We start from the raw sequence: 54,631 nt of genomic DNA on the forward strand, positions 1-54,631 counted from the left end.
GCACGGAGCCCGTTTCTTCCTGCTTGGTTGCAGGCTGCTCCTGCCCGCTCACAGCACCGCCCCCAGGGCCAGGCCCGCGGCTGCAGCGGCGACGGCCCCCACGAGGGAGCCGACGCCGTTGAGCAGTGCCAGCCCGGTCCTGCCGGACTGGACCAGCCGTACCGTCTCGAAGCTGGCCGTGCTGAAGGTCGTGTAGCCGCCGAGGAAACCGGTGCCGGCGACCGCCTGCAGTTCGGCCGGGGCGGCGTGGACGATGACGGCGCCGGCCACCAAGCCCAGCAGGAAGGATCCGGTGAGATTGATCAGGATGGTGCCCGCTGGCAGCGCGCTTCGCAGCCGGCCGCGGACAAGGCCGTCCACGATGAACCGTGTGCCGGCACCGAAGCCGCCTGCGAGGCCTATCAGGATGACGGTCAGGGCGCTCACCGGCGCCTCCCTTCGGGCGGAACGTTATGCGGGGCAGCCGCGCGGCGCCGCTTTGTGGTGCGCGTGTGATGGCCGGCCGCGACCCGGATCCCCGCGATGCTGGCGAGGGCTCCGCCGAGCAAGGTGGCCGCCAGGTACACGAGCGCATCGGTGCCGCGTCCGGCGCTGAACAGGTGGCTCGCCTCCACCGCCATGGTGCTGTAGGTGGTGAAAGCGCCCATGAAGCCCGTGCCGGCGAGGAGGCGGACCACCCGCAGCCGCCCGGCGTCGGGCCCGCGACGGGCCAGGCCTTCGAGCAGGACGCCGAGGGCGAACGCCCCGGCGAGGTTGATGCACAGAGTGGGCAGCGGCCAGCCCGCCGGGGAAGGCAGGGCGGAACTGAGCCAGTAGCGGGCAAGCGCCCCGAGGATGCCCCCGGCGACCACGATGAGCACGAAGCCGGGATGCAGGTGCACCGGCCGGTGAGGGCGCACCTCGCCGAGGGTCTCCGCGTCAGGATCAAGGTCCGGACCGGCGGCGGTCTTAGCGGGCTGCTCCATCAGCGGCCTTCCTGGGGCTGGTGCCTGGTATGCGGGGCGAGAGGTACAACCAGTACGGGACGGAGCTGACGGTGCGTCAGATGCACGGCGACCGAGCCGGTGAGCAGTTCCTCCAGCCGGGCACCGAGGCCGCGTTCGCGGGTCCCGACGACGATGACGGAGGCATCAACGGTCTCGGCAAGCCTGCCGAGGGCGCGGGCAGGGTCTCCAGCGAGGGTAACGAAGGACCAGGCCACGCCGGACCCGGCGAGCGCCGCCGCGAGCTGACCCTTGATGGCTGCACCGATGCCTTCGACGTCGTCGTCGATCCCGTCCGGGTCGATCGGTCGCGCCTGGCCCGCGCCATCCGGTTCTTCCCTGAGGTAGGTGGTGACGTCGACGTAGGCGCAGACCAGGTCGACGCCGAGGCTGTGGGCCAGGTCCGCGGCGCGGTGCGCTACGGCCAGCGGCTGGCCGGGGACGACCCCCATCAGGACGGGTCCGGATATCCTGCGCGGCGTGTAAGCGGGACCCGGGGCCGGGTCCGGTTCGCCGGCGCGGTGCAGGGCGGAGCCTGGTTCACTCATGGACGGTCCTCTCGGTGAAACTGCTGTCCTCGGGCCTGCCGGGGCGTGAGGAGGCGGGACACACGCAGCCGCATCCGGACATGGACAACCTACCTTTCGTGCTGCAAAGGCAGGAACCATCAGCCGTGCGGCGGTTCGGACGGCGGCACACCCGGTGCACGCGCTGTCCCGGCGGGATCCATCACCGTCATCAGAGACTACAGGCAGCTCCCGCGTCGCCGCCAGACGGCGGCCTGCGCTGCCGCAGGGCCGTCACCCGGCCAGGAACCGCCGGTAGCGCTCCGCCTCACGCTCGAAGGCCGCCCTGCGGCCGGGACTAAGCTCTTCGAACGGGACAGGCACCACGGCGAGCCCGGCTGCCGAAGCCTTCGTCCTCCACGTGCCGACGATGCTCCCGCCCGCGACAATGACGGGCTTGAACACGCCGTTGCCGCCGGGGACGATCTTTTCCGCATGTGCCGGGGGCAGGGCGGCAGTCCGGTCGGCGTAACCGAGCAGGAACTCGTCGAACGCCGGCAGCGCCAGCAGTGACCTCGCGCCGGGCGCAGCGCCGAGCAGGGCCTCCGCCTCGGCGGCGATCCAGTAGGTACGGCCGCCCGTTTCGAAGGAGACCAAACCCTTGGCGGCCGCACGGATACCGCGGCGCACCTCTGTCAGCGGCAGCTTGGTCCACCAGGCAAGGTCCCTCTCGGTCGCCGGTCCATGGCTGCGGAAGTAGCGCAGCGCGAATTCCGCCAGCGCCTCGTCGCGCTCCAGTGCGCGGCTGGCGCGGATCCACTCGTCGAACAGGACCAGGAGCTGCCCGTCCCGCTCCAGCGGCCCCTGGACCAGCAGCCCTTGCAGGCACAGCGCCGCGAGCAGGTGGATGCCGCGCTGGCCGCCGGTGCTTAGCCCCGCTGCTTCGAAGGCGTCGAAGAGTGTCCTCCTGCTGGCGGCGCGGTCGCCCGCCAGCAGCGCAACGGCCGACTCGGCGGCGGCCGAGAGGTCCCCGGGGCCAATCCCGAGCTGGCGGAACCGGGTGCCCATGCTGCGAAGAGTGCGGGGGCCGCCGAGGTCCAGCATCCAGCGCAGGTCCTCCGGGGCAACGAGGTGCAGTGTGCCGCGCATCGGCCAGGAGCGGACGATCTCGCCGGCGTTCAGTGCCTGCTCGACGGCGGAGCGTCCCGCCCCGGGCGTGCGCCGGCCCACTGCCCACAGGACGGCGGCGAGGTCCTGCGCCTGCATCGCGGTCATCCGGCGGACGACGTCGGCCGGGGCTGCCCCGGCGTCGACCCGGCCGGCGAGGAGCCCGTGCGCGGCCAGCCGCATCCGCGCGAGCTGCCGCGGCGCCACGTCGATCGTCATGCCTGCATGGTGCCATGCCGCCGCCGGGCCGGTCGACGGAAGCGGTCAGGATCAGTCAGCGGTCAGGCACGGACCGCGCTCAGTCGAACAGGATGACCTGCCGGACGGCCTTGCCATCGGCGAGCTGGTCCATGGCCGCGTTGATGTCCTCCAGCCGGATGTGCGAGGAGATCAGTTCCTCCACCGGCAGCTTTCCCTCACGCCAGAGCTGGGCGTAGCGGGGAATGTCGCGTGCGGGCACCGCTGACCCGAGGTAGCTGCCCACGATGGTGCGCGCCTCCGCGGTGATGGTCAGCGGGAAAATCTGCGCGCGGGCTTCGGGGGACGGAAGGCCGGCTGTCACCGTTGTGCCGCCTGGCTCGGTGGCTGTGAAGGCGGTCTCGAAGGCGCGCGCGTTCCCGGCGCACTCGATGACGTACTTCGCCTTGATGCCCTGCTCTGTCACCTCCTGCGGGGTGTAGGTCTCGTGGGCGCCCAGGCGCGCGGCCTGCTCCAGCTTGTCCGGCAGCGTGTCGACCGCAACCACGCGGGAGACGTTCTGGGACACCGCCGTGATCAGGGCCGCCATGCCGACCCCGCCAAGACCGACGATCATGACACTGTCTTCGGGCTTCGGCCGGGCGGCGTTGAGCACGGCGCCGCCGCCGGTCAGCACGGCGCAGCCGAGGACGGCGGCGACGTCGGCCGGGACGTCGTCCCCGACCGGCACGGCCGAGGCCCGGTCCACGACCGCGTACGTGGCGAAGCCCGACACCCCGAGGTGGTGGTGGACCTGCTCGCCGTTGCGGGTGAGATGCCGGGTGCCGTGCAGGAGTTCGCCGGCGTTGTTGGCCCGGGAACCCGCCGTGCAGGGCAGCCGGCCGTCCTCCGCGCAGTTCGCGCACTCCTCGCAGCGCGGCAGGAAGCTCATGACCACGCGCTGTCCCGGTTCCAGGTCAGTGACCGCTGACCCTGTCCGGATGACCCGTCCTGCCGCTTCGTGGCCCAGCAGCATCGGAACCGGCCGCACCCGGTTGCCGTCGACCACGCTCAGGTCCGAGTGGCAGACGCCGGCCGCTTCCAGCTTGACGAGGAGCTCTGTCGGTCCGGGCTCGCCGAGGTCCAGCTCGGTGACGGTGATCGGGGCGGACTCCGCGTAGGGCCGCGGCCGGCCGATCTCTTCCAGTACTGCGCCAACGATCTTCATCGATCCCCTCGCTCGCTTCGCTTGATGGGTGTGGGTGGTGTGCTGCTACAGCGAGCAGCCGATAAGCACCGGCTCTGCCTCGAGCCTGATGCCGAACTTTTCCTGCACTCCGTCCCGCACCGCGCGGGCGACAGCGAGCACGTCCTCGGCGCTCGCGGCGCCCCGGTTGGTGATCGCCAGCGTGTGCTTGGTCGACAGCGCCGCGCGGCCGCCGGAGACGGATCCGGCGTCCAGGCCAAACCCTTTGGCGAAGCCGGCACGGTCAATGAGCCAGGCGGCGGACAGTTTGACGGTCCCCTCGACGCCGGAGGGGAAGCGCGGGGCGTCCTCGGGAAGCGTGCCCGCTACGGCCGCCGGAACGATCGGATTGGTGAAGAAAGAGCCCGTGCTGAACGTATCGCGATCCTGCGGGTCCAGCACCATGCCCTTGGAACCCCGCAGCGCCAGCACTGTGCGGCGCACGTCGTTGGCGTAGGCCCGCTGGCCGACGTCGACCCCGAGCGTGCGGGCGAGCTCGGCGTAACGCACCGGGGCGCTCATCCGGCCCAAGGCGAGCTGGAACTCCACGGTCAGCACGACGTACCGTGGGGAGCCCTCGACGGTGCTTTCCTTCAGCACGGAGTTGCGGTAACTGAACTTCAGCTCCGAGTTGGTGAACGTCTTCACCGCGCGCTTCTGCCGGTCCCAGACCCGGATGAGGGCGATGGTCTGCGAAACATCGGAACCGTAGGCACCCACGTTTTGCACCGGGGTCGCACCGGTGGATCCCGGGATGCCGGAGAGCGCCTCGAGCCCCGACCACGCGTGCAGCACCGTCGCCTCGACAAGCCGGTCCCAGTTCTGGCCTGCCTGGACCACCAGGCTGACGCCGCCGCAGGTGTCCTCGGAGTTGACCTTGTAGCCGCTGGAAGCAATCCGCAGGACCGTGCCGGGGAACCCGTCGTCGCCGACAACGAGGTTGGAGCCGCCGCCAATGATCAGCAGCGGCTCGCCGGCATCGTCCGCGCTGCGGACGGCGTCGATGATCTCCGCCTCGGTGGCCGCCTCCACGATCCGGGCCGCCGGGCCGCCGACTCCCAGCGTGGTGAGGGAGGCAAGCGTCCCGGCCCCGGTCAGCGGGGTGCCGGGCATTGGGTTCTGCGCGTCCGTCATTTCTGCCACGCCTCCACCGTATCGCGGCGGGCGCTGCCGGCGGTCGCCAGGCTGACCCCGACGAGGGCCAGCACCGCCAGCAGGGCGTACCGGATTCCCACCCGGTCCCCCAGCAGGCCCAGCAGGGGCGGACCGCAGAGAAAGGCCGCGTAACCGATGGTGGACACCACTGACACGCGGGCGGCGGCGGAGCGCGGGTCGTCCGCGGCGGCGGACATCCCCACCGGGAAGCCGAGCGACACGCCGAGGCCCCAGAGCGCGAGCGCGGCCATGGCAAGCCACTGCCAAGGCGAGAAGACGAAGACGGCCAGGCCCGTGATGGCGAGCGAAGCGCAGAGCCGCAGCACCACCACGCGGCCATGGCGGTCCAGCAGCACCGTTCCGGAGAGCCGACCCAGCGTCATGGCGACGACGAAGATGCCGTAGGCCAGGGCCCCCACGGCGTTCGAGGTCCGGTAGCCGTCGGCCATCGCCAGCGCCACCCAGTCCCCTGCCGCTCCTTCGCCAAGAGCCATGCCCAGCACCATCAGGCCCAGCAGCAGGGTGCGCCGCTCCCGCCAGGCCGCGAAAACCAGGGACCGGTTGCCGCGGGGTGATGGCCCGGCTTCGGGTTCCGGCACGGCCTGCGGCTCCGCAGCAAGCGTGATGGTCTCCAGCGGCCCGGTGTTCAGGCTCGCGGCCGCTCCGGGAATGCTGTCCGCGCGGAAGTTCCGCGCCCCGGTCCAGACGGTGGCCACGACAACGGTGCCAACCACCCCCAGATGCCAGGCGACGGGAACGTTCCAGAAGGCCGCAAGGGAGCCGAGGCCGGCCCCGAGGACCGTTCCGGCGCTGAAGGCCGCGTGCAGGCGGGGCATGATGTGCCGCCGCAGGGCCCGCTCGACGGCGGCGCCCTCCACGTTCGAGGCGACGTTCCAGGACCCGGTGCCCAGCCCGAGGAGCGTCAGGGCGGCGCCGGCCGCGGGGGCACTGGCCAGCACTGTGGAACCGAGCCCCACGAGGAGCAGGCTCACGCCCACCAGGGCGCTTCCGGTCTGGATCGTGCGCCGTGAACCGAGCCGAAGGATCACGAACCCGGAGGCTGACACCGACAGGAAGGAACCGACGGACATGCACAGCAGCAGCAGGCCCACGGTGGCGGGCGTCAGTTGCAGGGCATCCCGGATGGCCGGAAGCCTGGAAACCCAGGAAGCGAATGCGAGGCCGCTCGCCGCGTAAGCGCGGGCCACACCGTTGCGCCAGGCCAGCGTCGCCGGACTGGCCGAAGGGCCTTGGGCGCGCCGCCCGGCCCTCACCTCACACGGACCAGGGCCTGGGCCTTGACGAGCACTTTCTGTCCGCCGGCAGTCACGGCCAGGTCCACCCGGACAGTGGCGTCGTCCTCGTTCACGGCGCCGATCGTTCCGGTGACCTCAATGACCGCGCCCACAGCGCCGTCGACGTCCTCCACCGTGACCGGCTTGGTGAAGCGGGTCTGGTAGTCGACGACCGCGCCCGGGTCCCCCGCCCAGTCGGTGACGAGCTGCACTGCAGCGCCCATGGTGAACATACCGTGCGCGATGACGCCGGGCAGCTCCACCATCCGGGCGAATCGTTCGTTCCAGTGAATCGGGTTGAAGTCACCGGAGGCTCCGGCGTACCTGACGAGGTCCTGCCGGGTCACCTCGATGCTGCGGGAACCGATCTGCTGGCCGACGGACAACTCTGACAGCACCATGCTCATTGGTTCTCTCCTCGGACCAGGATCGACGAGGTGGTGGTGGCCACGCGCTCGCCCTCGGGGGTGCTGATTTCGGCGCGCGTCGTGAGCATCGCGCCCCCGCCCATGGACCGCACCTGATCCACGTGGAGCTCGGCGACCAGGCGGTCCCCGGCGACAATCGGCCGGTGGTGGGTGAAACGCTGCTCGGCATGCACCACGCGGGAGAAGTCGACGCCGGCTTCCGGGTCCTCGATGAGCTGCGCATCGGCGCGTTGGGCAACAATGATGGCGAACGTCGGAGGTGCCACCAGATCCTCGTACCCGAGGGTGCGCGCAGCCTCGACGTCGAAGTGCGCGGCGTGCGTGGCTTTGACAGCGCGGGCGAACTCGCGGATCTTCTCGCGTCCGACGTCGTACACCTCGCCGGAGGGATAGCTGCGGCCCTGGAGATTTGGGTTGATGGACATGCCTCCACCTTATCGCGGGGGCAGCGGCTGGCTTCGGTGGACGCTGTTGCGCGCAGCGCAACCTGGTTGCGCAGCGTGCACGTCTTCGCTGATAGTGGTGGTGCCCGCCGTCGACGCCGACAGAAGGATCGCAGTGCAGCACACCGACGTGATTTGCGTGGGGGAAACCATGGCCCTGGTGACCCCTGTCGAACCCGTGCCTCTCGCCACCGCGGACCTGTTCCGGATCGAGTGCGGCGGGGCCGAATCCAATGTGGCGATCCAACTGCGCCAGCTGGGCCTGGAAACCATGTGGTTCAGCAGGCTCGGCGCCGACCCCCTCGGTGAGCGCGTACTGGCCGCCGTTGGCAGCCACGGCGTGGACACCTCCCTGGTGATCACGGACCCGTCCGCCCCGACCGGCCTGTACCTCAAGGATCCCGGGCTCGGCGGCACCCGGGTCCACTACTACCGCAAGGGTTCGGCAGCCTCACGGATGTCGCCGGCGGACCTGGGCATCCTCCCGCTCTCCACGGCGCGCCTGGTGCATGTCTCCGGGATCACCCCGGGGCTGTCCCCTTCCTGCCGGTCGATGCTCGACCGGCTGTTCGAGCTCACCGCTGCCACGGAGGCGCTGCTCTCCTTCGACGTGAACTACCGGCCCGGCGTGTGGTCCGTCGAGGATGCCGCACCCGTGCTGCTGGACTTCGCCCGCCGGGCCGACGTCGTCCTGGTCGGACGCGATGAGGCCGAAGTGCTGTGGGGCACCTCCACGGCCGAGGCCGTTCGCGACCTCCTGCCGGGGACACGACGGCTGGTCGTGAAGGACGCCGACGTCGGCGCCACCGAGTTCATCCCGGGGCAGGAGACCATCTTTGTGCCCGCCCGGCGCGTCGAGGTCGTCGAAGCCGTCGGAGCCGGGGACGCGTTCGCCGCCGGCTATCTCGCCGCGCTGCTCGCGGGTGACCCTGCTGCGGAACGGCTCGCGCGCGGACACGAGCAGGCGGCCAGCGCGCTCTCCAGCACTGCGGACTTCGTGCCCGCCGGCACCCGCTTGCTGCCTGGCGGCGGGGCGGCCGTTATGGAGGCCGGCGCCTGATGTCGCACAGCGTTGCCCGGGCGGTCGCGGTCCTGGAGCTGCTCTCGACCGGCCCCGGGACGCAGTCGGCGGTCGCTGCTGCCTTGGGCGTGCACCGCTCGACGGCGCTGCGGCTGCTTGAGTCCCTCTCCGAGGGCGGCCTGGTCCGCCGCGGCGACGACCAGCGCTACTACCTCGGCTCCCGCCTCAACGGCCTCGCCGCCGCGGCAGCGGACCAGTTCGAACTCGGAGCCGCCGCCCACCGGCATCTGGCGGCTCTGCAGCGTGCCACCGGCGCCACGGTCCACCTGGGCGCCCTCGAGAACCGGGTGATCCGGTATGTCGACAAGGTCGAGCCCGCCCGCTCGGTCCGGCTCTATTCACAGATCGGCGCCCCGGTCATCCTGCACACCGCGGGAATCAGCAAGGCCATCCTCGCCTTCCAGCACCCGGAGGTGGCCGCGGAGCTGCTCGCCGGGCACGTCTACGAACGGTTCACCGCGACCACCCTGACCAGCCGGGCGGAACTGGACGCGGAGCTCGCCCGGGTCCGCGGGCGCGGCTTTGCCGTGGACGACTCCGAGCACGAAAGCTTCATCGGCTGCATCGCCGTGCCGGTCCGCGGCCATGACGGGTCCGTCAGCTGCGCGGTCTCGTTGACCGAACTTACCGCCAGGGCGACAGTTGCCGCCCTGGAATCCCACCTCGGCCGGCTTACCGAAGCTGCCGACGCCATCGCGAAGGAGCTTGGATGGAAACCCTGATGACTACCGGTGATTCGAACAGCTGGTTTGATCAAGCCTTCCGAAGGGCGCCGCTCATGGCGATCCTGCGCGGCTTCGGAACGGCCCGCAGCCTCGAGCTGGCTGCCACGGCCTGGGACCTCGGCCTGGACTGCGTGGAGGTGCCTATCCAGACACCGGCCGACGTCGAAGCGCTCGCCGCCGTCGTCGAAGCCGGAGCGGCGCGCGGCAAGCAGGTCGGGGCCGGCACCGTGGTCATGCCGGAGCATGTGGCGCAGGCGCACGCCGCCGGCGCGGCCTTCACCGTCAGCCCCGGCTTCGACCCGGAGGTCGTGCAGGCCTCCCTGGCCGCGGGGATGCCCTCGCTGCCGGGGGTTGCCACGCCGAGCGAGATCCAGCTGGCTGCCAAGCTGGGGCTGCTGTGGCTGAAGGCCTTTCCCGCCTCCGAGCTCGGCACCGGCTGGTTCAAAGCCGTCTGCGGGCCTTTTCCGCAGCTGAAGTTCGTCGCCACGGGAGGGCTCGACGCCGGCAACGCGGCGGACTACCTCGATGCCGGCGTCCGTGTCGTCGCCGTCGGCTCCGCCCTGCAGGACCCGAACCAGCTCGGGGCCCTCGCCGGGCTGCTCACGAGCCGCAACCGTGACGCGGTTTCCCGTTTATGACGCGCTTTGTCGCGCGTCATAAACGGGAAACCGCGTCATAACCTGGAGATCACCACTCGGCGAAAGCGCCGTCGTCGTGCCGCCAGACGGGGCCGCGCCAGGCATGGCCCTTCTTGCTGGCCTCGCGCACTGCCCTCTCGTCAACCGTGATCCCCAGACCCGGCCCAGTGAGCCGCTGCACCCGGCCGTCGGTGAACGTGAAGACCTCGCGGTCCACCACGTAGTCCAGCACCTCCGCTCCCCGGTTGTAGTGGATGCCGATGCTTTGTTCCTGGATGAGGTGGTTCGGCGTGGCGAAACCGATCTGCAGGCTGGCCGCGAGCGCGATCGGGCCGAGCGGGCAGTGCGGTGCGATCTGGACGTCGAAAATCTCGGCGAGCGAGGCGATCCGGCGCAGCTCGGAAATCCCTCCGGCGTGCGAGGTGTCCGGCTGCGCGACGGCGATCCCGGATTGCAGCACTGGAAGGAACTCCTGGCGCGAGTACAGCCGCTCCCCCGTCGCGATCGGGATGGACGTCGCCGACGTGATGCCGCTCAGCAGGTGGGAGCCCTCGGGCAGCGTCGGTTCCTCGAGGAAGAACGGCCGCAGCGGTTCCAGCAGCGGAAGCACGCGGCGCACGTTGGCCACGGTGAAACGGCCGTGGAAGTCCACCGCGACGTCCCGCGTGTCCCCCAGCACGCCGCGGGCGGCCGCGACCCGGGCCACCACCGCATCGATGTCGGCGATGGTGCCCAGCGGGCCCATGCGGCCGCTGGCGTTCATCTTCACTGCCGTGAAGCCCGCCTCCACCTGTTCGGCGATGGCGTCCGCAACCTGGTCCGGCTCGTCGCCTCCCACCCAGCAGTACATCCGGATGGAGTCCCTGACCGGGCCGCCAAGGAGCACGTGGACGGGGACCCCGAGGTGCTTGCCCTGGATGTCCCAGAGCGCCTGGTCCAGGCCCGAGACCGCGCTGGCCAGCACCGCTCCGCCCCGGTAGAAGGACCCCTTGGTCATCACCTGCCAGTGGTCCTCGATGCGCTGCGGGTCCTGGCCGATCAGCAGTTCGGAGAGCTGGACGACGGCGGCACGGACGGTCTCTGAACGTCCCTCGAGCGACGCCTCGCCCCAGCCGACGATGCCGGTGTCCGTCTCGACGCGCACGAAGAGCCAGCGCGGGGGTACGAGGAACGTCTCGATCCGGGAGATTCGCACGGTTTTCCTTTCAGCCCCGCATGCGCTTTCGGACGGTGCGGGCGCGAATGACCAGTCCTGTCACGTGAAGAACGAGTCCGATGCCGATGAACGGCAGGCCCGCGACCATGAGCGCTCGGTTCTGTGTGTTCGCCCCGATGATCGTCATCAGGATCCCGGCAGCGGTGAAGGTCATCGAGACGATGACGATCGTCCGGTACACGGGCGTGGCGGTCTCCCAGAAGTCGCGAAGCATTCCCCCATGGTAGCGGCGGAGGAACCCAGCTGCTTCGACGGCCGCGCGGACGTTCAGCCGTCCAGCCCGAGCCGGCGCCGCCGGGCCCGCGCCGACAGCTCGCTTGGACCCTGTTTCTGCAGCACCACACCAATCGCCGCGAGGACTGCTTTGGCCGCGCCCACCGCCGGCAGCCGGAGAGGCCCCACATGGGCCGGTTCGAGGCCGAGCAGCCGTCGGTAGCGCGGATCGATGGTGGCGACGGCGCCTTCGAAAAGGACCCGGTAGCCCGGCAGCAGCGCCGGGTGCAGCGGCGGCCGGCGGATGAACCGCACCACTTCCTCCACCCGCGGGCCCCCGCAGAGGACGCCCTCGTCGAGCAGACTGTCCATGGCGGCACGCAGCTGCGCCTCTGAGCGAGGGGGCTCCGGAACCTGCATCAGCTCCGCCGCGGCGGACCACTCGCGAACGTAGGCATCGGCACCGCCGGGAATGCCGCCGCCCCACACCTGATGCGCCGTGAGGAAGGATTCCGCGAAGGCCATATGCACCCAGGCAAGCAGCTCCGGGTCGTTCGCCGAATAGGGCAGGACGGCCCCGTCCGCCCGCTGATACGTGCCCTGGACACGTTCATGCAGCCGGCGCACGTAATCGGAGCCGCCCTTCGCGGCCGCCGTGTCCCCGTAGGTGACCGTGAAGATCCAGCGGATGGTCCCCGCCAGGCGCCCCAGCGGATCCTCCCGGAACCGGGAGAACTCGTAGACCCCGGCCAGCGCCCCGGGGTGCAGGGCCTGGATCAGCAGCGCCCTGATGCCGGCCACGATCGGGCTCATCCCGCCGTGGACCGCCCAAGTGGCAGAGGACGGGCCGAAGAAGCCGCCGTCGTCGCCTTTCGCCAGGTCCAGCTCCCATTGCGGCACGCCCTCGGACTGGCCGCTGAAGGTCAGGCGCAGCAGCCTGCGCCAGCCCGACAGCACGTCAATCATCCGGAAATCCCCCTGCAGCATGTGCTCTTGCAGTGTTCCACGTGCACGGCCCCTGATCCGTTCCCGGCGGGAACGGACCAGGGGCCGGAAAAGTAGCGGGCCGGGAAAGGATCAGACCGGCTGGACGCCGAAGGCGACCGCGAGCTTCATGATCTTCTGCGCCCGGCCAAGGCGGGGAAGGTCCGAGCCGTCCCGGATCACCCCGCCGCGGGCCTCGAAGTCAGCCATGAAGTCGGTGGCCCAGGCGACGTCGCTCGGGGTCGGGCTGATGACCTCGTTGATGATGGCCGTCTGGTCCACCGCCAGGCACAGCTTGCCCGTCATGCCCATCAGCACTGTCACCGCGGTCTGCTCGCGCAGGATCGGGTGGTTGGTGCCCACCGTCGGTCCGTCGATCGGTCCGGGCAGGCCGCCGACGCGGCTGGCGACGACGAGCTTGGCGCGGGGGTAGGCCATTGCTTCGCGGTCGGCCGACATGCCGGTGTCGCGGCGGAAGTCGCCGCTGCCGAAGGCCAGCCGGAAGGCGCCCTTGGCCTTGGCGATGTTGTTCGCCTCCTCGATGCCCACAGCGGACTCCACCAGGGCGATGACCGGGGTGCGGCCACCGAGCCGGTTGTAGGAGTCGGAGACCTGCTCGGCGGATTCGGTCTTCGCGAGCATGACGCCCAGCAGGCCCGGGTTGCCGGCCAGTTCAGCCAGGTCATCCGCCCAGAACTCGGTGGTCGCATCGTTGATGCGCACCCACGCCTGGCCCCCGGCGCGGAGCCAGTCCGCGACATCCTTGCGCGCGGCGGGCTTTTTGGACGGATCCACCGCGTCCTCGATGTCGAGGATGATCGCGTCGGCACGGGAGCTGGCGGAGGTCTCGAACAGCTCCGGCTTGGTGGCGGGAACGAGGAGCCAGGACCGGGCGATATCGGCGCTGATGCGGCGCTCGGTTCGTGCTGGTTCGACGGACGGAAGAGAAGTCATGGTTCTACCGTAGCGCCGCGGGCGCTACGGCAACGAACCGGCGGGCATGTGAAGCGCGCGACCAATACGACCAATATCGGCCCTCCCTCCCGGGCACCCGGCAGCGGCGGCGGGTAGGCTGTTGGAAAGCCGCGGCGCGGCTTCGATCCGTCCAGAAGCGTCGGCGGCGAGGTGAGGTTAGCGAACCCCTACCGAAGGAGATGCCTGCAATGACAGATACCGCTCGAGCCAAAGAGGATGCGCCGGCGCCGGACGCTTCGCGCAAGCCGGACAGTCCGACCGATATCAAGAAACCGTCCTGGTCCTACATCGCCAAGAAATCGCTGCGCGAGTTCGGCAATGACCAGTGCACGGACCTGGCAGCGTCGCTGACCTATTACTCCGTGCTCTCCCTGTTCCCCGCCCTGCTGGCGCTGCTGTCGATTCTCGGTGTGGTCGGCCAGGCGCAGCAGACGACCGAGGCCGTCCTGAAGATCGTCGGCCGGTTCGCGCCGGCCACAGCCCTGGACACGATCAGGGGGCCGATCATGGACCTGACGCACTCGTCTGCGGCCGGGTTCACGTTGGTCATCGGCATCCTGGGCGCGCTCTGGTCCGCCTCCGGGTACGTCGGCGCCTTCGGTCGCGCGATGAACCGTATTTACGAGGTCGATGAGGGCCGGCCGGCATGGAAGCTGCGTCCTGTGCAGCTGCTGGTCACCGTCGCGGCCGTGCTCCTGGCCGCCGCGGCGGCCCTGATGCTTGTCGTTTCCGGCCCCATCGCCGACGCCATCGGGGGCGCCGTCGGTCTTGGACCGCAGGTTGTCGCCATCTGGAACATCGGCAAGTGGCCGGTCCTCGCCGCGGTCGCCGTCGTCACCATCGCCATCCTGTACTACGCGACTCCCAATGTGCGACAGCCGAAGTTCCGGTGGATGAGCCTCGGTGCCCTCATCGCGCTGATTACGCTCGTGGTCGCGTCCGTCGCCTTCGGGTTCTACGTCGGTAACTTCGGCAACTACAACAAGTTCTACGGCACGATTGGCGGCGTCGTGGTGCTGTTGCTCTGGCTGTGGATTGCGAACCTGGCACTGCTGTACGGTGCGGAGTTCGACGCGGAAACTGAACGCGGTCGCCAGCTCCAGGCCGGCATCGCGGCCGAGGAAACCCTCCAGCTGCCGCCGCGGGGTACGAAAGTGAGCGACAAGAAGGCGGCTCAGCGCGCCAAGGACGTGCGCGAGGGCAAACTTCTGCGGGAGAGCTTCGAGATCCGCCGCGACCCCTACGCCAACGTCCGCAGCCGCCGTTCAAGGACCGGCTCCGAGGAGCAGGAGAACCGGTAAGGCTTCGCGCCCAGTAAGGATTCCGGCTCAGCAAGCCTTCCCGCTCAGGGGCCCAGCGTCACAGAGGACCGCGGATCCGGCCTACCCGGCGGCGTGCCCGTGCTTCCGGGGCTCGCCGGGTCACGCAGGACCATTTGCGCTTTCTGGGTGAAGCCCGCGCCCAGCATCCGCGCGAAGGCGCCGGGTTCCTGCGGGATGCCTGAGCAGCTGTCGGATACCCGCGTGGCCCTGGTCCCGGACGGCGCCGTGCGGCACGCCGTGTCCCGGTTGAGCGACCACAGCGATATCCTCCCGATGCCGTGGTCCCGGGCGAACCGGTTCAGGCCCTTGGCAGCCTGCAGGTCGAAGACGTCCCCGGCTGTGTCGTTCTCCCCCACCATCGGAGTCAGGCCGATGCGCCGCCAGAGTCCGGCGTCGTCAAGGTTCTGGTTGGCCCCCCGGTAGAGCTCGGCGAGCTGCGACTTCGTGCTCTCCGCCGCTTGGACGGCCGAGTCCAGCATGCTCTTTCCGCTCAGGCGCGTGTCCAGGTTCATCGTCATGATGTTCACTCCGGCCAGTTCCACACCGGCCTGCAGCATGTGCCGGACGGCGGCCTTGCCTTCGTCGGCGAGCCCGCTGGTGGAAACCGGCAGCGTCAACCAGACCTGCAAGGGCTTGCCGGCCTCCTTGCTCGCTGCCTGCACCCGGGCGAGCGCCTCCGCACGGCGGCTGCCGGCCGCATCGGTCAGGGCGTCCCCCTCGACATCCATGTCGACCGTGTCCAGCCCGTAGCGCGCAACGACACTCTGGTAGGCGCGGAACAGCTGCTCCGGATCGGTGCACGCGACGGCGAGCTCCTTCTCGAGCTGGCCGCCGAAGGAGACAGCGACGTCATCCCCGTTCTGGCGCGCCCGCCTGACCGCCCCGTCGAGATCGAGGGAGGCCTTCGCCTGCTCCAGCGAGTACTGGCTGCCCCATGACGGCTGGCAGGGGCGCTTCGGATCGGCCACCACGAACGCGAGGACCGTCGTCGCGGGCCCGTCTGCCTGCGAGTGCTCAAACGGATACCGGGGCTGGAGGGTTACATCAACGTATCCGCCGAACCAGAGGTTCGCCTGTGGCGGCTCGGTGGTGGTGCCCGCCATCGGGTTCCAGCCGGCCCGCCCTGTCACGGCCATCACCCCCAGCAGCGCCGCGATGGCCACCAGCAGCACGGCGGGCCACCGGTTGGCCCGGCCCTGTCCCATCACGTCGTACATGCCGTCAGCCGACGGTTGGCACCGCGGCCGCCGGGATGCTGTCCGGCTCGGCGTCCGGGCGCGCTGGCGCTCCGGCGCCCGCCGGCATCAGCACGCTGTTGGTGCGCTCCGGCCGGTACCAGCCGACGGCCCTGCCGCGGAGCGCCTGGACGATGGAGCCGTACACGACGTAGAAGCGCAGGGGCTCGTAAATCAGGCGGTAGAGCGGGACGATCAGCAGGTGCAGGAAGCTCTCGCGGACCATGATCACGGCCACGAGCGAGATCAGCAGGTGGGTCGCTGCCACAAATGCCGCAAAAATGGCGATGGCCTGCCACTCTCCGTGCGCCAGGCTGATACCGGCCACGATGAACGTCATCGGCATGAAGATCAACGGAACCACCACGGAGATCAAGGCGTACGGGAGGGTCACCAGGCCCAGGACGCCGTAGCGCGAGCGGAACAGCATCCCCCGGTGCTTGTACAGCGCCTGAATGTTCCCGTAGGTCCACCGCAGCCGCTGCTTCGCGAAGGCCTTGACGGTCATCGGCGCCTCGGTCCAGGCGACCGCGGCGTTTTCCTGCACGATGGCATAGCCCAGCCGCTGGATCGAGAGCGTCAGGTCGGCGTCCTCCGCCATGGAGTCGTGCGAGTAGCCGCCCACCTGCAGCAGGGCGTCCCGGCGCCAGGCGGCGCAGGCCCCGGGTGCGATCGAAATGGCACCGACCAGACCCTCGGCCATCCGCGTCACGCAGATGCCGGAAATGTACTCCAGGCTCTGCCAGGCGGTGAGCAGGTTGCGCCGGTTGCCCACCTTCACCTGGCCGGCGACCGCTCCCACGACCTTGCCGCTGGGCTTCTCGACGAAGTGGCGGGCCAGCACGCGGATGGTCTGCGGTTCGAAGAGGGTGTCCCCGTCGAGCGTGACGATGATCGCCCCGCGGGAGTTGGCAATGCCGTTGTTGCTGGCCATGGACTTGCCGCCGTTGGGCTGGTCCAGCACGCGCAGCTGCGGCCAGGACCGGGCGTACTCCCGCAGCACGGCCAGCGTGTTGTCGGTGGAGCCGTCATTGACGGCCACGACCTCGAAGGCCGGGTAGTCGCTGGCGCGGAGGGCGTCGAGTGTCTTGGCCACGACCAGTTCCTCGTTGTAGAGGGGCAGAACGACGCTGACGAACGGCAGCTCGGCGTCGCTGAGCGCTGGCCACTGGTGCCTCCTTTGCCGGGACCAGGAGACGAGGGCGAGCACGATGTAGAGGAAGGACATGGTGGTCAGCGAGATGATGCCGAACCAGAACAACCACGTCACCACGACATCCGGCACCACCAGGGTAGCCGTCATCGCCGAGAGCGTCGCCGTGTCCGCCAGCACAGGCTTCGCGGCCTTCTGCGGGACGTACTGGGGTGTGAGCAGGGGCTGCACGGTCGAGAAGGTGTAGCCCTGGGCCTTTGCCTCGGCAATGAACTTCTTCAGCATCGCGATGGAGCCCGCCCGGTCCCCGCCGCCGTCGTGCATCAGCACCACGTGGCCCTTGCCGTCGAGCTTCGGCACCGGGATGGTCTGGCCTGGCGCGTAGCTCCAGTCAAGGGTGTCCAGGTCCGCGTCAAGGTGCAGATAGCCCAGCTGCTGCGCTTGGAGCAGCGCGAGGGCGTTGTTCTGCGGCCAGCCGGTGGGAATGCGGAACAGGCTGGTTGCGTAGTTGTCCATCGCCCTCAGCACGCGGTCGGTGCCGATGAGCTCCTGGCGGTTGTGCAGGTCGTCGTTGGCCCAGAAGTTCGTGTGGGTCATGGTGTGGTTGCCGACCATGTGCCCTTCGCGCACTATGCGCTTGAAGATGTCGGGGTTCTTGACCACCATTTCGCCGACGACGAAGAACGTAGCCGGAACCTTCTCCGCCGCAAGCAGGTCCAGCAGCGCCGGAGTGTTGCGGGGGTCCGGTCCGTCGTCGAAGGTGAGCATCAGCGTCTTGTCCTTGGGCACGCCGTAGGACTCGACGACGTACGGACGGTTGCCGATTGTCTTGACCTCGTCCGGCGTGGCCTCGCGGAAGATGGTGTCACTGAACGGATCCTTCAGGAACACCCTTCCATCGCGGCGATCGACCAGGTCGATACGGTCGATGTCTCCGTTTTCGGGGCCGATCTTGGGCAGGTTGCGGCGGTCCGCCGAGGCAATCAGCTGACGCGGGTAGCCGACCGCCTGGTTCTGTGCTGCGTTGTGCAGCGGAGCCGTCGCCGCCGGAAGGACCCAGACGGCGCCCAGCACGAACGCCAGGACCGCCGCGAACACCGCGATCACGATCCGGCGCCACCTCTTGCCTGTCGGATCGAAGAAAACGGGCGCGGATTCGCCAGGAAGAGCAGAGGTTAGGTGCTTCAAGAAGGCCCCCAGAGCTAGCAGTAAGTACTGCCAGCAGTGGACGCCAGGAGGCGTTATTGCTGCGTTATCGCTGCGTTATCGCCCGGGCGGGAGGCACCTTCGACGACGGCGGCGGCGCACTCGTTCAGCTTGGTGTTCGAGGTCTGGCTCATCCGGCTGAGCAAGTCGAAGGCTTCGTCCGCCGAGATGCCGTGACGGCCCATCAGGACGCCCTTGGCCTGTTCGATCACCGCCCGGCGGGCCGCGGACCGGGCCACGGCTTCCTGGGCCACCTCGGTGGCCTGCGCCCGGACCGACGGCGTCAATTCGACGACATAGCCCTCGACCCGGCGGCCGGCCTCACCCGGGGCGGCCCGCCCCACGGTGAGCACGTAACGGACCGAGCCCTCGGCGTCGACCATCCGGTGGAAGAAGCTGAACGGCTCCGTTGAGCCGCGGGCCGCCCGGATGGCGTCGCTGCTGGACGCACGATCCTCGGGGTGCTTATGCGCCTGGAGGACGCCGAGTGTGGGAACGACCTCGCCCGGCTGGAAACCATGGATCCGAAACACTTCGTCGGACCAGACCAGCCTGTCCTGCTCCGGGTGGAATTCGAAAGATCCCACCGCACAGGCGTGGTAGTGGCGGTCGCCATCTGGCAGGTTTCGGGCAGGACTCATGCCGCCTCCTTGAACTCGAAGGCCGCTGGCCCACCTCAGGACCGCCGGAAGGCCCAGACTAGCACTTGCACTACTGGCGACCGGGACGGGCGCGGGTGATAGCGTTCTGCCCACAGGAGGCTGGGGCCTGCACTAAACGCCCGCCAACGGCGCTGCCGCGGCGGGCTCCGATCTGCGAGCCGAGAGGGGAGCCTGCTGTGAATGGCCCCTTGAATCTGAAGACCTCCGCCGCGGCGGCCGTTGACCTCGTGACACCTGCGCCCCCGCGCCCCCGCCCGACCGTTGCCGGAGCCGCGCAGCTGGTGCGGGCTGCCGGCCGCGACCGTTACCTTGACCTGCTGCGGGCGATCGCCCTCGTCAGGGTGGTGGCGTACCACACCTTCGCCAGTGCCGGCTGGCTGAGCATTGCGTTCCCGTCGATGGGCGTGATGTTCGCGTTGGCGGGGTCGCTGATGGCGCGCTCACTGGAGCGGCCCACCCTGGGGGTGCTCAAGAGCCGGAGCCGTCGTCTGCTGCTGCCGCTCTGGGTATACAGCGGCACGGTCCTTTTCCTGCTGGCGTGGGAGGGATGGACGCCGAGCATGGATCCTGGCGCCACCCCGTTGAACACGCTGCTGTGGTTCCTGCCGATCGGAGACGTACCGTTCCCGAGTCCGATGGGCTCGGATGCCGGCCTGGTGGACTCCACTTGGGCGCAGCAGGCCCAGGAAATCCTCTGGTACATCCGGGCGTACTTCTGGTTCATGCTGCTCTCGCCACTGCTGCTCAAGGCCTTCCGCCGGGCACCGTTGCCCACAATGCTGGCGCCGCTGGCCCTGCTCGGCGTCATAACCACCGGCATCCTCCCGCTGCCGGACTGGTCAGTTGACACGGTGACGGACTTTGCCACCTTCGGTGCCTGCTGGATGCTCGGTTTCGCCCATTACCTTGGACAGCTGCGCCGGCTTCCGCTTGTTGCCGTCGCCGCGGCCGGGGCCATTGCGATGGTCCTCGGGTTCGTGTGGGCCGCGAACAACCTTCCCCCCGAGGGCTGGGACTTCAACAACATCCCCTTGGCACAGGCACTTTGGTCCCTCGGGTTCGCCGCGATCCTGATGCGCATCTCGCCGTCCTGGTCCGCCTTCCCTCAGCCGCTGCGGTTCCTCAACAAGCCCGTCACCTTGATCAACAACCGGGCGATGACGATCTACCTCTGGCACAACCTGCTGCTGGTGATCACCGTCGTGCTCATCAACAGGCTCTACAACGACGAATTCATCGCGGCGCACTTTGCCGGGGTCCTGGACAGCGAGTGGTTCCAGTTCATTACCGTCTGGGTGATGCTGGCGCTGCTGTTCCCCACGATCGGCTGGGTGGAGGACGTGGCAGCGAAACGTCCGGCGCAGCTCTGGCCGACCGGTTCCGGCAAGCCCCCGGCCAAGCGACCCGCAGCAGAGCCGGCACCCGCCGCTGTGCCGGCCGCCGCCGCTGTGGCCGCCGCCGCTGCCCCGAAGCCTCGGACCGTCGCGCCGGCAGCCCCTAGGCGCCAGGCGCTGGCAGGAAACGCCTACCACTGTGTACTCAACGACGGGGTGCCCGGTTCAGGGCTCTGGACCGACTCGCACGAGGGCCGCGAAAGCGTGCACGTCCTCAAAGGGCGCCTGCGCCTGGTCCTGGGCTCGCAGGACCGGATACTGGAGGCGGGCGAATCTGCGGAGTTCGATGCACGCGAGCTGCACTGGTTCGGGCAGGCGGACAAGGACCCGGTGGAGTTCATCGGCCTGTTCGACGGCGAGGGCGCCGCCACGCATGCCACGCCCGCCGTGCGGCTGAAGTAGGCCTCCTGGCGCCGATGCGCCCGGCGCGAACACAGGAGACAGGCCCGACCGCCTCCTGTACCGTTGAAGTATCTGCCGGACGGTTCAGCGTCCGGGTCCGCGGCTGGGAAGTCGAACCTATCCCCGAGGGCCGCATGAACTCCATTGCACCTATGTCGACACGTGCCGGACGGCAGGCACAAGCGTCGAGCAGCTATTCCATTCTTCTCCGTACCGTGCGCGACGCCGGCCTGCTGCGCCGCCGGCGCGGTTTCTACATCTCGGTTTTCGCCGCCCTCGCGGCAGGTCTCGGCGGAGCCGTCACTGGCTTTGTCCTGCTCGGCGACAGCTGGTTCCAGCTGCTGATTGCTGCCGCCCTCGGCATCATTTTCACCCAGCTGGCTTTCCTGGCCCATGAGGCTTCGCACCGCCAAGTCTTCGAATCCGGCAAGGCAAACGACCGCGCGGGGCGCCTGCTGGCGAACCTGGCCGCCGGTATCAGCTACCAGTGGTGGATGACGAAGCACAGCCGGCACCACGCCAACCCCAATACCGTCGGCAAGGACCCCGACATCGAGCAGGACACCGTTTCCTTCCTGCCGGAGCAGGCCGCGGGGCGCAGGGGCATCATGGCCTGGTTCACCCGCCGGCAGGGATATCTCTTCTTCCCCTTGCTGCTGCTCGAAGGCGTGAACCTGCACATCACTTCGCTGCGCCACCTGTTCACCAGCCCCTCGGTCAAGGGACGCGCACTGGAAATCACCAGCGTGCTCACCCGGCTGGGGCTGTACATCGGCGCCGTGTTCTTCTTCCTGCCCCCGGGGATGGCAGCGGCGTTCCTCGGCGTTCAGCTCGCCGTGTTCGGCGTCTACATGGGCGCCTCCTTTGCGCCGAACCACAAGGGCATGCCTCTGATCCCGAAGGACAGCAAGGTCGACTTCCTGAGCCGGCAGGTGCTGACCAGCCGCAACATCACCGGCGGCAAGCTCATTGATTCGCTGATGGGCGGCCTCAACTACCAGGTGGAGCACCACCTGTTCCCGAACATGCCGCGGCCCAACCTGGCCAAGGCCAGCAGCATCGTGCGGGAGTACTGCGCCGCCCACCGCATCCCGTACACCGAAACCACGCTTCCGAAGTCCTACGGCATCGTGGTGCGCTACCTGAACCGTGTGGGCCTGGCCGCGCGCGACCCGTTCGACTGCCCGATGGCCGCAACCCTGGGCCGCTGACGCCTCTGAGCCGTACGGCCGGCCGCCCCCCCAAAAAAACGGGCCCCAAAAAACGCCCCGCACGCGGCACGAAAAAGCCCCCGGAATCTCACGGATTCCGGGGGCTTTCTTTGGTAGCGGTGGGGAGGCTCGATCTCCCGACCTCACGATTATGAGTCGTGCGCTCTAACCAACTGAGCTACACCGCCATAAATGAGGAAAACCTGCGTCAAGCCGGTCAAACCGCCTTGACGCAGGCCCTCATTCAGAGCCCCCCACCGGAATCGATCCGGTGACCTCGTTCTTACCAAGAACGCGCTCTACCACTGAGCTAGGGGGGCAACGGAGAAAAACTCTACCAGCACTTTGGCGAGTTGCGAAATCGGCCCGGCCACCCTCCGACCGACCCCGCGGATGGCCCCTCAGCGGGCTTAAACAGCACCGGCCGGACCCGTAGGTCCGGCCGGTGCTTGAAGCGCTTGCAGGGGGCCTGCAGCCGCTTAGGTCAGCGGTTTACCACTTGCCCTTGCGGTTGAAGTCGCGGTGGCCGCTGTCCTTGCCGGCGCGCGGCTTGCGGGCGCCGTCGCCGTGGCCCGCGTAGCGGGCCTCACGCTCGCCGCCGCGCGGGGCGCGGTCGCCGTCGAACTTCTTCTTGAAGCCGCCCTGGCCGCGGTCGTTGCGTCCCTTGTAGCCGCCCTCGGAGCGGGGGGCGCGGCCCTTGTCCAGCTCGAGGTGGATCAGCTCGCCGCCGATGCGGGTGCGGCTCAAAGAGCGCAGCTGGTCCTGGCTCAGGTCCGCTGGCAGCTCCACCAGGGTGTGGTCCGAGCGGATGTCGATGCCGCCGATCTGGGCGGAGCTGAGGCCACCCTCGTTGGCGAGGGCGCCCACGATTGACCCGGGCATCACGCGCTGGCGGCGGCCGACCGCGATGCGGTAGGTGGCGTTGCCTTCGGTGAGGGGCCGGGACGGGCCGCGGGAGCCGAAGCCGTCCTTGGACCGCTCGCGCTTCTGGAACTCGGGAGCCGGCGGCAGGTCCTGGACCAGCAGCGGGCGGCCGCCCTGGGCCATGACGGCGAGCGCGGCCGCAATCTCGGCGGCGGGCACGTCGTGCTCCACCTCGTAGGAGGCGATCAGGTCGCGGAAGACCGACACGTCCTCTGAGGCGAGGGTTTCGGTGATCTTCTCCGCGAACTTGCCCATCCGCAGGTTGTTGATGGTCTCCGCAGACGGCAGGTGCATCTGCTCGACCGGCTGGCGGGTCGCCTTTTCGATAGCCCGCAGCAGGTACCGTTCCCGCGGGGTCATGAACAGGATCGCGTCCCCGGAGCGGCCCGCGCGGCCGGTGCGGCCGATGCGGTGCACGTAGGACTCGGTGTCGTGCGGGATGTCGTAGTTGATCACGTGCGAGATCCGCTCGACGTCCAGGCCGCGGGCGGCGACGTCGGTGGCCACAAGGATGTCGATCTTGCCCTCGCGCAGCGCCTCGACGGTGCGTTCGCGCTGCTGCTGCGGGATGTCGCCGTTGATGGCGGCAGCCTGGAAGCCGCGGGACTTGAGCTTGTCGGCGAGCTCCTCGGTGGCCATCTTGGTGCGCACGAAGGCGATGACGCCGTCGAACTCCTCGGCCTCGAGCACGCGGGTCAGCGCATCGAGCTTGTGCGGGCCCATCACCTGCAGGTACCGCTGGCGGGTGTTGGCGCCGGTGGTCGTCTTGGACTTGACGGTGATTTCCGCCGGGTTGTTCAGGTACTGCTTGGAAAGCCGGCGGATCTGGCTGGGCATCGTGGCCGAGAACAGCGCCACCTGGCGCCCCTCGGGGGTCTGCTGGAAGATCTGCTCCACGTCGTCGGCGAAGCCCATGCGCAGCATTTCGTCGGCCTCGTCAAGCACCAGGTACTGCAGCTCGGACAGGTCCAGGGACCCCTTCGAGATGTGGTCGATCACGCGGCCGGGCGTTCCGACAACGATCTGGGCGCCGCGGCGAAGGCCGGACAGCTGGGGTCCGTAGGCGGAGCCGCCGTAGACCGGGAGGACCGTGAAGTCCTCCATGTGCTTGGCGTAGGAGGTGAAAGCCTCGGCCACCTGCAGCGCCAGCTCGCGGGTCGGGGCCAGTACCAGGGCCTGCGTCTTGCGGGACGGGCCGTTGAGGTCGTGCAGCTCGGCCAGGCGGGAAAGCGCCGGGACGGCGAAGGCAGCGGTCTTGCCGGTGCCGGTCTGCGCCAGGCCGACGACGTCGCGGCCCTCGAGCAGTGCCGGGATGGTCGCAGCCTGGATCGGGGACGGCTTCTCGTAGCCGACGTCGGCCAGTGCTGCGAGCACGCGGCCGTCGATGCCGAGATCGGCGAACCGCAGCTCTTCCGTCTCCTCGACAGCGGCTTCGGTGTTCTCTGCGGTCTCGGCGGAAAGGGTGTCAAAAGACATAAGGGGAAATTCCTCATTCATTCGGGAACGGGCGGCAGCCAGCCGCATGACGTGGAAATCCAGCGCTGTTCCAATCCCATGGCAGGACTTCTCGCCATAACTTCAGGGCCGCTCTCTCAGCGGTCACGCATGGCGTTTTCTTTTAGCCGGCGCTCCCTATGAATCTGCCCCGCGGCGTCCTGCAGGACGCATCGCGCGGGCCCCAACACACCAATCAGGCCTGACCTTGCAGGCATGAAAAAGGGAATTCCGGAATGGGGGATGTATCCAGTCTACGGCATCGGCCCGGCTTCGGAGCGGGCGGAGGCCCGGGACGGGCGTGAGCTTGCGCACTCGCGCCCGGAGCCGCGCCTCAGCGGCTGCGTCCCAGGGCCTTGGCGATCGAGATGTGCATGTCGGAGGCCAGAGTGAGCTCCCCGGCCTGTTCCGCAGCGAGCAGCCGGTGTCCCCGGCCGGCGTCACCGTTGCTGAACCAGTCCCCTACCGTGACGCCGTGGCCCGGCCGGGACAGAACCTCAATGCCGTCACCGGCCGCAATCTCACCGGTGCGCACCACCCGCAGGTAGGTTCCGATCAGGCCGGCTTCGGTAAAACGGCGCACCCACCGCTGCTCGCGCATGCGGCGCTGGAAGGTGGAACACGGCACCCGAGGCGAGGTGACCTCGACGACCACGGACGGCCCGATCCGCCAGCGTTCGCCGATGACCGCCGTCGTCGTGCCGACGCCGGCCGTGCGCAGGTTCTCGCCGAAGAGGCCCGGCGGAATCGCGCGGCCCAGCTCCAGGGCCCAGACGTCGGCGTCCTCCCGCGAGTAGGCGTACAGCGCCTGGTCCTCCCCGCCGTGGTGCTCCCGGTTCGCCTGCACGTCCGAGCGCAGGCCGAGCCTGCGGACCTTCACCTTGCCGTCCACCGGCCGCTTGTCGATCGCGGTCACACCGACGCTGCCGCTGTCCGGCAAGAGCTGGTGGACTCGGCACACGGCAAGCAGGGAACCATCAGTCATGGCACCCATGCTAGGGCCCGGCTACGGCTCGAACCGGTACCCCATACCGGCCTCGGTCAGCAGATGGCGGGGCGAGGCGGGGTCCGGCTCCAGTTTTCGCCGGAGCTGGGCCATGTAGACGCGCAGGTACTGGGTCTCTTTCGCGTAGGCCGGCCCCCACACCGTGAGCAGGAGCTGCTGCTGGCTCACCAGCTTGCCGGGGTTGCGCACCAGCAGCTCCAGGATGCTCCACTCCGTCGGCGTCAGGCGGACGTCACCCCCGCCGCGCCGGACCCGTTTGGCCGCCAGGTCGACGGTGAACTCGGGGGTGCTGACCGTCGGCGGCTCGGCGGCCGTGGTCGATCTCCGGGCCGCCGCCCGCAGCCGGGCGAGCAGTTCGTCGAGCCCGAATGGCTTGGTGACGTAGTCGTCAGCCCCGGCGTCGAGGGCCTGCACCTTCTCGTCGGAGGCGTGCCGGGCGGACAGCACAATGATGGGCACGCTGGTCCAGCCCCGCAGCCCCCGGATCACCTCCACGCCGTCCATGTCCGGCAGCCCCAAATCGAGGATCACGGCATCGGGCGGCTGGCTCACCGCCAGCTGCAGGGCCGCTGCACCGGTGCCCGCGGTCAGGGCGGTGTAACCGCGTGCCTGCAGGTTGATCTGCAGGGCGCGCGCGATCTGCGCTTCGTCGTCGACGATCAGCACGGTCCTCACTCGTTTTCCTTCCGCTGCGGTTCCGGCTCGGCCAGCGGCAGACGGACCACGACCGTGAGGCCGCCGCCCGGAGTGGGCCGGGCCAGCAGGGTGCCGCCCATGGCCTCGGTGAAGCCCTTCGCAACGGCGAGCCCGAGACCGGTGCCCGCCCCGGGCCGGCCGTCGGCCCTTCCATCGTCCAGCCGGTGGAAGGGCTGGACGATGGACGCCAGCTCCTCGTCCGGGACGCCCGGCCCGTGGTCGATGACGAGCAGCTCGGCCGCCGCCGGGCGCCCCGTCCCGGCGTCTGCCTCACGGGCCGATACGGTGATGCCCGCGGCCTGCCCGGCGTACTTGACCGCATTCTCCGCCACGTTCGCCACGACACGTTCGAGCATGCCCGGGTCGGCCCGCACCGGCGCGGCGCCCGCTACGTCGATGCTGATGCCGGCCGGAAGCCCCCGGAGGGCCTGCGGCAGGACCTCCGGCCAGCGGACCGGGACCAGCAGTGGGCTGACGACGTCGCTGTTGAGCCGCGACAGGTCCAGCAGGTTCGCGACCAAGGCGTCCAGACGGTCCGAGTAGTCCTCGATGGTGGCCAGCAGTTCGCGCTCCTCCTCCGGAGGGAACCTCACGCCCGGCTGGCGGAGGCTGGCCACTGCCAGCTTGATGCCCGCCAGCGGCGTCCGCAGGTCGTGCGAGACGGCGCGCAGGATGGCGGTGCGCATTTTGTTGCCTTCGCTCAGCCGGACGTTGTCCTCGCGGCTGCGGCGAAGCTGCAGGCGCTGGCGGACGGCGAGCAGGTGCGCTCCGAAGGCAGCCAGCAGCCGCCGGTCGCTCGCCGCCAGCGGCCGGCCGGAGAGTGCGAGCACCGTGGAGTCATCGATCCGTTCCGAGGTGTCCGCCTCCTGCCAGGTGCCCGGCAGATCCGCGCCGGTGCCCGCTTCCAGCCGCCAGGTCCCCGCGGACCGGTGACCGGGTGCGTGATCCTCCCCGGTTTCGTCGGCGGCATTGCCCCGCACGAACAGGGCCGCACCGGTGACTTGGAAGTTTTCGCGCACATGGTCAAGGAAGCCTTCAACTGTGTCGTCCTGGGCGAGCGCGCCTCGGGCGAGCTCGCTCAGGGTGGCCGCTTCCGCGCCGGCCGCCGCCGCTTCCTTGGCCCGCCGCGCAGCGAACCCCACCACCAGGGCCACGGCAACCGCCACGGCGCCAAAGACTGCCAGCTCGAAGATCCGTTCCGGATCCGCGATGTTGAACGTCCCCACCGGGTCGGAAAAGTAGTAGTTCAGTAGGAGGCTGCCGAGCAGCGCAGCGAGCAGAGCGGGCCAGAACCCGCCCACGAGCGCCACCACCACCGCGGCGAGCAAATAACTGAGGATGCCCGCCGCGAAGCTGCGCTGGCCGGCGGAGAGCAGCAGGACACTCGCCAACCCGGGAAGGAGGACGGCCAGGCCCAGGCCAACGAGCACCCGGCGCGCGCCCAGGCCCCACGGGGCGGCGCGCGGGCGGCGCCGCGCAGGTCCGGCTCCAACGAGGTGGACGTCCAGGTCGCCGCCGTCACGCGCCACCTCCCAGGCCACCGGCGCCTCGGCGAGGAGGCCGCCGAACAAGCGCTTGCGCCCGGCACCCACCACCAGGTCCGTCGCCCCCGCGCTGCGCGCGAAGTCCAGCAGGGCCTGCGCGGCCCGGTCCCCGCCCACCGCATGGTAGGAACCGCCCAGATCCACAACGAGCTGGCGCTGGGACTCCAGCTCCCGCGGCGACTCATCCGCGGGATGATCGGTGAACCGCACATGCACCGCCAGCAGGTGTCCCCCGCCGCCGCGCTCCAGGATCCGGGCGCCGCGCCTGAGCAGCTGTTCCCCTTCCGGACCGCCGCTGAGGCCCACCACGACCTGCTCGCTCATGAGGCAATTGTTGCACCGCGCCTGAGCAGCGGCGGCCGGAGTAAGTTGGATCGCGCGACAACCCGACAAGCGAAAGGCACCACCCGTGACGCTGGCGATCACCAATGCCCACGTAGTACCCGTCGATGGCACCCCGTTCGACGGCACAGTCCTGGTCGAAGACGGCAAAATCAGCGCCCTCGGGCCCAAGGTCCGCATCCCCCGCGGCGCCGACGTCGTCGACGCCGCCGGCCAGTGGCTGCTGCCGGGCTTCATCGACGCCCACACCCACCTGGGCGTGCATGAGGAAGCCGAGGGCTGGGCCGGGGACGACACCAACGAGATGACCGACCCGGTGACGGCGGCGGTCCGGGCCCTCGACGGCATCAACCCGCACGAGATCGGCTTCGACGACGCGCTGGCCGGAGGTGTCACCACCGTGAACGTGAACCCCGGCTCCGGCAACCCGGTCGGCGGCCTCGCCGTCGCCCTGCACACCCACGGCCGTTACGTCGACGAAATGGTGCTGCGCTCCCCCAGCGGCCTCAAAGCCGCCCTGGGCGAGAACCCCAAGCGCGTGTACGGCGACAAGAAGGCCACGCCGTCGACGCGGCTGGGCACGGCCATGGTGATCCGGAAGGCCTTCCAGGAGGCCCGGGACTACATGGAGAAAAAGGACAAGAACGGCACAGACCTGAAGCTCGAGGCTCTGGCGATGGTGCTGCGCCGCGAGATCCCGTGGCGCCAGCACGCCCACCGGGCGGACGACATCGCCACGGCCATGCGCATCGCCGAGGAGTTCGGCTATGAACTCGTCATCGACCACGGCACCGAAGCGCACCTGCTGGCCGACGTGCTGGCGGCCAAGCAGATCCCGGTCCTGATCGGCCCGCTGTTCACCTCGCGGTCCAAGGTGGAGCTGCGGAACCGGTCGCTGGCCAACCCCGGCAAGCTCGCCGACGCCGGAGTGGAGATCTCGATCATCACCGACCACCCGGTGGTGCCGATCCACTTCCTCGTCCACCAGGCCACCCTGGCTGTCAAGGAGGGCCTGGACCGCGACACCGCGCTGCGCGCCATCACGCTGAACCCGGCGAAGGTCCTGGGCCTCTCCGACCGGGTCGGCTCGCTCGCCGCCGGGAAGGACGCGGACCTGGTGCTCTGGTCCGGCGATCCGCTCGACGTCATGCAGCGCGCCCTGCGGGTTTGGATCGGCGGCCGGCAGGTCTTCCGCTACGACGAGGCCTCCCGCACGGCGGTCGTCGCCGAGCGCTGAGCAGGATCTGAATAAGCACTGAGCAGGATCTCAATAAGCACTGAGCAGGCACCGGGCAGTCTCCGGGCGGCGGGCGGCCCCCGCCGCCCGGAGGCAGGCAGGCTAAAATTGGACCGACACCCGCCTGCAGCGCCCCATCTGGCCGCCGTGCCGGAGCGCGCCGCCGGCGGCCCGGCAGGCCCAGTGAGAGAAGGATCTTCCGTTTTGAGCCAGCCTGCCCCCAGCCCGTCACGCGCCCGGCGCCCCCTGATCAGCCCGGCCATCACCGACCGGGCGTTCTCGCCAGCCGGGGTGCTCATTGCCTGCCTGGCGGTCAACCTCTTCTTCGTCGTCTACTTCCTCACCTTCGCTTTCCACGGCGAAGCGTTCAGCGACACGGGAATCTACCGCCAGTGGGCCGCGGCCGGGTTCGACGAGTCCCGGCTGCAGGGACTGCCGACCCCCTGGGTGTACCCCATTCTGGCCCTCGTGCCGATCGCCATCGCCGGCGCCTTCGGCCCCGGGCCGTTCCTGGGGATCTGGGTGCTGATGATCGCGGCGCTGAACTGCCTGGCGGTCGGTTTCCTGACCAACTGGGGCCGCAGCCGCGATGGCGCCCGTGCCGCCTGGTGGTGGCTGCTGTTCGTGCTGATCATGGGCACGCTCGGCTTCACCCGCGTGGACGGGTTCACGGCGCCCGTCGTGCTGATCGCCCTTGTCTTCGGCGTCGGACGGCCGGCCCTGGCTTCCGCCATCCTCAGCGTCGCCACCTGGATGAAGATCTGGCCGGCCGCCGTGCTGCTGGCCCTTTTCACCGCGGTGCGCAGCCGGGTGCGGGTGGTCCTGGCGGCCGTCGCGGTGACCGCCGGCGTCGGGATTGCCGCGCTGGCGCTCGGCGTCGCCCCGCGGCTGCTGAACTTCCTGACCGCGCAAGGCGACCGGGGCATGCAGCTCGAGGCGACGTTCACCACCCCGTGGCTGTGGCTGTCCGTGCTGCATGTCGACGGTGCGCGCATGTACATGAACACCGAGATCAACTCGATGCAGGTGGACGGTCCCGGAACCGCTGTCGCATCGTTCCTGATGCAGCCGCTGTTCGTCCTCGCCGCGCTGACAGTCGTCGGCCTGCTGTTCTGGGCCCTGCACCGCGGCAAGCAGCGCGGCGTTGACCGCAGCGAGCTGCTGCTCGTCGGGGCCCTGACCATGGTGACCGCGTTCGTCGTCTTCAACAAAGTCGGCTCGCCCCAGTTCATGGTCTGGCTGGCGCCGGCCGTCGCGGTCGGCCTGGCCCACTCGTGGCGGCAGTGGAAGGTTCCCGCGGCGCTGCTGATCGCCATCGCGGCGGCCACTTACGTGGTCTACCCGCTCTACTACGACGCCTTGAGCCACAACGATCCGGGCATGGCGCTGGTGCTGACCATCCGCAACGCCCTGCTGGTGGTGCTGTTCGTTTGGTCCGTGCGCCGCCTGTACCTGCTCGGCCGCGGCGCGGGAACCGCCCCGGAACCGACCGCCGGGGACACGGCTGCATCGGGAAGCTACCGGCCGGCGCCGGGCAACTGACTCTTCTTCCGCCACCGGGCGGGGACCGCCCACGCCGGGGCGGCCCCGGCCCGGCTGAAGGTGGCCACGAGCCGCCGGGTCTTCGGGTCCAGGAACAGCAGGTAGAACAGGAAAGCCAGGGCCACCAGCATCGCCACGGTGGGGGCCCCGATCTGCAGGTCCACGAAGAACAGCACCGACAGCTGGTCCTGTGCACCCATGACCACGAAGTACACGACGACGACGTAGACCGCCTTGGTCTGCCAGTCGTCGCGGATGCCGGTCACGGCCAGCAGCGGGATCAGCCACAGCACGTACCACGGCTGGATGACCGGGGAGAGCAGCACGACGGCGGAGAAGGCCAGGGCCATCCGGCGCACCAGCCGCGCGTCGTCGCCCTTGAACATCAGCCAGATCACCAGGCCGATCGCCACGAGCCGCCCGAAGCTGCGCAGCAGCTTGGCTGCCGCCCACCCGTCGAGGCCCACTGCGTCCACCAGGGACTGCACCACCATGCCGAGGAAGCCGGTGGGCGCGTAGGTCATCCAGCCTTCGCCGGTGTTGCTGATCACGCCGATCCAGTCGAAGCCGAAGCCGTTGACCAGGCCGGTCACCCACAGCAGGCCGCCGGCCAGCAGCAGCGTCTTGGCCCAGGCCAGGAACTTCCGCGGCCAGGAGGCGTTGATGCCGGCCCAGAGCAGGCCGATGAAGGGCAGCAGCACGACCGTGATGGGCTTGATGCCGATGGAGGCGGTCACCAGGACCACACCCAGGACGGGCCGTTTGGTCGCGGCATAGTAGGTGCCGGCCAGCGCGAGCCCGACCATCAGCGCGTCATTGTGGGCGCTGGCCACGAAGCTGATCAGGAACAGCGGATTGGCCACCGAAAGCCACAGCGCCCGCGCGGGGTCGATGCCGTGCAGGGCCGCCAGCTTCGGCACGTAGTAGGCACACAGGGCCACCCCGGCGACAGCGAGCAAGCGGAACAGGAACACGGAGGTTTCCGGCGAAGCACCGGTGACTGACACGACCAGCTGCTCCAGCCAGAGGAAATAGGGCCCGTACGGGGTCGCGTTCTGCGCCCACGCCTGGTCGGCGCCGAGCGAGTACCAGTTGGACAGCGACGAGATCCCGGTGGTGTAGGGATTCATCCCCTCCACCATGAGCCTGCCCTGGCCGATGTAGGCGTAGACGTCCCGGCTGAAGATCGGGACGGCGGCCAGCAACGGAGCCGTCCAGGCGGCCACCGCCCACAGCACCGGCCGCCGCGCGGGCGCGCCCCAGCCCGCCAGCCGCTGGCCCAGCCGCAGCCAGGAGCGGATCAGCAGCATCGCCCCCAGCGTGAGCAGCGCGGTGCTGGCGATCACGCCGTTGGCGTCGGTGCGCATCATGATCATCAGCGGGTTGCGCAGCAGCGCCGAGCCGTTGGCGAGCCAGCCCACCCCGAGGGAGCCGATGAAGATCATCAGCGAACCCACCAGGCCCTGCACGACGGCGACACCCGGCCGGTCGGGACCGGGCCGGGAAGGCTTCACCGGGCGGTCGCCCGCGGCCGGGGAGCCCGGTTCACGAACCGCTTCATCGACGTTGCCGGCAGGGGCCGCCGAAACCGGCAGACCAGTATCGCCAACGGTCATCGATGTTCCTCTTACGCTCTTTGGGGGACCCTCGATTGCCGGGCGTCATTGACTCGAAGCAAAGCCGGCATCCGGGTTGTCTCGTCCGTGAATTCTAGCACCGGCCCTTCACCGCCCGGCTTCCGGGTGCCGCCCCGGCTGGCGCCGTTCACGGCTCGCTGAGTGCCGCCTCCGGCACGCCACGGGGCGTCCCGCGGCGGATCAGCGCGCTGATCACGGCCGCCACGGTGCACAGCGCGGCGGCGCCGAACCAGGCGAGGGTGTACTGGCCGGTGGCGTCCCGCACGTAGCCCGCTGCGAAGGCTGCTGCGGCCGCCCCGAGCTGGTGGGCCGCGAAAACCCAGCCGAAAACGACGCTGCCGTCCGCCCCGAAAGCCTCCCGGCAGATCGCCGCCGTCGGCGGGACCGTGGCGACCCAATCCAGGCCGTAGATGACCACGAACACCAGCATGCTCGGCTGGACGCTTGAGGACAGCAGCACAGGCAGCACCAGCAGGCCAAGCCCGCGGAACTGGTAGTACACGGCCAGCAGGATCCTGGGGTTGTACCGGTCCGTCAGCCAGCCGGAGGCGATGGTGCCGGCGATGTCGAAGATCCCGACGACGGCGAGCAGCCCGGCGGCCGTCGTCTCCGGCATCCCGTGGTCGTGCGCCGAGGGGATGAAGTGGGTGCCAATCAGCCCGTTCGTGGTGGCCCCGCAGATGGCGAAGCCTGCGACGAGGGCCCAGAACGTCCGCACCCGGCTCGCCCGGCGCAGGGCCCCGAGCGCGCGTCGGGCAGCGTTGGCCCCGCGCTGCGGCACGGGGGCCGGCTCACCAGCCCCGGCCGCTTCGGGACCGGCACCGTACGGCAGCACCCCCGCCTCCGCCGGCGAATTCTTCAGCCAGCGCAGCACCAGCGGGACGACGGCGACAGCCGCACCCGCGACCAGCCAGGACGCGGACCGCCAGCCGGAATTCTGCACCAGCTGGGCCAGGATCGGCAGGAACACGAGCTGGCCGGCGGCACTGCCGGAGGTGAGGATGCCGACGACGAGCCCGCGCCGGCGGTGGAACCACGTATTGGCGATGGTCGCGGCGAAAACCAGTGCCATCGACCCGGTGCCGAGGCCGATCAGCACACCCCAGGTGAGCACGATCTGCCAGGGCTCAACGACGAACACGCTCAGCGCACTGCCGGCCCCGATGACCACCAGAGCCGTGGCGGTGACCGCCCGGATACCGAAACGCTCCATCAGGGCAGCGGCGAAGGGTGCCGTCAGCCCGAACAGGACCAGGTTGATGCTGACCGCCAGCGAGAGCACGCTCCGGGACCAGCCGAATTCGTCCTGCAGAGGGATCATGAACACGCTCGGGCCGGCGCGGAACCCGGCGGCGCCGACCAGGGCCAGGAAGGCCACTGCGGCGACCACCCAGGCGGGGTGCAGGCGCCGGGTGGTTGCAGGCGGGCGTGAAGGCATGCGGAAAGCCTAATCGACGCGGTTCAGGAAGGGCAGCGGACGTTCAGGGGACGTCAGAGGCCCTGCAGGGCCTGATCCAGGTCCTCGAGCAGATCAGCTTCGTCCTCGATGCCGACCGAGAGCCGGACCAGGTTTTCCGGCACCGCGAGCTCCGTGCCCTTGACCGACGCGTGGGTCATCTCGGACGGATAGTTCATCAGGGACTCAATGCCGCCCAGCGACTCGGCCAGCGTGAACACCCGCGTGGACTCAGCCAGTTTCCTGGCTGCCGCCTCGCCGCCCTTGAGCTGGACCGAGACCATGCCGCCGAAGTCCTTCATCTGCCGGGCCGCCAGTTCGTGGCCGGGGTGGTCCGCCAGGCCGGGGTAGAGCACGCGCTCGACCGCGGCCTGTTCCGACAGCCAGGCCGCGACGGCCTTCGCATTCGAGCTGTGGCGGTCCATCCGCACGCCGAGGGTCTTCAAACCGCGCGTCGTCAGCCAGGCGTCGAGCGGCCCGGACACGGCTCCGACGGCGAACTGGACGAAGCCGATCTTCTCGGCCAGGCCGGCGTCCTTGACGACGACGGCGCCGCCGATCACATCGGAGTGGCCGCCGATGTACTTGGTGGTCGAGTGCACCACGATGTCCGCGCCCAGATCCAACGGGTTCTGCAGGTAGGGGGTCGCGAACGTGTTGTCCACGACCAGCAGGGCGCCGGCGGCACGGGCAGTGTCCGCGAGCGCGGCGATGTCGGTGATCTTCATCATCGGGTTCGACGGCGTTTCCACCCAGACGAAGCGCGTGCGCCCGTTGCCGGCGGCCACGGCCGCTTCAACCGATGCGGCGTCCGCCATGTCCGCGGTCGCATGGCTGATGCCCCAGGGCCCGAGCACGCGGTTGATCAGCCGGTAGGTGCCGCCGTACACGTCGTTGCCGAGCACGATGTGGTCCCCGGGCTGCAGCAGGGCACGGATGAGCGAGTCCTCGGCAGCCAGGCCGGAGGAGAACGAGAACGCGGCTGTGCCGTTCTCCAGGGCGGCAAGCTGCTCCTGCAGGGCGTCCCGGGTCGGGTTGCCGCCGCGGCCGTACTCGTAGCCGCCGCGCAGGCCCCCGATGCCGTCCTGGGCGAAGGTCGAGGTCAGGTACACCGGCGGGACGACGGCCCCGGTCGTCGGGTCGAATGCCTGCCCGGCGTGAATGGCACGGGTGTTGAAGCCTTCAGTCATGGGAACTCCTTGGTGCGTCGCGGCGTCTTTAGTTGCTCAGGTAGAGCAACAGGTCATGGCGGGTGAGCATTCCGACGGGCGCTCCCACGAAGGTGACCATGAGCGCGTCGACGTCCTGCAGCTTCTTCCGGGCCGCCGAGATGGGCTCGAGGGAGCCGATGATCGGCAGCGGCGGCTGCATGTGGTCGGTGATTTTGTCGGTGAGCTTCGCTTCGCCGCGGAACAGCTTGGCCGTGAGCGAGCGCTCGTCCACCGATCCGAGCACCTCCCCCATCACCACAGGCGGTTCGTTGGAGAGCACGGGGATCTGCGAGACGCCGTATTCGTCCATCAGGGCGATCACATCCCGCACCGTTTCGTTGGGGTGGATGTGGACCAGCGCGGGCAGTTCGCCGGTCTTGGCGCGCAGCAGCTCACCGACGGCCGGCTCGTCCCCGCTCTGCAGGAAGCCGTAGGACTGCATCCACTGGTCGTTGAAGATTTTGGCCATGTAGCCGCGGCCGGAGTCCGGCAGGAGGACGACGACGACGGCGTCCGCCGGCAGGTCCTTGGCGGCACGCAGGGCGGCGACGACGGCCATCCCGGAGGAGCCGCCGACCAGCAGGCCCTCCTCGCGGGCGAGCCGGCGGGTCATTGCGAAGCTGTCGGCGTCGGAGACCGCAAGGATTTCATGCGGGACTGCGGGGTCGTAGGAGCCGGGCCAGATGTCCTCGCCGACTCCCTCCACGAGATAGGGCCGTCCCGTTCCGCCGGAATACACCGAGCCTTCGGGGTCGGCTCCGATGACGCGAACCTCGCCGCCCTCGTCCGCAGGGCGGTCCCTGGAGACCTCGCGCAGGTAGCGGCCGGTGCCGCTGATCGTCCCGCCGGTGCCGACGCCGGCCACGAAATGGGTGACCTTGCCCTCGGTGTCGCGCCAGATTTCCGGGCCCGTGGTCTCGTAGTGGCTCAGCGGCCCGTTCGGGTTGGAAAACTGGTCCGGCTTGTACGCCCCGGGGATTTCCTTCACCAGCCGGTCGGACACCCCGTAGTAGGACTGCGGACTGTCGGCCTCGACCGCCGTCGGCGTGACCACGACCTCGGCGCCGTAGGCGCGCAGCACCGCACGTTTGTCTTCGCCCACCTTGTCCGGGACCGCGAAGACGCACTTGTAGCCGCGCTGCTGCGCCACGAGCGCAAGCCCCACCCCGGTGTTGCCGGAGGTGGGTTCGACCACCGTTCCGCCGGGCTTGAGCTTGCCCTCCCGTTCAGCGGCGTCGATCATCTTGACGGCGATGCGGTCCTTGGCGGAACCGCCGGGGTTGAAGTATTCGACTTTGGCCAGGACCGTGGCGGCGATGCCCTCGGTCACCTGGTTGAGCTTGACCAGGGGCGTGTTGCCGATCAGGTCCAGGACGGAATTCGCATACTTCATGGGTACCACGGTAGTTCCTGCCCGCACGCGGGACCAACGGCCTGCGCGCTACGGGACGGTCCCCGGGGCGGCTGCGCATGACGCCTCCGGCTTCCTGCCATGATGGGAGGCGTGAGCCCAGCGGATGCCGTGAAGAACCTGCGCGGCGCCGCGCTGCCCCTGCTCCTGCTGCTGGCGGGCATTGTGTCCCTGCTGGCGGGCTGGCTGCCGTGGGGGGATTTCCTGGAACTGGCGGACCGGACGGTGCCGATCCTGGCCTTCGTGGTCGCGATGACGATCGTGACCGAACTGGCCGACGACGCCGGGCTGTTCCGGGCCGTCACCGACCGGCTGGCCCGTTTCGGCCGGGGCAAGGTCTGGCTGCTCTGGCTGCTGGTGGTGGCGCTCTCGGCGGTGGCCACCATCTTCCTGTCCCTGGACACCACGGCCGTGCTGGTGACGCCGGTCGTCGTCCTGCTGGCCCTGCACGCGAAGATTCCGCCGCTCCCGTTCGCGTTGACCACTGTCTGGCTCGCGAACACGGCTTCCATGCTGCTGCCGGTCTCCAACCTGACGAACCTGCTGGCCCAGCACGCCCTGAACCTGAGCCCGGCACGCTTCGCCGGGCTGGTGTGGGCGGCCGCGGCCGTGGGCGTGCTGGTTCCGGCGGCGGTCCTGTGGCTCGCGTTCCGCCGGCAGCTGCGCGGGACCTTCACGCCCCGCCCGGCACGGCCGGCAAAGGACAAGGTGCTGCTCGGCGTCGCCTCCGCAACGGTGCTGCTGCTGCTGCCTGCCCTCGTCTCCGGTGTCCCGGTGGCGATCCCTTCCGGCATCGCCGCCGCCCTGCTGGTGCTCGTCTACCTGTTCCGCAGCCCGCGCACGCTGCGCTGGTCGATGGCCCCGTGGCGCCCGCTCATTCTGACCATCGGCTTGTTCATGGTCGTGCAGACCCTGCACGCGCACGGCTTGGCCCGGCTCCTCGGCCGCGTCGCCGGCAGCGGTGAGGGGTACCTGAACCTGCTGCAGCTTGGCGGTCTGGGCGCGTTGGCTGCCAACGGCGCCAACAACCTCCCCGCCTACCTGGCACTCGAGCCGGTGGCCCACTCCCCCGTCCGGCTGGCGGCCCTGCTGATCGGCGTCAACCTCGGTCCGCTTGTCACGCCGTGGGCCTCGCTCGCCACGCTGCTTTGGCACGAGCGCCTGCAGGCGCTGGGCGTGCGCGTGTCGTGGTGGGGGTACGCGGCGGCCGGTCTAGTCGCCGTCGTCCTCGTGCTGCCGCTGGCTACGCTGGCACTTTGGCTCACCGCCGGCGCGCGCTGAGTCCGCCGCCGTCGGCGGCCCGTGAAAAGATGGGAACATGACCGCCACCGCTTTCCCCGAGGCCGATTCCGCCCTCACCGGAGAGTTCGAAGGCGACTACGACCTGCACGGCACTGTGGGCGTCCTGCGCCGCGGCTCCGCGGATCCCGCCGTCCGGGTAACACCGGAAGGCTGCTGGTTCGCGTTCACGACCGCCGCGGGGACAGCCACCCTGCTGCTGAGCGAAAACGGCAGCATCATCCGGGCGCGGGCCTGGGGCCCCGGCGCGGCCGCAGCCCTGGACACTGTGCCGGGCCTCATCGGCCAGGACGACGACTGGTCCGGGTTCGACGATGCCGGGTTCCATGCCACCCTCCCCCGCATGGTCACCGAGGCACGGCGCCGCCACCGGTCGGTCCGGCTGCCCGCCACCGGACGGATGTTCGACGCCGTCGTGCCGGCCGTGCTGGAACAAAAGGTGACCAACATCGAGGCGCGCCGCGGCTGGCGCTACCTCGTGGCCAAGTACGGCAGTCCCGCCCCGGGACCGGCCCCCGCCGGCCTCCGCGCCATTCCCACCCCCGCGCAGTGGCTGCGCATCCCCTCCTGGGAGTGGCACCGGGCCGGAGTCGGCCCGCAGCGCTCCGACACCGTGATGCGCGCGGCGCGGCTGGCGTCCGGGCTGGAACGGCTGGCGCAGGCGCCGTGCGCGGAAGCAGCGGCGAAGCTGCAGACGGTTCCGGGCATCGGCATCTGGACGGCGGCCGAAGTCACCCAGCGCACCCATGCGGACCCGGATTCGGTCTCGGTCGGGGACTACCACCTGGCCGCCTACGTGGGCTGGGCCCTGATCGGCAAGCCGGTGGACGACGACGGGATGCTCGAACTGCTGGAGCCCTGGCGCGGGCACCGGCAACGGGTGGTGCGGATGATCATGCTCAGCGGCTTCCGCAAGCCCTCCTTCGGGCCGCGGATGACGATCCAGGACCACCGCCGGCACTGACGCCGCGTCACGGAACCGTGCGGCTTCCTTCGGGCGATAGTCTAGGGTGCATGAGCGAACCTATCGACCTTATTGCCACCTTCACGCCCAACGAGGGCGAGTTCTCCCGCGTCAAGCTTGCCCTGGACATCGCCGTCGAGCAGGTGGTCCAGGAACCCGGCTGCATCCGCTATGAAATCACCGAAGCTGCGGAGGACAAGATCGTCCTCACCGAGCGCTGGGCTTCGCAGGAGGACCTGGACAAGCACAGCAAGGGCTCTGCCGTGCAGGACCTCAATGAGTCCTTGAGCGCGCTGCTGGCCCGGCCGGTTCAGCTGGACTACGTCTAGCCCGGTTCCGCTTCCCGCTGCTGATACGCCGAAAGGCCCGGACATCTGTCCGGGCCTTTCGCAATGGGCTTGGCGGGAGTGAACCGTTACTGGGCTCCGCTGTCCTGCTGCGAGGCTTCGGTCCGGGCCTTTGCCACGGCCTCGTGGACCTCGTTCATGTCAAGGCCCTTGACGGCCTCGATGACCTGCTCCAGCTGGGAGCCGTTCAGCGCACCCGGCTGGGAGAAGACCAGCACCTTTTCCCGGAACGCCATCAGCGTCGGGATGGAGGTGATGTTGGCCTCCGCGGCCAGCTGCTGCTCCGCCTCCGTATCGACCTTGGCGAAGGTGACATCGGGGTGCTTCTCGGATGCCGCCGAGAAGGTCGGGGCGAACATCTTGCAGGGGCCGCACCAGTCGGCCCAGAAGTCAACGAGCACGATGTCGTTGCCCTCGATGGTGGATGCAAAGGACTCGGCAGTGATATCTACGGTAGCCATGCTTCCACCGTACGCGAGTCTTCCCGGCCGCGTCAGCCTGTTCGCTGACCGCGTGGAGGGGAATACCCGCGGACGGGCCCCTAGACGACGTGCGGCTCGTGCGCGGAGAGGTACTTCCGGCCGCCGATCACGACGGCGATGCCGAACACGATTGCCACGGCTGCCGCGAAGAACGGGACCTGCGGCCCGAAGTGCTCGCCGAGCTGGGCGGCGAGGAACGGTGCCAGCGCCCCGCCCATCCAGCGCACGAAGTTGTAGCCGGCCGAGGCGACGGGCCGGGGCGAATCCGACACGCCCATGGCCAGCTCGGTGTAGAGCGTGTTGTTGATGCCGAGCATCGCTCCCGCAGCAATCACCAGCACGACGACGGACGGCACCGAGTGCCCGGCCGCGAGGCCCAGCCCGACCAGGTCGAGGAAGAGCGCGGCGAGGGTGCCGACGAGGACCTTGGTGGCCCCGAAGCGCCGCTGCAGGACGGGCGCCACGAACACCGAGAACACCGCAACGGCCACGCCCCAGCCGAAGAAGACCGCGCCGATGCCGTAGGCGTTCATGCCCAGGATGAACGGGGTGAAGGCCAGGATGGTGAAGAAGCCGTAGTTGTAGAACAAGGCACTGGCCGCCGTCGTCCGCAGCCCTGCATGGCCCAGGGCCAGCAACGGATCGCGCAGGCGGGCCTTCCTGGCCGGGGCCGGCGTCCTGGGCAGCATGAAGGTCAGGGCGATGAAGGCAGCGGCCATCAGGGTCGCGGTACCGAAGAACGGCGCGCGCCACTGCCAGCCGCCGAGCAGGGCACCCAGCAGCGGGCCGAGCGAGATGCCCAGGCCGAGGGCAGCTTCGTAGAGGATGATGGCGGTCCCGGTGCCGCCGCTGGCGACCCCGACGATGACGGCGAGCGCTGTCGCGACGAACAGTGCGTTGCCCAGGCCCCAGCCGGCACGGAAGCCCACCAGCGTGGACACCGAATCCGAGGTGCCGGCGAGGGAGGCGAACAACACGATCAGGGCGAGCCCGATCAACAGGGTCTTCTTGCCGCCGATGCGGGAGGAGACGAAGCCCGTAACGAGCATCGCGACAGCGGTCACGAGGAAATAGCTGGTGAACAGCAGGGAGACCTCGCTGGGCGTGGCCTGCAGGTTCAACGCGATGGCCGGCAGGATCGGGTCCACGAGGCCGATGCCCATGAACGCGAACACGGCGGCGAGTGCCGTCGCCCACACGGCCTTGGGCTGCTTCAGGAATGAGGCCTTCTCGGCCTCGTAGGTGCTTTCGTCTGCGGCTTCAGCCGCGAGTTTGGACGCCACGGGCGCTCCTTCTACTTCTTTTCCGGCTACTTCTTCTCTGGTTTCGTCATTTCGGGGATCAGCGAGTTCAGCCGGTCAATGACCGGGACCGCTGCCTCCAGCACGGTGCGGTCGTCCGGGCTCAGCGCCGCCAGCCGCTCCGCCAGGATCGCGTTGCGCCGCTGGTTGGCCGCCGCCAGCTCCTGGGCACCGCGTTCGGTCAACTGCACGAGCACGCCGCGGGCGTCGTCGGGATCAGGCCGGCGCAGGACCAGCCCCGCGGCCTCGAGCCTGATGACCTGTTCGGTGGCGCTGGGCACCTTGATGCCGCTCCGCCGGGCAATCCCGCCGATCCGCAGCGGCGCCTCCGCCAGCATGTTCAGCGTGCTCACCTGCGCTGTGGTCAGGTCGCCTTCGGCGTCAAGCGAGCGCGTGAGGTAGACGGCGTGGCGCAGGCTCTCGCGGTACTTGGCGGCGAGAGCGACCAGTTCCTTCTGGCTGGCGCCCTGTACAGGTTCCATAGTTAGGTAGCCTAACTATCACCCTGTCCGGCCGTCAAGGCAGTGCTGCGTGACTTTCGGCACTGTCCGGGCCGCGGTCACCCGCGGACGCTGGGACCATCGCGGGCGGCGCCCCACCGGCCCGCCACAAGAGGGAAACGACCCCAGGAGACGCCGTATGGGCCCACATCTAATGGCGGCCGCCGGACCCGGTGTGTATATCGGAGTCGGCAGCTTCACCATCCAGTTCGGCAATCTCATTGTCATCGTGGTGATGATCCTCCTGTTTGCCGCCGCGTTGCTCCTGCCGTTCCCGCCGGGCCGGAAACGGCAGTGAGCACAGACCAGGCGTCCGGCCCCGGACCGCAGGACCGGTACAGCACCTGGACAGGGAAGGCACGCGGGTGGCTCCTGCGCCGCCTCCCGCCGGAGAAGCTGTTGCCGGAGGACCAGCCCAGCTACGTGGCCTCGTGGATCTATGTGTTCGGCATGGGTGCCATCGCCGCCCTGGTCTGGGTGGTCGCGTCGGGCATCATCCTTGGCCTGAACGGCCCGCTCTGGTACCACACCTCCGGGCTGGGCCATTTCGTCAACAGCACCCATTTGTGGGGGGTGGAGCTTTTCTTCATGTTCATGGTGATCCACCTCTGGGGGAAGTTCTGGATGGCGGCTTGGCGAGGGGGCCGCGCGTTGACCTGGATCACCGGGATGATCGCCTTCGTGGCTTCCATCGTGACGGCGTTCACCGGCTACCTGCTGCAGACCAACTTCGACTCCCAGTGGATCGCTTTCCAGGCCAAGGACGCGCTCAACGCGGTCGGCGTCGGCGCCTGGTTCAAGGTTTCCGACATCGGCCAGGTCTTCACCTGGCATGTCACCTTGATGCCGCTCGCTCTCGGTGCTGTCATTGCGCTGCACGTGGTCCTGGTCCGTGTGCACGGCGTCGTGCCACCCCTTGAGGCGGCCGAGTCCGATGCCCAACTGGAGCGGCCATGAGCACAGCACAAGCGCGACGCCGGCCGCGGACGGATCTCGCGGCACGGGCATGGACGGGCACGGTCCGCGAATACGACCTGTTCAAGGAGCTTGTGGTGGGCCTCGTCGTCGTGGGCCTGCTGGTCCTGGGCATTTCGGCGGCCTTCGGCTCCCCTGACGAAGCCAGCGTGACACTGAAGACCTGGGCGGCTGAGGCCCCCGCCGATTTCGTCGCCACTGCCACGGCGGAACTCGGCGGGACCAGTGACACCGCCGGCTACGGGCCGCCGTACAACTCGACTTCCGACGCCTCGCAGAAACTCGGACCGCTCGACCTGCAAAGCTTCTCGGGCGTGCGGCTGCCGGTCGACACCGCGAACGACTTCGTGATCGGGCCGCTCAAGACCCTTCCGAGTCCCCCGGCGGCCCTCTCCGCCTGGACCGGCGCGGACGACAAACAACGCACGGACTGGGCCGCGGCCTACGCCGATGCCCTGTCGAAGGCGCCCGACAACGACCCGGCGAAGGTCGCTCCGGGAAACTACGGGCCGGTCCCGGCACTCACAGCCGCCCTGCTGGGCATGGCCAAGGACGGCACGCTCGACGGCGTCCTGCAGTCGGGCGGCTCGTTCTACAACCTCGACTACACGCGCAGCATCCTCTTCATGGGCGACGGCGGCTACTTCCCCGGGCTGGCGGACGGCCAGCACCTGACCGGCGACCAGTGGGGCATGATGAACGAAACCGGCAACTACCCCGGCCAGTCCTGGCTGTGGCTGTTCTCCTTCTGGTACCAGGTGGAGCCGATCAAGTCAGCCTCGAACGCGGATCTGCTCGCCGTCCTGCTGATGGTGGTGCTCACCCTGCTCCTCACCTTCCTCCCCTTCATCCCCGGGCTCAGGTCCATCCCCCGCTGGATCCCGGTGCACCGGCTGATCTGGAAGGACTATTACCGCCGGCGCTGAGGGCTCGGGGCGCGGGCCCGGGCTTTCCGGCGTTCCGCCGCCGCCCAGGGAGGTGGAAAGGCCGTTCCCCGCGCGAAGGGGCAGGATCCGAAGGTTTTTCCTCCCGGGCCGGAGAAGCCGGGCGTCTGCCGGATGCAAAAAAGGTCCCTGGCCCGCGTTTCCGCAGGTCAGGGACCTTTTTCTTTACCGTGGCAGATGAGGGATTCGAACCCCCGTAGGCAGTGCCAGCTGATTTACAGTCAGCCCCCTTTGGCCGCTCGGGTAATCTGCCCGACTCCTGAGAAATCCCAGGACCTCCCCGGTAAGTGGGAGCAGTAAAACGATACTAGTTATTCGGCGCAGAATCGAATCGGCCGCTTACGCCCCTGCGGACCCGGCCTGGAGGTGCCCCGCCAGGCGCGCTTCGAACCGGGCGGCCTGCTCGGGCGTGATCTGCTGAAGGGCGACGGCGCGGGCCAGGTCCTCATGCACCCCCTGGAGCCGGGTGCTGGCGTCCGACGCCGGGGCGAAGGCGGCAGCCGCGGCAACCGTCGCCGCTGCCACCACGGAACCGGCCGCCAGCTGGGCCGAGCGGAGAACGTAGCGGCGGGTGCGGTGCTGCGGCATGAGGGGAACCCCTTCCTCGGTCTTGCTCCTGGGACACGTCTCCACTCTGTCGCTCCGGCGTGGGCACACGCTCAACATTTACTTTGAGCAGCCTGTGAGGCGCGGCCTTCTTCCGGACCGACTAGGCTGGGCGGAGAGAAAATCCCGACTATTTGCGGAGGTAACCATGGCCAGCGAATCTTCGTTCGACATCGTCAGCAAGGTGGACAAGCAGGAAGTCGCCAACGCGCTGAACCAGGCCCAGAAGGAACTGGCCCAGCGCTACGACTTCAAGGGCGTCGGCGCCGAGGCAGATTTCAGCGGCGAAAAGATCCTCATGAAGGCCAACTCGGAGGAACGGGTCAAGGCCGTCCTGGACGTGCTGCAGTCCAAGTTCGTCAAGCGCGGCATTTCGCTCAAGTCCCTCGACGCCGGGGAGCCGTTCGCCTCCGGCAAGGAGTACCGCATCGAGGCCTCCATCAAGGAAGGCATTGCGCAGGACTCCGCCAAGAAGATCAACAAGATCATCCGCGACGAGGGCCCCAAGGGCGTTAAGTCGCAGATCCAGGGCGATGAGCTGCGCGTGAGCTCGAAGTCCCGCGACGACCTGCAGGCCGTGATGGCGCTGCTCAAGTCCAGCGACCTCGACGTCGACCTGCAGTTCATCAACTACCGCTAATACAGAACGAAGCGCCTAGTCAGACGCGGGTCACTGCACACTAGTCCGCCCAGAGTCCGCAGGATTACCGAGGACCGCAGCCATCAGTCCCGCGGCTGCGGTCCTCGTTTTGTCTTCAGCCGAGGGCCAGAGGTGGGCGTAGACGCCGAGCGTGATCGTCGGGGACGAGTGCCCGAGTGCCCTCTGCACAGTCACTACGTCGCAGCCATCCGCGATAAGGGCACTAGCGAAGAAGTGCCGCAGGTCGTGAAGGGTGTACTCCCCTAGCCCCGCCGCGAGCCGCGTTTGCCGCCAGTGATGGCCCGCCATGTTCCGGTTCAGCAGCGCCCCGCCGGATGAAAACAACCACTGCTCATCGCCTCGGACGCCAACCTCCTGAACATGCCGGGCAACCATTTGGACCAGAGCCTCAGGCACATAGATGACGCGCTCCGAACCATACTTAGGCGCAACGACTTCCGCATTCTTCCGGTTCGAGCCTTGCACCTGCCGCCGGATGGAGATTGTCCTCCGCAGGAAGTCCACGTCGCCGAGCTGCAAGCCGGCCGCTTCGCCCAGCCGCAGGCCGGCGAAGGCGCAAACGCCAATGAAGGGACGGAACCAATCCTGCGCGACCTCCAATGCTTTGGCGACTTCATCCACGGCCGGGATAGTCATTGCCGCTTCGGCCCGTCTCGCCTTGGGAAGCACGGCGTTGGACGTCGGATCTAGGGGGATCACCCGGTCAAGGACAGCAGCCCTGAAGGCCATGTGCACGTAGTTGAAGCGGGTCTTGATCGTACTGGGCGCCAAGCCACCTAGCCGGGAGTCCGCAGGCTTGGACATGGATTTGATCCACTCCTGGACGTGGGATGGCCGGATCGTCTTTATCGGCACATCCTTGAAGGTGGTTGAATCCGCCGCCTGCTGGGCTGCCAGGACGGTTCCCTGTGCCCATACCTGCCGGTCAGACCATTCATCGAACCAGCGCTGGAAGGTGATCTTGCCAGCCTTCGGATCGACGTAGGTTCCGGTCACCACCGACGCAGTGACTTCATCAACCCACTTCTGAGCGTCTATCTTCCTTGCAAAGTGCTTGGAGTGCTCTTTGCCGGCAGCGTCACGATAACGGGCGCGCCACGCCCCGTCAGGCCTCTTCTTTATGCTCGCCACTGGAACGCTCCGCTTCGAATAGCTCCTTACCCGCTCGGACAGCATCCTCCACTGTTCCCGGCTCAGTGATGGCGACACTCACCCAGGCTTCGGCGGTGTCTATGTCCTGCTCTTCAGCCTCTTGCAGCAAGTTCCGAACCCGCTGTTCACTCCGCAGGAACCGCACTACTCCTGACGTTATGTCCCGTGCGGCACGGACCTGAGCCTCGTGGGCATCAGATAGCTCTTTGCTGTAGCTCGCCAGCACTGGGTCAACCAGGAAATCCTCGATACTGACTCCAAGAATGGCGGCCAGATCTATACCTTCAGAGATCCGAAGGGGCCTTTCGCCCTTTTCGACGCTCCAAACGGTGGCCTGTGACCACTTCCAGCCGCGGGCTCGCATCGCCTCCGCTAAGGCCTGTTGGCTCATCTCTCCGCGTTTAAGCGCAAGAACCTGGCCGAGAAATTCGTCGTGACTGGACATGCCAACACTGTACTAGAAATGCCAGTTGACAGCTACTAGTAACGCAAGTAATCTCATTTCTAGTAGCACGCTACTAGAAATGCGTGTAACCGAAGGAGGAACGATGGAAACGGTAAAGGCCATGAAGCTGCTGACGCTTGAAGAAGTCGCCCAGATGCTTCGGAAGTCGCCCGCACAGCTTCGCTGGATGAAGCACGCGGGGACTGGCCCGAAGTGCGCCAAGCTCGGCGGCCGCGTCATGTACCGCGAGCAGGACGTAATCGACTGGGTAAACGCCGCGTTTGAGTCAGAGGAAACCGCGTGAGCGCACCCGTACCCGTGAACGCAGAGCTCAGGCTCGTAGCCCGCTGCCGGGTGTGCGGAGCGCCAATGGTGAGCAAGGAGTCCCTCGCAACGGGCATCGGTCCGAAGTGCAGGGGGCAATCGAAAAGAAACGGCCCCGGTGCTGCGAACACCGAGACCGTCAGTACAGAACCAACCAACCACTAAGAAGGAAGTCCCGATGACTCAGATTACCCCGTGGCCCGCCACACTGCTAGAACTCGCCAAGATCGCCAAGCAGAGGGAGGAAAGGCCGACCGCGACGCTCGCCGCCCTGGAGACCGAACTTGGCCCCTGCCCGATGCCTCCTGAGGGCTACACGCTTGCCCCTGGGAGCTCGACTCGCTGGGTCGGACCGGAAACGACTAACCGCGGCTGGATCATCACGCCGGTATGGGACTTCACGACGAACAGCCACAGCATCGAAGTGTGGATGGCGGGACACCAACCCCCGAGTTACGCCAGCCTCTCGCCGGCCGACGCCCTAGAGCTCGTCGCTGATCTCGCAGCAGCCGCCCGAGTCATCGCCGCCCTGGCCTGAGCGAACGGGAGCCTGGCGTGGTCGTATCGCATCCGTGGGGAAACCTCCTGGAAGCCGGAAGGTTCGAGTGGGAGAAGGTCGTGCGCCAGTGCCGGTTCCCCAAGCAGAACACGAAGCTCGTAGCGCTCACGATTGCAACTTACGCCGATACCAAGACCGGACAGAACATCTACCCCGGGCAGAAGCGTCTCGCCGCCCACACTGGCATCTCAGACCGTGCGGTCCGTGACCATCTCAAAGACCTGGAGCGCTTCGGCCTTCTTTACCTCCAAGTCAAGGGCAGCAGCTTCGGGCGCGGAGGCAAGGGAATGGCAAGCCGTTACCAGCTGTCCGTACCTCAGGCGCTCTTCGATTGGTTCCACCAAGAGGCACAAAACGACCTCGACGTGTGGGACCTCGACGGCCTCGACTACGACGTCGCAACGGGAGAACAGCGGAAGTCACCTTCCGGTGATAAGCGGGCCGAAATGACACAAACACCGGAAGTTCATACCGGAACACCGGAAGTTCGCAGCACATCACCGGAAGTCCTCGACACAAACACCGGAAGCCAGCTTCCGCCTACCTCCTCATTACCTCTTCATGAAGTAAATCCTCATCAGTCAAATCTTCATGCGGCGAGCATCACCTCAGGTGACGCCCGCGAGGGAAATGAGCAGACGGGCGAAATTGACCGAGACAACCACGGCCTGACATTCGAACAGGAACGCCAAAGACAAATGACTGAACTGCAAAAACGGATGGCCGCCGAAAGGAAAGCTTCATGACCGGCGATTCGCCCTCAGTAGCCAGCATGCGCCTCTCAAAAGCCCAATACATCGCCCTCGCTGACCAGTACCGCCAGACCGCCCAGGAAGCCCACGACCGGGCCCGGACGTGGCGGAACCGGGCCCTGCTCTCAGAAGCCCGACTCTCCACGCTACGGGCCGCCTACGAGCCGGAAGGAACGGAGCCCTGCTCATGACGCTATTGGAAGTGAAACGCGATACGGAGTGGTGCTCCATGTTTGTCGACGGACTGCCACCCGCCGACTTAACGCGGCAACAATGGCAGGCGCTAATGGAGCTGGCCAGCATTCACGACAAACGCCGGCCAGATGACCAGACACAAACAGGACGCAACGGCCGGGCAGGCGGCTGGAACCTCTTCGCCCGAAACGGCGAATTCGAACGGCTCCTAGGCATAGCAGGCGCCATCCTGACAAATGACTTCGGTCCCCTGGCCGAATACCGATATGAGGCGCAACCATGACCGCCCAGCGCCCCACCGTGAAGCCCCGCCTGTGGATCTGGAAAGACGGCCCTTGGCGCGAAACCCGCGGCATCGGCCTCTTCCGCGGCCAGGATCTCGCAGCACACCTCAAGCCCGACGAAGCACGAGTCCTCGCGGACGCCCTCCACGACCTCGCAGACCACATCGAGGCGACACGATGAGCAGCAGCAAAGCCAAAGTCCGCCCGTACGCCCGGCAAATCCAAGTCCGGTTCATCGCCCGCCGTGCAGAGGAACAGAAACGAGCCATGAACGGGCCGACGTTCCCGCCGGCCAAGCAACTCCCGCCCCTGCCAAAGAGCGCCCGAAAGGAAACCGGCAATGAGTGAATTTTTGGAACAGCTACTTGCCCCCACGCCCCCGCCCTGCCCGCGGTGCTCCAAACCCGCACCGGGCGCCCGATGCCCCAACTGCAACGCCGACACCACCCGCACCTTCATCAAGAACTCAGGAGGAACCCGTGTCCGATGATCTGCCCGACTGGAACGACGCATTCATGCGCGCCGCCTTCGACCCACAGTTCAAGTTCGCACCCATCGTCAAGCCGCCCGAGCACGAGCTTCACGCGATTGAGGCGACAGCCGCGTTGCTCGATATTCGATGCAATTGCGGGGCAGGATGCAAACCGAAATATCACGGGCGGGCAGTGACATTCCCCGACTGCCCGAGCTGCATGAGGTAAGCGTGACGGTGGCAACTGGCGAGAAGAGCGCCAGTTGCCACCCGACCACCGTCTTGGAACACAATCTCCATTTCAATAGCCATCACCGGAACATATTGCCGATATACTAGGAACCGGAAGTTAGGCACGGATGATTGACGGCCCCCTTTCCCGGAGCGAAAGCCCCCGGAGACGGAACCGACAAGGACACCCCTGCAAACTCGGAGTAAGTGCTTTACCGCGCACCACGGCGACGGCCAGAGGAGCGCAAAGCCGCCGCAATGACGCATCGCGTCCGCCGGCACACCTACATTCACTCAGGGTCCGCAGAATCCCGAGAAATCCCTTGTCGAACACCATCGAAGCGCGCCGCGCCATCGCCGAGCTGGCAACCAAATCCCAGGCCATCCTCAAGAACAACCGCCTCAGCAACGTTGAAAAGAAGACCGCCCTCGACGGCCTGACCATTGAACTCAAGCAGCACCAGGAAACGCTGAAGCTCCACGACGAGGCCAAGCGCCTCATGGTCGGCGGCTCCGCTCCTGGCTACGGCGAATCGCCCATTGCTAAGAACATCGCTGCCGGCATCGCGACGAAGGGCGCAAGCGTCCCCACCCTGAGCGTCCCCGATGATGCGCTGGAGCAGGCTTTCTCGTCACTCAAGGGCGGCGGCAACTTCCGCGCCGAACTGGGCATGAAGGACGCCGCATCCTCCATCACCACGGACGGGCAGCTTCCGCCACAGTTCATCGGGCTCGTTGACAAGCCCTTCGAACCGGTTCGGATCCTCGACCACCTGCCGACCACGCCAACTCAGGCGCCGTCTGTCGAATTCATTGTTCACGCCTCCAGCTCCGCCTCGGCTGCCGCCGTGGCAGCCGGCAGCGCCTACCCGGAAACCTCGCTGGCCACCACCCAGACCATCATCAAGCTGGAGAAGCTCGGCATCCTCACCACGCTGACCGATGAGCTGATGGCCGACTTCGCCACCTTCCGCAGCTACGTATCCGTTGAACTCCAGCGCCAGATCATCGACGCCGAGAACAACGCTCTGCTCAACGGAAGTGGCACGTCCCCGGAGATCCGCGGCCTCCTCAATACCTCCGGAGTCATCACGCGAGCGAAAGGCACAGAGAGTGCCCTCGACACTATCGCTGAGGGAATCGACGATCTGCGCACCGGTTCAAGCTTCTGCGAGCCCGACGCTTTGGTAATTCATCCCACCACGTGGGGCGCGATCCGCCGGGAAAAGGATTCCTACGGCCGCTACCTCCTCGGAGACCCGGGGCAGACCGCCGTCTCTGATGTGTGGGGAATCCCGATTGTCCTCACAACCCAGATCGCCGCGGGCACCGCAGTCCTGGCTAACCTCCAGATCGCCGCCACGGCATTCATCCGGCAGGGCATCACCCTTGAGATGAGTAACAGCAGCGGCAACGACTTCAGCAACGGCTTGGTGAAGGTCCGGGCGAGCGAGCGTCTTGCGCTCGGAGTGCAGCGCCCCTCCGCCGTCAACATCCTCACGGCACTGGCCTAAGCCATGGCAAAGGTAGAAATCCTCCCGCCGTTCCGAGTCGTTGAAGAGGGAACCATCTACACTGCCGGCGACACAGCCGACGTGCCCGACGCTGTAGCCAAGCACTGGGAAGCGTCAGGGTGGGTCAAACCGGCCAAGACCACAAAGCCCGCAGCAACAAAGAAATAGCCAACCTGATGGCCCGGACAATCAACGTCCGGGCCATCAGCACCCCCTGAGCTCTGTGTGTGTTAGCGACTACCCGGCGGAGTCGCCGGCCGGGTAAGTCGGCTAGAGATATTTTTGGCCCACCCCCATCGCGCACGCGCGTGCTACCACACGACGCCGAATACGCGCTTGAAGGCGCCCTTCCGGAATGGCTGTGACCGACGACCGACGGGGAGGTACGAATCTCTGTCGCCGCTACGAGACGGAGACTCATCGGGTAAGTGGCCTCTCCCTCCCCGGAGGTAGGGGGGCGGTGGAAGCACTGAGGGCGCGCTCAAGGGCCAAACGTGTGGAAAAAAATTGCCATGAATAGAAAAGACTCACCGTGGCAGTCAGCGGCCCGACGATAGGTGGCAGGATTCCAACCTCCCACCCCCATGTGAGGAAATACGCGGGGAGGGATCTGACTCACCGGGCAGTCAGTCGCCGTGGAAATCGGTGGAGATGGTCAAACCCCACTCGGTCATTCAAGTTGGGGAGCTGCACGTTTCGCAATCAATTGCCGGTAGGCTGCGCCGCATGACATATAACTCACACCCCGATGACCAGCCTTCTGAGAGATGGCGCCGCGCTACCGACGATGCTGAAGTCGCTAGTGTTCTCCCACAGTTCTCGTTTCAAGATCCGGTTGCGGTTGGAATGCTGTTCTGTAATGCCCTTGGTGATCCAGATTCGAACTTTAACGCGCTCTCCCGGTTGGCTACGCCCGAATCCTTGCCGGCCTTTGGCGACTTCAAGGACGCCGCCGCTTTTCTGGCATCAGTCAAGGACGCAGGTTACGGCTCGAACGCGGAGCGAGCCGTCGGAGATGATGGGGTCGCCTATTTCAAAATCCTGTCGGGCATTACCGAGAACTTTCAGCTACTAGAAGAGCAGATCATGGCTGGAGCGGGTGTCGTTACTCTGGTCTGGCGCGAAGAGTTCGATGAGTGGCGTGTGCACAGCATCGGGGTACCGCTGAGGCCTGAAGACGTTCCGCACTGATCGTGTTGCTCACTGAAGAATCGCGGCTCATACCTGTGAAGCCAAAGCTAGCCTTCACGCTGGATGAGGCGGCCGAGGCGTGCGGCTATAGCGTGGCCACGCTTCGCCGTGCCCTGCGCAACCATGACCTGATCGCCCGCTATGCCAACTCCAAGCCAGTGATCTTGGTTTCTGAACTAGAGGAGTGGCTATGCTCGCTGCCGATGGAGCCGAAGGGCGGATATCCGCCAGTCAGCCGGTTCGCTGAGGATGAGCAGTCAGACCTGCCCGGACCTGAACTAGACGTGTCGGGACAAGGGCAGCCGCTTCAAGCCCTGGCCGATCCCGAAGCGGCCTCGGGTCAACCACGCACCCAGCGTTCGTCCTCGCCGGTCTTTAGAACCCCGGAGGAGGTTGCTCCTGAGCTTGGTATTAGCAAGTCTTCCGTACGGACCTTCTGTCGCATATCCGGCGCCTACACCCGCGTAGGCAATCGGATGATGATGCACGCCGACGATGTAGAAGAGTTGGTCGAATGGCTACGGCAGCGGCAAGCAAATAAGGATGGGCGATGGGTCGAGCCCGAGCGAGACCCGTTCGCTTAGCGGGTAGCCTGTCCGCATGCAGACTTTCGAGCTCACGTTTCTCTTCCCGCCGGACAGTAACGGCGGTCCGAGTCAATCACCTCCGCTCCAGTTTGATGCGGAGTCGGTCGATCACGCTAAGCGCTTGGCGGACGGGATGATCGAGCAGGAAAGCCTCACGCACCGCACTGTAAGCATCGCTGTTCTAACGAAGGCGGACGACGAGCTTATGGAGATCAAGAGATGGGTCCGGGAAGGCGGGTGGAAGGACGCCTAGTCCGCAAAAAGTCCGCAGCAGGTCCGCAAAAGGGCAATTTCCACCATCGGACACCAGCAGCCCAAACCCCGGCATCACGCGGAACTTGGACGCGCACAACGCCGCTCAAGCGCGGGTCAGAAGTTCATCAACTACCGCTAAGCAACGCAAAGGCGCCGGTCCGCAGCGGACCGGCGCCTTTGCGCGTTAACAGGGCATCAGGGCTGCCTAGCCGACGACGGGCAGTGCGCCTTCGGCGATCTCGACCCGCACCCGGGTTTCCGCCGGCACATCCTTGACCTCGCCGTCGATCTGGTACGGCAGCGGCTTGAGGGTGGAGAACTCGTAGCTGCTGTGACTCGGCTGGTGGCCCAGTCCGATCGTCGCGGACCGCAGGGCCAGCAGCAGCACGCGCCACTTGGGCATGTGCGGGAAGGTCACCACCTCGAACCTGCCGTCATCCGGCTCCTCGTCCGCCTCGCTGAGCTTGGCGTACTTGGCCATCTGCGGGATGTTCGCGAACAAGAGGCTGTCGATCCGCCGGACCTTGCCGTTGGTGTGGCGGATTTCGAACGGCTGGAACTTCGCGAACGAGCGCACCACGGACACCATTTCCTTCAGCGATCCCTTGCCGCCCTTTTCGATGTCGATGGCCACGATCGGGGTCAGCCCGAACCCGATGTAGGAGTGGGCGTAGTGGGTTTCGGCGTCGGGACCGTCGCCGGTGACCAGGCGCAGCAGGTCGATGCGGCGCACGTTGGCCTCGACGATCGCGTCCGCGAGCGGCTGGCGCTTGGTGGTCCGGCGGTGGTCGTTGGCGTTGCCCGCGGCCATCACGGCGCATACAGCGTCGGGGTTGTCCGCGACCATCACGCCGTTCACGACCTCGTTGTAGCCGCCGTCGCCGCTGACCGAGACGACCAGGGCGTGCCCCTTGGCTGCGGCCTCCCTCGCCAGCTCGACGGCGTGCCCGGCGTGCTCCGTGGGCTTGAGTTCGACGACGGCGTCGGCAGGAAGGCGCTCGCGCAGCTCGTCGTGCAGCTCCTTGGCCATCCCCGGTGCGTCCCCGGTGCTGTTGGGGTTGAAAATGATCGAGATGGAATCGAAGGGGTGGGCATGATCGGGCATGTAAAGCCTCCATTGCGGGCGGATACGTCTGACCCCGGCGAGCGCAGTCTGCTTCGCACGGTTCATGCCGGGTCTGTACTGAAGTCTAGAACGGATCTCCCGCCGGGCCGTCCGCTCCGCTGCCGGCCAGCTCGGGGCTGACGACCGGCTCCCCCATCCAGGTGAGCACCTCGTAGCGCCGGTCCGTGGCGTCAAGGACGACAACGCCGGTGTTGCCCAGCTGGGACCGGACAAGGAAGTCCGGCCCGAGGTTTACTGCCCGCGCGGCCGTCCAGGCACGGATCATTGCACCGTGGCTGACCATCGCCACGGTATCGTGACCGGAGCCGAGAGCCTCGGCGACGACGGCGTCGAATCGGGAGAAGGTCTCGTGTCCCGCCGGGCCGCCCGGCATCGCCCGCTCCAGCTCCCCGCTGGTCCAGGCGTGGACGGTACTCATGTAGCTGCGGACGGCCTCTTCGTCGCTGCGCAGTTCCAGGTGGCCCGCGGCGATTTCACGCAGTCCCGCGCGCACCAGGACGTCCAGGCCCAGGGCGTCCGCCAGCGGGGCGGCGGTCAGCTGGGCGCGCAGCTGGTTCGAGGCGAACAGGGCCCCGATGCCCTCGTTGCCGAGGAGCTCAGGAAGCGCGGCTGCCTGCCGGCGGCCGAGCTCGGTCAGTTCGGGCCCGGGCACGCCGGTGTCCAGCAGCTGGGCCACGTTCGAGGGCGTTTGGCCGTGGCGGATCAGGATCAGTCTCACGGCTCACCACCCCAAGGGGCGGCCGGCCATCTTCTCAAGCCTGTCGATCCGGTCCGCCATCGGCGGATGGGTGGAGAACATCCGGCTCAGGCCTGCGCCGCGGAAGGGGTTGGCGATCATCAGATGCGAGGTGTTCACCAGCCGCTGGTCCTGCGGCAGCGGCGCCCGCTGGATCCCCATTTCGAGCTTGCGCAGTGCCGCCGCGAGGGCGAGCGGGTCGTCGGTGAGGCGCGAGCCGTCCTCGTCGGCGTCGTACTCGCGGGTGCGGCTGATGGCCATCTGGATGACCATCGCAGCGACCGGGGCCAGCAGCGAGGTGACCAGCAGCGCAAGCGGGTTGGCACGGTCCCTGTCATTGCCGCCGCCGCCGAAGAACAGCATGAACTGGGCGGCGGACGTGATCACGCCGGCCACGGCCGCGGCGACGGAC

Annotated in this window: 61 protein-coding genes, 3 tRNA genes and 1 riboswitch (2 of these 65 running past the window's edge); of the genes, 27 read left to right on the forward strand and 37 right to left on the reverse strand. The window is 68.0% G+C overall.

The window, feature by feature from the left end; genetic code table 11:
- The 10 genes from KIH31_RS00825 to KIH31_RS00870 form a co-directional block, all read right to left on the reverse strand.
- Nucleotides 1-4, reverse strand: partial view of an MFS transporter gene (locus KIH31_RS00825; RefSeq protein ID WP_214425175.1) — the beginning only. The gene continues 1,184 nt to the left of window position 1, outside the view; the window shows 4 of its 1,188 coding nt (coding positions 1-4); it begins with the start codon at nt 2-4; its stop codon lies beyond the left edge, outside the window.
- 44 nt (nt 5-48) lie between these two features.
- Nucleotides 49-417, reverse strand: coding sequence for a fluoride efflux transporter CrcB (gene crcB / locus KIH31_RS00830; RefSeq protein ID WP_214425624.1), 369 nt, complete (start codon nt 415-417; stop codon nt 49-51).
- A gap of 5 nt (nt 418-422) precedes the next feature.
- Nucleotides 423-965 carry a CrcB family protein gene (locus KIH31_RS00835; protein ID WP_214425176.1) on the reverse strand — a complete coding sequence of 181 codons (543 nt, stop codon included), beginning with the start codon at nt 963-965 and terminating at the stop codon, nt 423-425.
- Nucleotides 965-1,531, reverse strand: coding sequence for a universal stress protein (locus tag KIH31_RS00840; RefSeq protein WP_214425177.1), 567 nt, complete (start codon nt 1,529-1,531; stop codon nt 965-967). The genes KIH31_RS00835 and KIH31_RS00840 overlap by 1 nt, the downstream gene beginning before the upstream one ends.
- 103 nt (nt 1,532-1,634) lie before the next feature.
- A riboswitch (Fluoride riboswitch) is annotated at nt 1,635-1,726 on the reverse strand.
- Between the two features lie 57 nt (nt 1,727-1,783).
- Nucleotides 1,784-2,875 carry a winged helix DNA-binding domain-containing protein gene (locus KIH31_RS00845; protein WP_214425178.1) on the reverse strand — a complete coding sequence of 364 codons (1,092 nt, stop codon included), beginning with the start codon at nt 2,873-2,875 and terminating at the stop codon, nt 1,784-1,786.
- Nucleotides 2,876-2,954: 79 nt separating this feature from the next.
- Entirely contained in the window at nt 2,955-4,061 is a 1,107-nt protein-coding gene (locus tag KIH31_RS00850; protein WP_214425179.1) for an alcohol dehydrogenase catalytic domain-containing protein, read from the reverse strand.
- Between the two features lie 45 nt (nt 4,062-4,106).
- Entirely contained in the window at nt 4,107-5,213 is a 1,107-nt protein-coding gene (locus tag KIH31_RS00855; RefSeq protein WP_250545385.1) for a UDP-N-acetylmuramate dehydrogenase, read from the reverse strand.
- Nucleotides 5,210-6,442: an MFS transporter gene (locus tag KIH31_RS00860; RefSeq protein WP_307857490.1), complete on the reverse strand. Its 1,233-nt coding sequence runs from the start codon at nt 6,440-6,442 to the stop codon at nt 5,210-5,212. The genes KIH31_RS00855 and KIH31_RS00860 overlap by 4 nt, the downstream gene beginning before the upstream one ends.
- Nucleotides 6,443-6,504: 62 nt before the next feature.
- Entirely contained in the window at nt 6,505-6,936 is a 432-nt protein-coding gene (locus KIH31_RS00865) for a MaoC family dehydratase (RefSeq protein WP_214425181.1), read from the reverse strand.
- Nucleotides 6,933-7,382, reverse strand: coding sequence for a MaoC family dehydratase N-terminal domain-containing protein (locus KIH31_RS00870; protein ID WP_214425182.1), 450 nt, complete (start codon nt 7,380-7,382; stop codon nt 6,933-6,935). Before KIH31_RS00870 ends, KIH31_RS00865 begins: the two co-directional genes overlap by 4 nt.
- Nucleotides 7,383-7,515: 133 nt before the next feature.
- Between KIH31_RS00870 and KIH31_RS00875 the strand changes: the two genes are divergently transcribed.
- From KIH31_RS00875 to KIH31_RS00885, 3 genes are read left to right on the forward strand one after another with little or no spacing between them, the layout of a single operon-like run.
- Nucleotides 7,516-8,460 (forward strand): sugar kinase, encoded by a 945-nt coding sequence (locus KIH31_RS00875; RefSeq protein WP_307857491.1) that lies wholly within the window; start codon nt 7,516-7,518, stop codon nt 8,458-8,460.
- Nucleotides 8,460-9,203: an IclR family transcriptional regulator gene (locus KIH31_RS00880; RefSeq protein ID WP_214425184.1), complete on the forward strand. Its 744-nt coding sequence runs from the start codon at nt 8,460-8,462 to the stop codon at nt 9,201-9,203. The genes KIH31_RS00875 and KIH31_RS00880 overlap by 1 nt, the downstream gene beginning before the upstream one ends.
- The gene (locus KIH31_RS00885) at nt 9,203-9,844 is read left to right on the forward strand and encodes a bifunctional 4-hydroxy-2-oxoglutarate aldolase/2-dehydro-3-deoxy-phosphogluconate aldolase (protein ID WP_214425185.1); all 642 of its coding nucleotides are present in this window, start codon (nt 9,203-9,205) and stop codon (nt 9,842-9,844) included. The genes KIH31_RS00880 and KIH31_RS00885 overlap by 1 nt, the downstream gene beginning before the upstream one ends.
- 49 nt (nt 9,845-9,893) lie before the next feature.
- Here the strand turns inward: KIH31_RS00885 and dgoD are convergent, their stop codons facing one another.
- From dgoD to KIH31_RS00905, 4 genes are all read right to left on the reverse strand, one after another.
- Nucleotides 9,894-11,039 (reverse strand): galactonate dehydratase, encoded by a 1,146-nt coding sequence (dgoD, locus tag KIH31_RS00890; RefSeq protein WP_214425186.1) that lies wholly within the window; start codon nt 11,037-11,039, stop codon nt 9,894-9,896.
- 10 nt (nt 11,040-11,049) lie between these two features.
- Nucleotides 11,050-11,274, reverse strand: a complete 225-nt coding sequence (locus KIH31_RS00895) for a DUF3188 domain-containing protein (RefSeq protein WP_214425187.1) — start codon at nt 11,272-11,274, stop codon at nt 11,050-11,052.
- 53 nt (nt 11,275-11,327) lie between these two features.
- Nucleotides 11,328-12,239 carry an oxygenase MpaB family protein gene (locus tag KIH31_RS00900; RefSeq protein ID WP_214425188.1) on the reverse strand — a complete coding sequence of 304 codons (912 nt, stop codon included), beginning with the start codon at nt 12,237-12,239 and terminating at the stop codon, nt 11,328-11,330.
- A gap of 111 nt (nt 12,240-12,350) precedes the next feature.
- On the reverse strand, nt 12,351-13,211 hold the full coding sequence (locus tag KIH31_RS00905) for a CoA ester lyase (RefSeq protein WP_214425189.1): 861 nt from the start codon (nt 13,209-13,211) through the stop codon (nt 12,351-12,353).
- A gap of 209 nt (nt 13,212-13,420) precedes the next feature.
- Between KIH31_RS00905 and KIH31_RS00910 the strand changes: the two genes are divergently transcribed.
- Nucleotides 13,421-14,533, forward strand: coding sequence for a YihY/virulence factor BrkB family protein (locus KIH31_RS00910; protein WP_214425190.1), 1,113 nt, complete (start codon nt 13,421-13,423; stop codon nt 14,531-14,533).
- A 44-nt stretch (nt 14,534-14,577) separates the two neighbouring features.
- On the opposite strand, the gene KIH31_RS00915 is transcribed toward KIH31_RS00910, so the two are convergent.
- The 3 genes from KIH31_RS00915 to KIH31_RS00925 all read right to left on the reverse strand — a co-directional run bounded on the left by KIH31_RS00915 (nt 14,578) and on the right by KIH31_RS00925 (nt 18,789).
- Entirely contained in the window at nt 14,578-15,771 is a 1,194-nt protein-coding gene (locus tag KIH31_RS00915) for a chitinase (RefSeq protein ID WP_214425191.1), read from the reverse strand.
- Nucleotides 15,772-15,775: 4 nt separating this feature from the next.
- Nucleotides 15,776-18,049, reverse strand: a complete 2,274-nt coding sequence (locus KIH31_RS00920; RefSeq protein WP_307857492.1) for a bifunctional polysaccharide deacetylase/glycosyltransferase family 2 protein — start codon at nt 18,047-18,049, stop codon at nt 15,776-15,778.
- A 134-nt stretch (nt 18,050-18,183) separates the two neighbouring features.
- Complete coding sequence (locus tag KIH31_RS00925; RefSeq protein WP_214425192.1) at nt 18,184-18,789, reverse strand: PAS and ANTAR domain-containing protein; 606 nt, start codon at nt 18,787-18,789, stop codon at nt 18,184-18,186.
- Between the two features lie 209 nt (nt 18,790-18,998).
- Here KIH31_RS00925 and KIH31_RS00930 point away from each other — a divergent pair, with 209 nt between their 5' ends.
- Both KIH31_RS00930 and KIH31_RS00935 read left to right on the forward strand, forming a co-directional pair.
- Nucleotides 18,999-20,606, forward strand: coding sequence for an acyltransferase family protein (locus KIH31_RS00930; RefSeq protein ID WP_250545327.1), 1,608 nt, complete (start codon nt 18,999-19,001; stop codon nt 20,604-20,606).
- A gap of 152 nt (nt 20,607-20,758) precedes the next feature.
- Nucleotides 20,759-21,817, forward strand: a complete 1,059-nt coding sequence (locus KIH31_RS00935; RefSeq protein WP_250545328.1) for an acyl-CoA desaturase — start codon at nt 20,759-20,761, stop codon at nt 21,815-21,817.
- Between the two features lie 111 nt (nt 21,818-21,928).
- Here the strand turns inward: KIH31_RS00935 and KIH31_RS00940 are convergent.
- From KIH31_RS00940 to KIH31_RS00965, 6 genes are all read right to left on the reverse strand, one after another.
- Nucleotides 21,929-22,005: transfer RNA gene (locus KIH31_RS00940), tRNA-Met, on the reverse strand.
- A 60-nt stretch (nt 22,006-22,065) separates the two neighbouring features.
- Nucleotides 22,066-22,137, reverse strand: a tRNA-Thr gene (locus KIH31_RS00945).
- Between the two features lie 172 nt (nt 22,138-22,309).
- Nucleotides 22,310-24,217 carry a DEAD/DEAH box helicase gene (locus tag KIH31_RS00950; RefSeq protein WP_250545329.1) on the reverse strand — a complete coding sequence of 636 codons (1,908 nt, stop codon included), beginning with the start codon at nt 24,215-24,217 and terminating at the stop codon, nt 22,310-22,312.
- Between the two features lie 352 nt (nt 24,218-24,569).
- On the reverse strand, nt 24,570-25,220 hold the full coding sequence (locus KIH31_RS00955; RefSeq protein ID WP_214425195.1) for an MOSC domain-containing protein: 651 nt from the start codon (nt 25,218-25,220) through the stop codon (nt 24,570-24,572).
- 21 nt (nt 25,221-25,241) lie between these two features.
- Nucleotides 25,242-25,916: a response regulator gene (locus KIH31_RS00960; RefSeq protein ID WP_214425196.1), complete on the reverse strand. Its 675-nt coding sequence runs from the start codon at nt 25,914-25,916 to the stop codon at nt 25,242-25,244.
- Nucleotides 25,913-27,805, reverse strand: coding sequence for an ATP-binding protein (locus tag KIH31_RS00965; protein ID WP_214425197.1), 1,893 nt, complete (start codon nt 27,803-27,805; stop codon nt 25,913-25,915). Before KIH31_RS00965 ends, KIH31_RS00960 begins: the two co-directional genes overlap by 4 nt.
- 85 nt (nt 27,806-27,890) lie before the next feature.
- Between KIH31_RS00965 and KIH31_RS00970 the strand changes: the two genes are divergently transcribed.
- Both KIH31_RS00970 and KIH31_RS00975 read left to right on the forward strand, forming a co-directional pair.
- Entirely contained in the window at nt 27,891-29,060 is a 1,170-nt protein-coding gene (locus KIH31_RS00970) for an amidohydrolase (RefSeq protein ID WP_214425198.1), read from the forward strand.
- 204 nt (nt 29,061-29,264) lie between these two features.
- A complete protein-coding gene (locus KIH31_RS00975) occupies nt 29,265-30,602 on the forward strand; it encodes a glycosyltransferase 87 family protein (protein ID WP_214425199.1) in 1,338 nt (445 codons plus the stop codon).
- Here the strand turns inward: KIH31_RS00975 and mptB are convergent.
- The 4 genes from mptB to KIH31_RS00995 all read right to left on the reverse strand — a co-directional run bounded on the left by mptB (nt 30,578) and on the right by KIH31_RS00995 (nt 36,299).
- A complete protein-coding gene (gene mptB, locus KIH31_RS00980; protein WP_214425200.1) occupies nt 30,578-32,218 on the reverse strand; it encodes a polyprenol phosphomannose-dependent alpha 1,6 mannosyltransferase MptB in 1,641 nt (546 codons plus the stop codon). The two genes, KIH31_RS00975 and mptB, sit on opposite strands and share 25 nt — an antisense overlap.
- A gap of 148 nt (nt 32,219-32,366) precedes the next feature.
- Nucleotides 32,367-33,677, reverse strand: a complete 1,311-nt coding sequence (locus KIH31_RS00985) for an MFS transporter (RefSeq protein WP_214425201.1) — start codon at nt 33,675-33,677, stop codon at nt 32,367-32,369.
- 53 nt (nt 33,678-33,730) lie between these two features.
- Nucleotides 33,731-34,885, reverse strand: coding sequence for a cystathionine gamma-synthase (locus KIH31_RS00990; RefSeq protein WP_214425202.1), 1,155 nt, complete (start codon nt 34,883-34,885; stop codon nt 33,731-33,733).
- Between the two features lie 28 nt (nt 34,886-34,913).
- Complete coding sequence (locus tag KIH31_RS00995; protein ID WP_214425203.1) at nt 34,914-36,299, reverse strand: cystathionine beta-synthase; 1,386 nt, start codon at nt 36,297-36,299, stop codon at nt 34,914-34,916.
- 111 nt (nt 36,300-36,410) lie between these two features.
- Between KIH31_RS00995 and KIH31_RS01000 the strand changes: the two genes are divergently transcribed.
- The 3 genes from KIH31_RS01000 to KIH31_RS01010 are packed head-to-tail and all read left to right on the forward strand — an operon-like array spanning nt 36,411 to nt 38,909.
- Nucleotides 36,411-37,598, forward strand: coding sequence for an SLC13 family permease (locus KIH31_RS01000; protein WP_307857493.1), 1,188 nt, complete (start codon nt 36,411-36,413; stop codon nt 37,596-37,598).
- Nucleotides 37,599-37,635: 37 nt separating this feature from the next.
- The gene (locus KIH31_RS01005) at nt 37,636-38,580 is read left to right on the forward strand and encodes a DNA-3-methyladenine glycosylase (RefSeq protein ID WP_214425204.1); all 945 of its coding nucleotides are present in this window, start codon (nt 37,636-37,638) and stop codon (nt 38,578-38,580) included.
- A 50-nt stretch (nt 38,581-38,630) separates the two neighbouring features.
- Nucleotides 38,631-38,909: a putative quinol monooxygenase gene (locus KIH31_RS01010; RefSeq protein ID WP_214425205.1), complete on the forward strand. Its 279-nt coding sequence runs from the start codon at nt 38,631-38,633 to the stop codon at nt 38,907-38,909.
- 86 nt (nt 38,910-38,995) lie between these two features.
- On the opposite strand, the gene trxA is transcribed toward KIH31_RS01010, so the two are convergent.
- From trxA to KIH31_RS01025, 3 genes are all read right to left on the reverse strand, one after another.
- Nucleotides 38,996-39,388, reverse strand: a complete 393-nt coding sequence (gene trxA / locus KIH31_RS01015; RefSeq protein ID WP_214425206.1) for a thioredoxin — start codon at nt 39,386-39,388, stop codon at nt 38,996-38,998.
- A gap of 80 nt (nt 39,389-39,468) precedes the next feature.
- Nucleotides 39,469-40,692, reverse strand: coding sequence for an MFS transporter (locus tag KIH31_RS01020; RefSeq protein WP_214425207.1), 1,224 nt, complete (start codon nt 40,690-40,692; stop codon nt 39,469-39,471).
- 26 nt (nt 40,693-40,718) lie between these two features.
- Nucleotides 40,719-41,192: a MarR family winged helix-turn-helix transcriptional regulator gene (locus tag KIH31_RS01025; protein WP_214425208.1), complete on the reverse strand. Its 474-nt coding sequence runs from the start codon at nt 41,190-41,192 to the stop codon at nt 40,719-40,721.
- A gap of 157 nt (nt 41,193-41,349) precedes the next feature.
- Here KIH31_RS01025 and KIH31_RS01030 point away from each other — a divergent pair, with 157 nt between their 5' ends.
- Genes KIH31_RS01030 through KIH31_RS01040 form a run of 3 tightly spaced genes read left to right on the forward strand, consistent with a single transcriptional unit; the run spans nt 41,350 to nt 43,111 of the window.
- Nucleotides 41,350-41,508 carry a hypothetical protein gene (locus KIH31_RS01030; protein WP_214425209.1) on the forward strand — a complete coding sequence of 53 codons (159 nt, stop codon included), beginning with the start codon at nt 41,350-41,352 and terminating at the stop codon, nt 41,506-41,508.
- Entirely contained in the window at nt 41,505-42,167 is a 663-nt protein-coding gene (locus KIH31_RS18025) for a cytochrome b N-terminal domain-containing protein (RefSeq protein WP_214425210.1), read from the forward strand. The genes KIH31_RS01030 and KIH31_RS18025 overlap by 4 nt, the downstream gene beginning before the upstream one ends.
- Nucleotides 42,164-43,111 carry a hypothetical protein gene (locus tag KIH31_RS01040; protein ID WP_214425211.1) on the forward strand — a complete coding sequence of 316 codons (948 nt, stop codon included), beginning with the start codon at nt 42,164-42,166 and terminating at the stop codon, nt 43,109-43,111. Before KIH31_RS18025 ends, KIH31_RS01040 begins: the two co-directional genes overlap by 4 nt.
- 189 nt (nt 43,112-43,300) lie before the next feature.
- On the opposite strand, the gene KIH31_RS01045 is transcribed toward KIH31_RS01040, so the two are convergent.
- Nucleotides 43,301-43,382: transfer RNA gene (locus KIH31_RS01045), tRNA-Tyr, on the reverse strand.
- Nucleotides 43,383-43,468: 86 nt separating this feature from the next.
- Nucleotides 43,469-43,717, reverse strand: a complete 249-nt coding sequence (locus KIH31_RS01050; protein WP_214425212.1) for a hypothetical protein — start codon at nt 43,715-43,717, stop codon at nt 43,469-43,471.
- A gap of 166 nt (nt 43,718-43,883) precedes the next feature.
- Here KIH31_RS01050 and KIH31_RS01055 point away from each other — a divergent pair, with 166 nt between their 5' ends.
- Entirely contained in the window at nt 43,884-44,375 is a 492-nt protein-coding gene (locus KIH31_RS01055) for a YajQ family cyclic di-GMP-binding protein (protein ID WP_214425213.1), read from the forward strand.
- Between the two features lie 30 nt (nt 44,376-44,405).
- Here the strand turns inward: KIH31_RS01055 and KIH31_RS18360 are convergent, their stop codons facing one another.
- Both KIH31_RS18360 and KIH31_RS01065 read right to left on the reverse strand, forming a co-directional pair.
- Entirely contained in the window at nt 44,406-45,527 is a 1,122-nt protein-coding gene (locus tag KIH31_RS18360; protein ID WP_307857494.1) for a site-specific integrase, read from the reverse strand.
- Nucleotides 45,502-45,993, reverse strand: a complete 492-nt coding sequence (locus KIH31_RS01065; RefSeq protein WP_214425214.1) for a helix-turn-helix domain-containing protein — start codon at nt 45,991-45,993, stop codon at nt 45,502-45,504. Before KIH31_RS01065 ends, KIH31_RS18360 begins: the two co-directional genes overlap by 26 nt.
- A gap of 103 nt (nt 45,994-46,096) precedes the next feature.
- On the opposite strand from KIH31_RS01065, the gene KIH31_RS01070 reads away from it, so the two are divergent.
- The 12 genes from KIH31_RS01070 to KIH31_RS01120 all read left to right on the forward strand — a co-directional run bounded on the left by KIH31_RS01070 (nt 46,097) and on the right by KIH31_RS01120 (nt 52,355).
- The gene (locus KIH31_RS01070) at nt 46,097-46,297 is read left to right on the forward strand and encodes an AlpA family transcriptional regulator (RefSeq protein WP_250545330.1); all 201 of its coding nucleotides are present in this window, start codon (nt 46,097-46,099) and stop codon (nt 46,295-46,297) included.
- Nucleotides 46,298-46,311: 14 nt separating this feature from the next.
- A complete protein-coding gene (locus KIH31_RS18450; RefSeq protein ID WP_374224841.1) occupies nt 46,312-46,482 on the forward strand; it encodes a DUF6011 domain-containing protein in 171 nt (56 codons plus the stop codon).
- A gap of 13 nt (nt 46,483-46,495) precedes the next feature.
- On the forward strand, nt 46,496-46,855 hold the full coding sequence (locus KIH31_RS01075; protein ID WP_214425215.1) for a hypothetical protein: 360 nt from the start codon (nt 46,496-46,498) through the stop codon (nt 46,853-46,855).
- Nucleotides 46,856-46,872: 17 nt separating this feature from the next.
- Nucleotides 46,873-47,622, forward strand: a complete 750-nt coding sequence (locus KIH31_RS01080) for a helix-turn-helix domain-containing protein (protein WP_214425216.1) — start codon at nt 46,873-46,875, stop codon at nt 47,620-47,622.
- Nucleotides 47,619-47,819: a hypothetical protein gene (locus tag KIH31_RS01085; RefSeq protein ID WP_214425217.1), complete on the forward strand. Its 201-nt coding sequence runs from the start codon at nt 47,619-47,621 to the stop codon at nt 47,817-47,819. The genes KIH31_RS01080 and KIH31_RS01085 overlap by 4 nt, the downstream gene beginning before the upstream one ends.
- A complete protein-coding gene (locus KIH31_RS01090) occupies nt 47,816-48,106 on the forward strand; it encodes a hypothetical protein (RefSeq protein ID WP_214425218.1) in 291 nt (96 codons plus the stop codon). Before KIH31_RS01085 ends, KIH31_RS01090 begins: the two co-directional genes overlap by 4 nt.
- Nucleotides 48,103-48,288 (forward strand): hypothetical protein, encoded by a 186-nt coding sequence (locus KIH31_RS01095; protein ID WP_214425219.1) that lies wholly within the window; start codon nt 48,103-48,105, stop codon nt 48,286-48,288. The genes KIH31_RS01090 and KIH31_RS01095 overlap by 4 nt, the downstream gene beginning before the upstream one ends.
- Before the next feature lie 298 nt (nt 48,289-48,586).
- A complete protein-coding gene (locus tag KIH31_RS01100; RefSeq protein WP_214425220.1) occupies nt 48,587-48,808 on the forward strand; it encodes a hypothetical protein in 222 nt (73 codons plus the stop codon).
- Between the two features lie 325 nt (nt 48,809-49,133).
- Nucleotides 49,134-50,324 (forward strand): phage major capsid protein, encoded by a 1,191-nt coding sequence (locus KIH31_RS01105; protein ID WP_214425221.1) that lies wholly within the window; start codon nt 49,134-49,136, stop codon nt 50,322-50,324.
- A 645-nt stretch (nt 50,325-50,969) separates the two neighbouring features.
- Nucleotides 50,970-51,515: a hypothetical protein gene (locus tag KIH31_RS01110; RefSeq protein ID WP_214425222.1), complete on the forward strand. Its 546-nt coding sequence runs from the start codon at nt 50,970-50,972 to the stop codon at nt 51,513-51,515.
- A gap of 2 nt (nt 51,516-51,517) precedes the next feature.
- On the forward strand, nt 51,518-52,099 hold the full coding sequence (locus KIH31_RS01115) for a helix-turn-helix domain-containing protein (RefSeq protein ID WP_214425223.1): 582 nt from the start codon (nt 51,518-51,520) through the stop codon (nt 52,097-52,099).
- Nucleotides 52,100-52,115: 16 nt separating this feature from the next.
- A complete protein-coding gene (locus tag KIH31_RS01120) occupies nt 52,116-52,355 on the forward strand; it encodes a hypothetical protein (RefSeq protein ID WP_214425224.1) in 240 nt (79 codons plus the stop codon).
- Between the two features lie 207 nt (nt 52,356-52,562).
- On the opposite strand, the gene KIH31_RS01125 is transcribed toward KIH31_RS01120, so the two are convergent.
- The 3 genes from KIH31_RS01125 to htpX form a co-directional block, all read right to left on the reverse strand.
- Nucleotides 52,563-53,462 carry a diacylglycerol kinase family protein gene (locus KIH31_RS01125; protein WP_214425225.1) on the reverse strand — a complete coding sequence of 300 codons (900 nt, stop codon included), beginning with the start codon at nt 53,460-53,462 and terminating at the stop codon, nt 52,563-52,565.
- 85 nt (nt 53,463-53,547) lie between these two features.
- Nucleotides 53,548-54,201: a histidine phosphatase family protein gene (locus KIH31_RS01130; protein WP_214425226.1), complete on the reverse strand. Its 654-nt coding sequence runs from the start codon at nt 54,199-54,201 to the stop codon at nt 53,548-53,550.
- Between the two features lie 3 nt (nt 54,202-54,204).
- Nucleotides 54,205-54,631 carry the 3' portion of a zinc metalloprotease HtpX gene (gene htpX, locus KIH31_RS01135; protein ID WP_214425227.1) on the reverse strand. The gene runs 452 nt beyond the window's last position, so only the last 427 of its 879 coding nucleotides appear in the window; its start codon lies off the right edge, out of view — the gene reads right to left on this strand; its stop codon occupies nt 54,205-54,207.

Origin of the sequence: Paenarthrobacter sp. DKR-5, assembly GCF_018531425.1 — a bacterium.
In the GTDB taxonomy this organism is placed as follows: Bacteria; Actinomycetota; Actinomycetes; order Actinomycetales; family Micrococcaceae; genus DKR-5.

Coding starts and splice junctions, on each gene's coding strand:
- KIH31_RS01070 (WP_250545330.1), top strand. CDS start 46,097: ATGGAAACGGTAAAGGCCATGAAGCTGCTGACGCTTGAAGAAGTCGCC.
- KIH31_RS01025 (WP_214425208.1), bottom strand. CDS start 41,192: ATGGAACCTGTACAGGGCGCCAGCCAGAAGGAACTGGTCGCTCTCGCC.
- KIH31_RS00850 (WP_214425179.1), bottom strand. CDS start 4,061: ATGAAGATCGTTGGCGCAGTACTGGAAGAGATCGGCCGGCCGCGGCCC.
- KIH31_RS00900 (WP_214425188.1), bottom strand. CDS start 12,239: ATGATTGACGTGCTGTCGGGCTGGCGCAGGCTGCTGCGCCTGACCTTC.
- KIH31_RS01120 (WP_214425224.1), top strand. CDS start 52,116: ATGCAGACTTTCGAGCTCACGTTTCTCTTCCCGCCGGACAGTAACGGC.
- KIH31_RS00935 (WP_250545328.1), top strand. CDS start 20,759: ATGTCGACACGTGCCGGACGGCAGGCACAAGCGTCGAGCAGCTATTCC.
- KIH31_RS01010 (WP_214425205.1), top strand. CDS start 38,631: ATGAGCGAACCTATCGACCTTATTGCCACCTTCACGCCCAACGAGGGC.
- mptB (WP_214425200.1), bottom strand. CDS start 32,218: ATGACCGTTGGCGATACTGGTCTGCCGGTTTCGGCGGCCCCTGCCGGC.
- KIH31_RS01065 (WP_214425214.1), bottom strand. CDS start 45,993: ATGTCCAGTCACGACGAATTTCTCGGCCAGGTTCTTGCGCTTAAACGC.
- KIH31_RS01040 (WP_214425211.1), top strand. CDS start 42,164: ATGAGCACAGCACAAGCGCGACGCCGGCCGCGGACGGATCTCGCGGCA.
- KIH31_RS00835 (WP_214425176.1), bottom strand. CDS start 965: ATGGAGCAGCCCGCTAAGACCGCCGCCGGTCCGGACCTTGATCCTGAC.
- KIH31_RS00905 (WP_214425189.1), bottom strand. CDS start 13,211: ATGACTTCTCTTCCGTCCGTCGAACCAGCACGAACCGAGCGCCGCATC.
- KIH31_RS00995 (WP_214425203.1), bottom strand. CDS start 36,299: ATGAAGTATGCGAATTCCGTCCTGGACCTGATCGGCAACACGCCCCTG.
- KIH31_RS00910 (WP_214425190.1), top strand. CDS start 13,421: ATGACAGATACCGCTCGAGCCAAAGAGGATGCGCCGGCGCCGGACGCT.
- KIH31_RS01050 (WP_214425212.1), bottom strand. CDS start 43,717: ATGCCGCAGCACCGCACCCGCCGCTACGTTCTCCGCTCGGCCCAGCTG.
- KIH31_RS00955 (WP_214425195.1), bottom strand. CDS start 25,220: ATGACTGATGGTTCCCTGCTTGCCGTGTGCCGAGTCCACCAGCTCTTG.
- KIH31_RS01030 (WP_214425209.1), top strand. CDS start 41,350: ATGGGCCCACATCTAATGGCGGCCGCCGGACCCGGTGTGTATATCGGA.
- KIH31_RS01075 (WP_214425215.1), top strand. CDS start 46,496: ATGACTCAGATTACCCCGTGGCCCGCCACACTGCTAGAACTCGCCAAG.
- KIH31_RS00840 (WP_214425177.1), bottom strand. CDS start 1,531: ATGAGTGAACCAGGCTCCGCCCTGCACCGCGCCGGCGAACCGGACCCG.
- KIH31_RS01055 (WP_214425213.1), top strand. CDS start 43,884: ATGGCCAGCGAATCTTCGTTCGACATCGTCAGCAAGGTGGACAAGCAG.
- KIH31_RS00985 (WP_214425201.1), bottom strand. CDS start 33,677: ATGCCTTCACGCCCGCCTGCAACCACCCGGCGCCTGCACCCCGCCTGG.
- KIH31_RS01085 (WP_214425217.1), top strand. CDS start 47,619: ATGACCGGCGATTCGCCCTCAGTAGCCAGCATGCGCCTCTCAAAAGCC.
- KIH31_RS01090 (WP_214425218.1), top strand. CDS start 47,816: ATGACGCTATTGGAAGTGAAACGCGATACGGAGTGGTGCTCCATGTTT.
- trxA (WP_214425206.1), bottom strand. CDS start 39,388: ATGGCTACCGTAGATATCACTGCCGAGTCCTTTGCATCCACCATCGAG.
- KIH31_RS00845 (WP_214425178.1), bottom strand. CDS start 2,875: ATGACGATCGACGTGGCGCCGCGGCAGCTCGCGCGGATGCGGCTGGCC.
- KIH31_RS01125 (WP_214425225.1), bottom strand. CDS start 53,462: ATGCCCGATCATGCCCACCCCTTCGATTCCATCTCGATCATTTTCAAC.
- KIH31_RS01095 (WP_214425219.1), top strand. CDS start 48,103: ATGACCGCCCAGCGCCCCACCGTGAAGCCCCGCCTGTGGATCTGGAAA.
- KIH31_RS00925 (WP_214425192.1), bottom strand. CDS start 18,789: ATGAGTCCTGCCCGAAACCTGCCAGATGGCGACCGCCACTACCACGCC.
- KIH31_RS00865 (WP_214425181.1), bottom strand. CDS start 6,936: ATGAGCATGGTGCTGTCAGAGTTGTCCGTCGGCCAGCAGATCGGTTCC.
- KIH31_RS00990 (WP_214425202.1), bottom strand. CDS start 34,885: ATGACTGAAGGCTTCAACACCCGTGCCATTCACGCCGGGCAGGCATTC.
- KIH31_RS00885 (WP_214425185.1), top strand. CDS start 9,203: ATGACTACCGGTGATTCGAACAGCTGGTTTGATCAAGCCTTCCGAAGG.
- KIH31_RS00965 (WP_214425197.1), bottom strand. CDS start 27,805: ATGAGCGAGCAGGTCGTGGTGGGCCTCAGCGGCGGTCCGGAAGGGGAA.
- KIH31_RS00870 (WP_214425182.1), bottom strand. CDS start 7,382: ATGTCCATCAACCCAAATCTCCAGGGCCGCAGCTATCCCTCCGGCGAG.
- KIH31_RS00915 (WP_214425191.1), bottom strand. CDS start 15,771: ATGTACGACGTGATGGGACAGGGCCGGGCCAACCGGTGGCCCGCCGTG.
- KIH31_RS00855 (WP_250545385.1), bottom strand. CDS start 5,213: ATGACGGACGCGCAGAACCCAATGCCCGGCACCCCGCTGACCGGGGCC.
- KIH31_RS00950 (WP_250545329.1), bottom strand. CDS start 24,217: ATGTCTTTTGACACCCTTTCCGCCGAGACCGCAGAGAACACCGAAGCC.
- KIH31_RS01005 (WP_214425204.1), top strand. CDS start 37,636: ATGACCGCCACCGCTTTCCCCGAGGCCGATTCCGCCCTCACCGGAGAG.
- KIH31_RS00895 (WP_214425187.1), bottom strand. CDS start 11,274: ATGCTTCGCGACTTCTGGGAGACCGCCACGCCCGTGTACCGGACGATC.
- KIH31_RS00880 (WP_214425184.1), top strand. CDS start 8,460: ATGTCGCACAGCGTTGCCCGGGCGGTCGCGGTCCTGGAGCTGCTCTCG.